39 protein-coding genes and 6 pseudogenes are annotated in these 42,619 nt (G+C 69.7%); 10 read left to right on the top strand and 35 right to left on the bottom strand.

Going from position 1 to position 42,619, the window contains the following annotated elements:
- Positions 1–159: 159 nt before the first annotated feature.
- Positions 160–923 (bottom strand): annotated as a pseudogene (locus tag ACIRPU_RS41660) (transposase family protein).
- A 252-nt stretch (positions 924–1,175) separates the two neighbouring features.
- Between ACIRPU_RS41660 and ACIRPU_RS41665 the strand changes: the two are divergent.
- Both ACIRPU_RS41665 and ACIRPU_RS41670 read left to right on the top strand, forming a co-directional pair.
- Positions 1,176–1,460, top strand: a complete 285-nt coding sequence (locus ACIRPU_RS41665) for a hypothetical protein (RefSeq protein ID WP_403877635.1) — start codon at positions 1,176–1,178, stop codon at positions 1,458–1,460.
- Positions 1,461–1,708: 248 nt separating this feature from the next.
- A complete protein-coding gene (locus ACIRPU_RS41670) occupies positions 1,709–2,932 on the top strand; it encodes an IS110 family transposase (RefSeq protein ID WP_403877638.1) in 1,224 nt (407 codons plus the stop codon).
- Positions 2,933–3,059: 127 nt separating this feature from the next.
- Here ACIRPU_RS41670 and ACIRPU_RS41675 read toward each other — a convergent pair whose 3' ends face one another.
- Together ACIRPU_RS41675 and ACIRPU_RS41680 are read right to left on the bottom strand one after the other, a co-directional pair.
- A complete protein-coding gene (locus ACIRPU_RS41675) occupies positions 3,060–4,046 on the bottom strand; it encodes an NAD-dependent epimerase/dehydratase family protein (protein ID WP_403877641.1) in 987 nt (328 codons plus the stop codon).
- A 415-nt stretch (positions 4,047–4,461) separates the two neighbouring features.
- Positions 4,462–4,731, bottom strand: a pseudogene (locus ACIRPU_RS41680) (restriction endonuclease); the annotation flags it as partial.
- 38 nt (positions 4,732–4,769) lie between these two features.
- On the opposite strand from ACIRPU_RS41680, the gene ACIRPU_RS41685 reads away from it, so the two are divergent.
- Positions 4,770–5,630 carry a replication-relaxation family protein gene (locus ACIRPU_RS41685; protein ID WP_403877740.1) on the top strand — a complete coding sequence of 287 codons (861 nt, stop codon included), beginning with the start codon at positions 4,770–4,772 and terminating at the stop codon, positions 5,628–5,630.
- A 108-nt stretch (positions 5,631–5,738) separates the two neighbouring features.
- Here the strand turns inward: ACIRPU_RS41685 and ACIRPU_RS41690 are convergent, their stop codons facing one another.
- Positions 5,739–5,861: a hypothetical protein gene (locus ACIRPU_RS41690; protein WP_403877644.1), complete on the bottom strand. Its 123-nt coding sequence runs from the start codon at positions 5,859–5,861 to the stop codon at positions 5,739–5,741.
- A gap of 138 nt (positions 5,862–5,999) precedes the next feature.
- Here ACIRPU_RS41690 and ACIRPU_RS41695 point away from each other — a divergent pair, with 138 nt between their 5' ends.
- Positions 6,000–6,422 (top strand): CBS domain-containing protein, encoded by a 423-nt coding sequence (locus ACIRPU_RS41695; protein ID WP_403877647.1) that lies wholly within the window; start codon positions 6,000–6,002, stop codon positions 6,420–6,422.
- 35 nt (positions 6,423–6,457) lie between these two features.
- Positions 6,458–6,682: a DUF6480 family protein gene (locus tag ACIRPU_RS41700; protein WP_403877650.1), complete on the top strand. Its 225-nt coding sequence runs from the start codon at positions 6,458–6,460 to the stop codon at positions 6,680–6,682.
- A 442-nt stretch (positions 6,683–7,124) separates the two neighbouring features.
- Here the strand turns inward: ACIRPU_RS41700 and ACIRPU_RS41705 are convergent, their stop codons facing one another.
- The 4 genes from ACIRPU_RS41705 to ACIRPU_RS41720 form a co-directional block, all read right to left on the bottom strand.
- Entirely contained in the window at positions 7,125–7,490 is a 366-nt protein-coding gene (locus ACIRPU_RS41705; RefSeq protein ID WP_403877653.1) for an STAS domain-containing protein, read from the bottom strand.
- Positions 7,491–7,498: 8 nt separating this feature from the next.
- Complete coding sequence (locus ACIRPU_RS41710; RefSeq protein ID WP_403877656.1) at positions 7,499–8,941, bottom strand: PP2C family protein-serine/threonine phosphatase; 1,443 nt, start codon at positions 8,939–8,941, stop codon at positions 7,499–7,501.
- A gap of 487 nt (positions 8,942–9,428) precedes the next feature.
- The gene (locus ACIRPU_RS41715) at positions 9,429–10,361 is read right to left on the bottom strand and encodes an anti-sigma factor RsbA family regulatory protein (RefSeq protein WP_403877659.1); all 933 of its coding nucleotides are present in this window, start codon (positions 10,359–10,361) and stop codon (positions 9,429–9,431) included.
- Positions 10,361–10,651 carry an STAS domain-containing protein gene (locus ACIRPU_RS41720; protein WP_403877743.1) on the bottom strand — a complete coding sequence of 97 codons (291 nt, stop codon included), beginning with the start codon at positions 10,649–10,651 and terminating at the stop codon, positions 10,361–10,363. The genes ACIRPU_RS41715 and ACIRPU_RS41720 overlap by 1 nt, the downstream gene beginning before the upstream one ends.
- 398 nt (positions 10,652–11,049) lie before the next feature.
- Here ACIRPU_RS41720 and ACIRPU_RS41725 point away from each other — a divergent pair, with 398 nt between their 5' ends.
- Complete coding sequence (locus tag ACIRPU_RS41725; protein ID WP_403877662.1) at positions 11,050–11,298, top strand: ANTAR domain-containing protein; 249 nt, start codon at positions 11,050–11,052, stop codon at positions 11,296–11,298.
- Positions 11,299–11,317: 19 nt separating this feature from the next.
- Here the strand turns inward: ACIRPU_RS41725 and ACIRPU_RS41730 are convergent.
- Positions 11,318–11,796, bottom strand: a pseudogene (locus ACIRPU_RS41730) (ATP-binding protein).
- A 148-nt stretch (positions 11,797–11,944) separates the two neighbouring features.
- Here ACIRPU_RS41730 and ACIRPU_RS41735 point away from each other — a divergent pair.
- Together ACIRPU_RS41735 and ACIRPU_RS41740 are read left to right on the top strand one after the other, a co-directional pair.
- A complete protein-coding gene (locus ACIRPU_RS41735) occupies positions 11,945–12,322 on the top strand; it encodes an STAS domain-containing protein (protein WP_403877665.1) in 378 nt (125 codons plus the stop codon).
- 456 nt (positions 12,323–12,778) lie between these two features.
- Positions 12,779–13,315 carry a hypothetical protein gene (locus ACIRPU_RS41740; RefSeq protein ID WP_403877668.1) on the top strand — a complete coding sequence of 179 codons (537 nt, stop codon included), beginning with the start codon at positions 12,779–12,781 and terminating at the stop codon, positions 13,313–13,315.
- On the opposite strand, the gene ACIRPU_RS41745 is transcribed toward ACIRPU_RS41740, so the two are convergent.
- From ACIRPU_RS41745 to ACIRPU_RS41775, 7 genes and pseudogenes are all read right to left on the bottom strand, one after another.
- Positions 13,272–14,168 (bottom strand): IS5 family transposase, encoded by an 897-nt coding sequence (locus ACIRPU_RS41745; RefSeq protein WP_403877671.1) that lies wholly within the window; start codon positions 14,166–14,168, stop codon positions 13,272–13,274. The two genes, ACIRPU_RS41740 and ACIRPU_RS41745, sit on opposite strands and share 44 nt — an antisense overlap.
- 232 nt (positions 14,169–14,400) lie before the next feature.
- Positions 14,401–15,270, bottom strand: coding sequence for an SDR family oxidoreductase (locus ACIRPU_RS41750; protein ID WP_403877674.1), 870 nt, complete (start codon positions 15,268–15,270; stop codon positions 14,401–14,403).
- Positions 15,271–15,541: 271 nt separating this feature from the next.
- Positions 15,542–16,444 carry a helix-turn-helix transcriptional regulator gene (locus tag ACIRPU_RS41755; protein WP_403877677.1) on the bottom strand — a complete coding sequence of 301 codons (903 nt, stop codon included), beginning with the start codon at positions 16,442–16,444 and terminating at the stop codon, positions 15,542–15,544.
- A 249-nt stretch (positions 16,445–16,693) separates the two neighbouring features.
- A pseudogene (locus ACIRPU_RS41760) lies at positions 16,694–17,395 on the bottom strand (IS701 family transposase); the annotation flags it as partial.
- Between the two features lie 338 nt (positions 17,396–17,733).
- Positions 17,734–18,078: a hypothetical protein gene (locus ACIRPU_RS41765; RefSeq protein ID WP_403877680.1), complete on the bottom strand. Its 345-nt coding sequence runs from the start codon at positions 18,076–18,078 to the stop codon at positions 17,734–17,736.
- A complete protein-coding gene (locus tag ACIRPU_RS41770) occupies positions 18,072–18,668 on the bottom strand; it encodes a hypothetical protein (RefSeq protein WP_403877683.1) in 597 nt (198 codons plus the stop codon). The genes ACIRPU_RS41765 and ACIRPU_RS41770 overlap by 7 nt, the downstream gene beginning before the upstream one ends.
- 29 nt (positions 18,669–18,697) lie before the next feature.
- Positions 18,698–19,672: pseudogene (locus ACIRPU_RS41775) on the bottom strand (IS701 family transposase); the annotation flags it as partial.
- 955 nt (positions 19,673–20,627) lie between these two features.
- On the opposite strand from ACIRPU_RS41775, the pseudogene ACIRPU_RS41780 reads away from it, so the two are divergent.
- Together ACIRPU_RS41780 and ACIRPU_RS41785 are read left to right on the top strand one after the other, a co-directional pair.
- A pseudogene (locus ACIRPU_RS41780) lies at positions 20,628–21,275 on the top strand (alkene reductase); the annotation flags it as partial.
- Between the two features lie 58 nt (positions 21,276–21,333).
- Entirely contained in the window at positions 21,334–22,842 is a 1,509-nt protein-coding gene (locus ACIRPU_RS41785) for an MFS transporter (RefSeq protein ID WP_403877686.1), read from the top strand.
- A gap of 40 nt (positions 22,843–22,882) precedes the next feature.
- Here ACIRPU_RS41785 and ACIRPU_RS41790 read toward each other — a convergent pair whose 3' ends face one another.
- The 19 genes from ACIRPU_RS41790 to ACIRPU_RS41880 all read right to left on the bottom strand — a co-directional run bounded on the left by ACIRPU_RS41790 (position 22,883) and on the right by ACIRPU_RS41880 (position 42,227).
- Complete coding sequence (locus tag ACIRPU_RS41790) at positions 22,883–23,020, bottom strand: hypothetical protein (RefSeq protein WP_403877689.1); 138 nt, start codon at positions 23,018–23,020, stop codon at positions 22,883–22,885.
- A gap of 17 nt (positions 23,021–23,037) precedes the next feature.
- Positions 23,038–23,619, bottom strand: a complete 582-nt coding sequence (locus ACIRPU_RS41795; RefSeq protein WP_403877692.1) for an NADPH-dependent FMN reductase — start codon at positions 23,617–23,619, stop codon at positions 23,038–23,040.
- 86 nt (positions 23,620–23,705) lie between these two features.
- The gene (locus ACIRPU_RS41800) at positions 23,706–24,347 is read right to left on the bottom strand and encodes an antibiotic biosynthesis monooxygenase family protein (protein WP_403877694.1); all 642 of its coding nucleotides are present in this window, start codon (positions 24,345–24,347) and stop codon (positions 23,706–23,708) included.
- Positions 24,344–25,207 carry an NAD(P)H-binding protein gene (locus ACIRPU_RS41805; protein ID WP_403877697.1) on the bottom strand — a complete coding sequence of 288 codons (864 nt, stop codon included), beginning with the start codon at positions 25,205–25,207 and terminating at the stop codon, positions 24,344–24,346. The genes ACIRPU_RS41800 and ACIRPU_RS41805 overlap by 4 nt, the downstream gene beginning before the upstream one ends.
- Before the next feature lie 42 nt (positions 25,208–25,249).
- Entirely contained in the window at positions 25,250–26,299 is a 1,050-nt protein-coding gene (locus tag ACIRPU_RS41810) for a DUF6081 family protein (RefSeq protein WP_403877699.1), read from the bottom strand.
- A gap of 130 nt (positions 26,300–26,429) precedes the next feature.
- A complete protein-coding gene (locus ACIRPU_RS41815) occupies positions 26,430–27,014 on the bottom strand; it encodes an NAD(P)H-dependent oxidoreductase (RefSeq protein ID WP_355709778.1) in 585 nt (194 codons plus the stop codon).
- A 149-nt stretch (positions 27,015–27,163) separates the two neighbouring features.
- A complete protein-coding gene (locus ACIRPU_RS41820) occupies positions 27,164–28,264 on the bottom strand; it encodes an acyl-CoA dehydrogenase family protein (RefSeq protein ID WP_403877704.1) in 1,101 nt (366 codons plus the stop codon).
- Positions 28,265–28,294: 30 nt separating this feature from the next.
- Positions 28,295–29,518, bottom strand: a complete 1,224-nt coding sequence (locus ACIRPU_RS41825; RefSeq protein ID WP_403877707.1) for a cytochrome P450 — start codon at positions 29,516–29,518, stop codon at positions 28,295–28,297.
- An 86-nt stretch (positions 29,519–29,604) separates the two neighbouring features.
- The gene (locus ACIRPU_RS41830; protein ID WP_403877710.1) at positions 29,605–30,471 is read right to left on the bottom strand and encodes an NmrA/HSCARG family protein; all 867 of its coding nucleotides are present in this window, start codon (positions 30,469–30,471) and stop codon (positions 29,605–29,607) included.
- A 111-nt stretch (positions 30,472–30,582) separates the two neighbouring features.
- Complete coding sequence (locus tag ACIRPU_RS41835; protein WP_403877713.1) at positions 30,583–31,383, bottom strand: methyltransferase domain-containing protein; 801 nt, start codon at positions 31,381–31,383, stop codon at positions 30,583–30,585.
- A gap of 413 nt (positions 31,384–31,796) precedes the next feature.
- Positions 31,797–33,221, bottom strand: coding sequence for an MFS transporter (locus ACIRPU_RS41840; RefSeq protein WP_403877716.1), 1,425 nt, complete (start codon positions 33,219–33,221; stop codon positions 31,797–31,799).
- A gap of 80 nt (positions 33,222–33,301) precedes the next feature.
- Positions 33,302–35,659, bottom strand: a complete 2,358-nt coding sequence (locus ACIRPU_RS41845) for an SDR family oxidoreductase (protein WP_403877719.1) — start codon at positions 35,657–35,659, stop codon at positions 33,302–33,304.
- 2 nt (positions 35,660–35,661) lie between these two features.
- Positions 35,662–36,597, bottom strand: coding sequence for an aromatase/cyclase (locus ACIRPU_RS41850; protein ID WP_403877722.1), 936 nt, complete (start codon positions 36,595–36,597; stop codon positions 35,662–35,664).
- Positions 36,598–36,638: 41 nt separating this feature from the next.
- On the bottom strand, positions 36,639–37,424 hold the full coding sequence (gene fabG / locus ACIRPU_RS41855; protein WP_355709762.1) for a 3-oxoacyl-ACP reductase FabG: 786 nt from the start codon (positions 37,422–37,424) through the stop codon (positions 36,639–36,641).
- Between the two features lie 94 nt (positions 37,425–37,518).
- Complete coding sequence (locus ACIRPU_RS41860) at positions 37,519–37,791, bottom strand: acyl carrier protein (RefSeq protein WP_403877725.1); 273 nt, start codon at positions 37,789–37,791, stop codon at positions 37,519–37,521.
- A gap of 100 nt (positions 37,792–37,891) precedes the next feature.
- The gene (locus ACIRPU_RS41865; RefSeq protein WP_403877728.1) at positions 37,892–39,106 is read right to left on the bottom strand and encodes a ketosynthase chain-length factor; all 1,215 of its coding nucleotides are present in this window, start codon (positions 39,104–39,106) and stop codon (positions 37,892–37,894) included.
- A complete protein-coding gene (locus tag ACIRPU_RS41870; RefSeq protein WP_403877731.1) occupies positions 39,103–40,374 on the bottom strand; it encodes a beta-ketoacyl-[acyl-carrier-protein] synthase family protein in 1,272 nt (423 codons plus the stop codon). Before ACIRPU_RS41870 ends, ACIRPU_RS41865 begins: the two co-directional genes overlap by 4 nt.
- Entirely contained in the window at positions 40,371–40,700 is a 330-nt protein-coding gene (locus ACIRPU_RS41875) for a TcmI family type II polyketide cyclase (RefSeq protein WP_403877734.1), read from the bottom strand. The genes ACIRPU_RS41870 and ACIRPU_RS41875 overlap by 4 nt, the downstream gene beginning before the upstream one ends.
- Positions 40,701–40,757: 57 nt before the next feature.
- Positions 40,758–42,227 carry an FAD-dependent monooxygenase gene (locus ACIRPU_RS41880; RefSeq protein WP_403877737.1) on the bottom strand — a complete coding sequence of 490 codons (1,470 nt, stop codon included), beginning with the start codon at positions 42,225–42,227 and terminating at the stop codon, positions 40,758–40,760.
- Positions 42,228–42,619 lie beyond the last annotated feature (392 nt).

Here is a 42,619-nt window from a genome sequence, read left to right on the forward strand (position 1 = left end):
CTCGACAGGTTCCACGGTCTCCAACTCCACGGCGGTGTCAGTCACTTGACGTCTCTCCCATGATCGTCGGATCCGCCGTTAGATTTACACTCCCGTAGACGGCACTGCTCGTGAAAGCCCGAGGCTAACCAAGATTGAGAAAGTGAGCCTTTTCCATCCTCACTTTGAGCTGGTCAGATGCAGGGTGAGGACGGCCCGGACGAGTGCGGTGATGCGCGTGGTCGAGCACCGGAGCTTGCGGAGGAGTCTCCAGGCTTTGAGGGTGGCTATGGCCTGTTCGACGAGTGCGCGGATCTGCGCGTGGGATCGGTTGACGGCCTTCTGACCGGTGGGCAGGCTGTTCCAGCGGCCCCAGTACGGGGTGCGGACGGTTCCGCCGGCGCCCCGGTATGCCTTGTCCGCCCAGCACTTGATGTCGGCCTCGGCGGGGCGTCGACGATGCCGTGTTCACGAGCGGCTCGGACGTCGTGGATGGCGCCGGGCAGGGCCTGCGAGGCCCACAGCAGTCGGCCGAAGGGATCTGTCAGGACCTGGACGTTCATGCCGTGCTTCTTGTGTTTCCCGGTGTAGAAGGGTCGGTCCGCGGCGATGCGGTCGATCGGCAGGAGTGTGCCGTCGAGGATCACGAAGGCCTTCGTCGAGGCGGTCCGCATCGCGTCGGCCAGGGTGGGCGCGAGGTCGGCCAAGAGGTCGACCGCCTCGGTGACATACCGGTAGGCGGTCGTGGTTCCGATGTAGAATCCGCCCGCGAGCTGGGCGTATGTGTGTCCCATCCGCAGGTGGGCGAGTGCGAGCAGGGCCTGGCGGCCGGGGCTCAGACGGCGCGAGCGGGAGCCGATCGCGCGACGGTGCTGCCGCAGACGGTCGGACAGGAAGCGCAGGGCAGAACTGGACACGTCGACGCCCGACGGATAGACAAGCATGTGAAGCCTCTGGTGGAGACGGTTCTCTTGGTCGAAAACCCATCTACCAGGGGCTTCACCGCGTTGTCAGCCCAAGGGCCGACTGCTGCACCAAGTTGGAGCAAGCTCAGTGTCATTGCCAGTTGACTGCGATCAATCGGCACGATGGATACGCCGGAATCGCCAGGCGCGGATCTCGACATAGAGCACGGCTGCTGCAAGTACGCCGAACGTGTCCTCTACGCATATTGACCACGGTTCAGCTAGCCATCGATGGCCTATGACCGCTCACCCGGCGAGGAGCGGCACGGCGAGGAGGTAACCGGGCAGACGCTCACGAAGCCGACGAGTCTCGTGCCGTTTTTCAACTGCCATGATGGCCCCGTGTCATCGCAGGATGATGCCTGGTCGCACGTGCATGCTGCCCAAATTTGCTCGGCTGGTCAACGCTCATGCGAACGCGCCCTGGCCAACCCTCTACTGCTGGCGGCTCCTGCGGAAAATCCGCGGCAGGACCACCTGGTCACCGCCGCCGTTGCCGCCGAGCTCGCCACCTGATCAAGATGGAAAAGGCTCCTTACCTTGTTGTCGGGTTGATTCCGGTCCTTCGTACGATCGGGAGACCCAGGGGCCTGGGTGTGGCTGAAAGCGCTCATGCCGTACGTGTGGCTTTGACTGATAGGCCACCCAGTGCCCCGCGACGACACGGTCACTCATTGGGATGAGCGAACAGAGATCGCTTCGTAAGGACACGTCGGCGTGGTCGTCTGCAGGGTCCGAAAGACCGAACGGTGAAGGGGGCTCGGGTGCCCGAGCTTTGGGCGGGAACGGATGCAGGCAAGGCCGCGCATCACTGCACGGTGATCGACTCGGACGGCACCAAGCGGTTATCGCGGAGGATCCTCAACGACGAATCCGAGCTGCTGGAACTGATAGGCGACGTCCTCGCGCTGGCCGAGGACAGTCGGGTGACCTGGGCTGTCGACCTGAACGCGGGCGGGGCCGCACTGCTGATCGCGCTGCTCACCAGCCATGGTCAGCGCCTGCTCTACATTCCCGGCCGCACCGTCCACCACGCCTCCCGCAGCTACCGGGGCGACGGCAAGACCGACGCGAAGGACGCCTACGTCATCGCCGACCAGGCACGAATGCGCCGTGACCTGCAGCCCCTGCAGGAGTGGGACGAGATCGCGGTGGACCTGAAAATCCTCACCGCCCGCCGCTACGACCTGGCGGCGGATCGGACCCGCGCCATAAACCGGCTTCGGGCTCAACTGCTGGAGTACTTCCCCGCGCTGGAGCGGGCCTTCGACTATGCCGCTTCCAGGGCCGCGCTGATCCTGCTGAGCGGCTACCAAACCCCTGCCGCCCTGCGCCGGGTCGGCCCGAGCCGACTGGCGACCTGGCTGAAGAACCGCAGGGCGCGGGGCGGCCAGACCATGGCCGACACCGCGGTCGCCGCGGCACAAGCCCAGCACACCGCCGTCACCGGCGAGACCACGGCCGCGGCCGTCGTGCACACCCTGGCAAAGTCGGTGCTGGCCTTGGACGAAGAGATCGCCGGCATCGACGCGCAAATCGCGGCCCGCTTCCGCGAGCATCATGACGCGGAAGTCATCTTGAGCATGCCGGGCATGGGCCCGACCCTCGGTGCGGAGTTCATCGCCTGCACCGGCGGTGACATGGATGCCTTCGGCAGTGCCGGCCGCCTTGCCGGCGTCGCCGGTCTCGCGCCGGTTCCACGGGACTCCGGCCGGATCAGCGGCAACATGCGCCGACCACACCGATACCACCGCCGACTCCTGCGCGTCTTCTACCTGTCCGCCCAGGTCGCCGCCCGCTTCTGCCCGACATCCAGAGCCTTCTACGAGCGGAAGAGAGCCGAAGGCAAGAGCCACAAACAGGCCGTGCTCGCCCTCGCTCGCCGCCGCCTCGACGTCCTATGGGCCCTCATACGTGATCAGCGGACTTTCGAGGCCCAGCCACCTCGGCGCGGTCTTGCCGCGGGTGGCTTTGTAAGTGAGTCTTGAGACCAGTGGTAGGTGAGTTCTGACTGCAGTGGGGTGGGGTGGTGTGTAGCTGGATTTTAATGTCGATGAGATTTGACTCCACTGGGGGCCTTGCGGTGGGAGGCCGGTCGGGAGTGAGAGGCGCGGCTCAGCCCTGTAGGACTTTCGCCTCGCGCTCGGGATCCAGGCCGACCGGGCGGCGGTCGGGCCGCTGTGGCGGCGGGCCGCCCAACTCCTGGAGCCAGCGCCAGGTGTCGGCCACCGTGTCGGCGACCGGACGGCAGCGCAGCCCGGCAGCTACTGCCTTGGCCACGTCGCCCCTGTGCAGGGTGTCGTGCAGCTCGCCCGGCGGCAGCCAGATCGGCAGGTCCGTCCACGGCTCGATTCCGGCGGCCGCAATCACCTCCGGGTCCGTCCACCGCAGTTCGGCGTCCGAACCGGTCACGCGGGCGCACGTCTCCAGTAGCTCACCCATGGTGGAGTGCCCGGTCGGGCTGACGACGTTGTACGCGCCGCCGAGCCCGCGCCCGGCGGCGTTCAGGGTCCAGCCGGCAAGGTCGCGTGCGTCGATGTACTGCAGTGCCAGCTCGTGCGGCCCCGGTGCCAGGACCGGGCCTCCGCGGGCGATCCGCGCCAGCCACCACGGCAGCCGTCCCACGTTCTCCCTGGGCCCCAGGATCAGCCCCGCGCGGACCAGCAGCGCCCGGTCGCCGAAGGCTGCGGTCGCGGCGAGTTCCCCGCCCCGCTTGGCCCGGGGATAGTCGACATCCTCCCCGTCGTCGGGAGAGGCGTCCACCAGCGGGCCGTCCTCGGGCAGCCCGGCCGGGGCCGGGTCGTCGTACACCGACCGGCTGGAGACGTACACGTAGTGGCCGACCCGCCCCGCGAGCAGCCGGGCGGAGTCGCGTACCGCTGACGGCGCGCCGGTCCAGGTGTCCACCACGATGTCCCACTCGCCTCCGGCCAGGGCTGACAGCCCATCGGCGGCAGTGCGGTCGCCGCGCAGCGCGACTACGCCCGGCGGCGACTCCTGGCGTCCGCGGTTGAACGCGGTCACCTGCCAGCCTCGCGTCAGCGCCTCGTCGCTGACGGCCCGACCCGCGAATTCTGTTCCACCCAGTATCAGCAGCCTCATGCCAGTGACTCTGCCCGCTCGTCACCGCGGTGGGAACCGCCGCACGCTCGTGGCGGAATCACTCAGAGCGTAACGGCTCTCGCCGTGACGCCTACGAGCGGTGGACCGGCGCCAACCCGCCTCGAAGGACGGTGCTTCGGGCCAGAATCAAAGGCTCGATTGAGTGACAACGGACATGAAGCACTCCCTCCAAGAGCCTCTGCGCATCCGGTCCATCATCCAGGTGGAGTCAAATCTCACTGACATGGTCGGGCGCTGAACCCCTCAAGTGGAGTCAGAACAGACCTACAACTGGAGTCGGTTGTCTCATACGAGGCCAACACGCACTTGAGTGCGATGCCGTGGGGTTTTGAGCTGCGGCATCGCACTGGCGTGCATGTAGGGCCTGGGATCTTGGGCTGCTCCCCCTGCCGAACTACGTGGCGGCCGGGGCGGGTTCGGTGAGGCGGTCCAGGCGCGTGTAGAGGGCCCGAACGAGGCGGGCGCGGTTCTGGACGCAGCGGGCGGTGCCCTCCAGCGGTGCGGACAGGCGTCCGTCGGCTTCGCGGAGGACGACTTCGGCGAGAGCACCGCGGCCGTCGCTCTTGGGCAGGGCGGCGGCGTGGCGCCGGACGTCGGCGGCCACGGCGCGGGCGTGCCCGGTGAGCTGGAGGGCGATCTGCTCGTAGTCGCGGGGCGCGAGGTCCGGGCTCTTCCGGGGGTGGGGACCGGCTGGCGTTGGCGGTGCTGGTGCAGTACCGGATGGCGACCACCGAGCAAATGCATCTGATCACCGCCCCGGGGGTGCGGATCGAGCAGACCAGGCGCCGGCTGGCCAAGCTCCGTGCCGAGGGCCTGGTCGACCGCATCACCCTGCCGCAGGCGGGACGGACCCAGGTCTGGTTCCCGACCCGGTACGGGGTGCAGGTCGCATCCGAGTGGCCGGAGCTGGGCGGCCGGCGGCCGCCGAGGCTGGTGTCCGATCCGACGGCCGTGCGGCTGCGGGTGGGCCATACATTGACGGTCACCGAGACCGGCCTTCAGTTCCTGCTGGACGCGCGCCGGCGCGGGGAGCTGTGCCGGCCGCTGGACTTCCTCCCGGAAGTCCACCACCGGGTCGGTGGTGGGGAAGCCGTGATCCCCGACGCGCTGCTGTACTACCGCAACGGCCAGGACGGGGACGGGGAGGACTGGTCGATGCTGCGGGCCTTCCTCGAGATCGACCGCGCCACGATGGGGCCTGAACGCCTCGCCGCGAAGCTGGGGGCCTATGCGCGGTTCCACCGGTACGCGCCCGCTCCTGTCGGTGGCCGGCGTACGGCCGCCGCGTTCGAGACGCCGGACGAACAGTGGCGTCGACAGTACCCGCTGTTCCCGCGGCTGCTGTTCGTCCTCGACGCCACGGGCGCGGCCGGCGTCGAGACCCGTGTCCGGGCTTTGCGCGCAGCCGAGCGGGCCGACGATGTGGCCGGCTTCCTACGCGAGGTTCCCGTCCTGGCCGCGACACTCACCGACCTCCTCCACCAGGGGCCGGCCGCCAACGTATGGCGGCCCGTACAAGACCCGGGCCTGAGGATGAGCTGGATGGACAACCCCCACCCGTAACAGCTGCGACGGGCCGGTGCGCAGATCTGCGCACTGGCCGAGGCGGCGGGACGGGTGCCGCGGCCGGGCACGGGCCAGGGGTGCGGTGGAGGCCTTCGACCGCCTCGCTCAGGATTCGTTGACCCGCAGGAGGCGGTGCGCCGTGCGCACCGCCTCCTGCGGGTCCGTGCCCCAGCACACCTTCAGTCCGCCGTACACCGGCTTGGTGCCGCCGCCGCGGCGAAAGCGCATCCCCTCTCGCTCGCGAAACGATCACGAGTGATGAATGCCTTCAGTCGGCCTGGCGATGTCGTGGGGGCGGACCGTCTGCGGGTACTCGGGCTGTGAACGGTGGTGGAAGAGCACCGCCCGCACCTGGAGGGATGTCCCATGACCCAGCATGTCAACGACGTCATGACGAGCGCCCTGGTGACCGTCGAGCCGCAGGCCTCGGTGACGGCCGTGGCCCGGATGATGCGGGACGAGAACATCGGCGCCGTTCTCGTCACCGACGGCGAACAGCTGCGTGGCCTGGTCAGCGACCGTGACCTGGTGGTGCGCGCGCTGGCCGAGGGCGGCGACCCGAACAACATGACCGTGGCCGACGCATGCAGCGAGGATCTCGTCACTGTGGGGCCCAACGACGATCTGACGCTCGCGGTCGAAGTGATGCGTGAGCATTCCGTCCGCCGGATCCCGGTGGTCGACGAGGAACGGCACCCGGTGGGCATCGTCTCCCTTGGTGACCTGGCCATCGAGCGCGCCTCCGAGTCGGCACTCGGAGATATCAGTGCCGCGCGCTCCAATCAGTAGGCCCGACAATCAGCAAGCCCGAAAGGAGTGTCCCCATGACGACTCCTGATCCCGACCCTCGGCGAACTCCGGGTGTCGAGCCAGGCGGCGATGTTTCACCTGGTGAAACGCCACCCGCCGAAGGGGGCACCTATGGCATCTCCTATCCCGTGCCCGAACTGCGCAAGGGATGGGGAGCGATGCCGCTCATCCTGATCATGGTCGTGGTGGTGCTGGTAGCGATCGGGCTGATTGCCATGGTGGTGGCCCTGATCGCGTAACCGGCCCCGAGAGCAGGCGCAGTCAGCGCCAAAGCCAGGCATCGGGAAGTTACGCAGGGCCTGTCGGTCTCTGTTCGGTCCGCGGGAGCAACGGGCCGGTCCCGTCTGAACACGGTCTCCACCGGCCGGGGGAACAACGGCGCGGAACACTGTGGAAGTGGCGCTGTTCGGGGAACAGGAAGTTTTCCATGATCAAGGTTAAAGCGGGGCGCCTGATCGCGCCTGTCCGGCCGGCGGCGCCGTCCCGCGCGCCTGCACCGCGCCCGTCCCGCCCTCTCCCCCGCCGACGTCCCCGACTGGGTCAGCGCCGCCCACCCCGCCCTTCCCCCACCCTCACTCCAGCCAGGGGCGTGGGCAAAGCGGCCGCAACGGGGATGTCATGGTCCGACCACGGGATGCCGGAACGGCTCGGGTAACAGAAGGCGCAAGGGATGCCGCGCGCTTACCTCTTTGCGGAGGCGGGCGGGCTGTCGGTCACGTCGGTGGCTGTGGCATGGACAGGCAGGAGCGAGTCGACGCCGGTCATGCTGAGCATGCGCATCAGGCGGTCGGGAACGGCGGCGAGGCTGAGCGAGCCACCCGCTTCCTGGGCCGCGTGCCAGATGCCGATGATCGCGCTGAGACCGGCGGAGTCGCAGAAGCCGACCTGTGCCAGGTCCAGGACCAGGCGCGGGTGTCCTTGCTGGATGATCTCCAGGGCCCCGGAGCGCAGGGCGGGGGCGGTCTGCATGTCTACGTCCCCGCCGATCGTGGCGATCGCGAGGCCGGGGTGGGGGTGCTGGACGGTCAGGTGGAGTGCGTGGGTCACGTCGGTCATCACTCCTGGCCGAAGTGTTCGGGTGCGGCGGTGGTGTGGGCGGTGGCGGCGACGCCGGTGCCGGGTGCGGTTTCGGGGTCAGACACGGACAGGGCCAGCAGGGCCACGTCGTCGCCGACTCCGTCGGGCATTGAGGCCAGCAACGTGACGGCGTCTTCCATCAGGGCGGTGGCGGTGAGGGGGCCGGTGCGCTGGTGGAGGAAGCCGGTCAGGCCGTCCTCGCCGAGCATGGCGTCCTGGGTGGTGCGGGCTTCGATCAGTCCGTCGGTGTAAAGGAACAGTCCCTCCCCGGGGGCCATCAAGAAGGTGTCCTGGGCGAAGGAGGCCTGGGGGAAGGCTCCGATGAGCATGCCGCCCTTGGGCCGGACCGCCTTGACCCACACCGCGCCGCTGTCGTCGGGGCGAAGGTGGTAGGCCGGCGGGTGGCCGCCGGTGGCCACGGTGACGGTGAAGCCGCCGTCCTCCCGGGGTGTCAGGAGGCCGAAGAGGGCGGTGCAAAATCTGCTTCCGGCGGTGACGTCGGTGAGCAGGGTGGTATTGAGTGTGCTCAGGACAGTGACCGGGTCCGGGTCGATCTGGGCCGCGACGCGCAGGGTGTGGCGGGCGAGGGCGGTGACGGTCGCCGCCTCGGGGCCCTTGCCGCACACGTCACCGAGGAAGAACGCCCACCTGCTGCCGTCGACGGGGAAGACGTCGTAGAAGTCGCCGCCCACGTCGTGGACGGAGGCGGTGCGGTAGTGGCAGGCCAGCTCAAGGTCGGGCACCAACGGAAGGGCCGGGGGCAGCAGGGTGCGCTGGAGGGTGGAGGCGAACGCGGCGATGGCGCTCTTGTCCTTCTCCGCCCGTTCCCGCGCCGCCCGTTCCGCCTCCCGCCGCTCCTGCTCGTTGCGTAGTGCGCGCAGCGCCGACAGCCGTAGCTCCATCTCGTCCAGCACGATCGCGGCAAGATCGGCCAGGGTGGCGGTGTCGTCCTCGGTGATGGAACGCGGCTTGGTGTCCAGGACGTTGACCGTGCCCAGCCGGTGGCCGTCGGGGGTGATGATCGGGGCAGCAGCGTAGAAGCGCACACCCATCTCCCCGGCGACCAGCGGATTGTCCGCCGCCACGGGATCACGAAGAGTGTCGGGAATGACCAGCGCGTCATCGCGCAAAATCGCCGAGCCGCACAGGCCCGGATCGCGGCCGATCTCCTTGACACCCTCCAGGCCGTGTGCGGCCTTGAACCAGATGCGGTCGGTGTCCACGATCGTGACCGTGGCCACGGGGACATCGAAGAGGCGGGCGGCCATCGCCGCCACCCGGTCGAACGCGCCGTCGGGCGGAGTGTCGAGGATGTCGTAGCGGCGGACCGCCTCAATACGGGCCACCTCCACATCTGGATCCGGGACCAGCTCGGGGCGCCGGGTGGGCGCCTGATGGGCCGCCGAAGCCTGCTGCGTCATCGGCTTTCCTCTCCGTCGATGGGCCACCGCGAGCGGCACGAACCGACGCAGCCTAGATCGAGTACACGTCCGAAAGCCAATGCCAAGGAACTTGATCGCACTGCACGGACTGCTGTGGCCAAACGATATCCGTGACCCCACCCAGGCGGCACCCAACCCCGTTCGGCTTGAAGAGGGCGAGGTCAACGAGGCCCTGGCCCTGATCGAGGTCATGCCCCGCGACAGCGCGGCCAGAGCAGCTGCCTTGCGTAAGGCCAGCGTGTCGGCAGCTCTCCGTGCTTGGGAAGCGTGCCTTCCCGTAGCCACCCCCCGCTTACCAACGACGTCCTGGCCGAGGGTGTGACGCGGTGCGGTGGCCTAGGATCTGCGCCAGGCCGATGCCGGTCGCCGGGTCGCGGTGCATGGGGCGGTACAGAAACCGGGGCCGGAAATACAAGGTCGGCGAGACGAGCGGGGCGGGCGGCCACAGGTGGCCGCCCGCGCGTTGTCACAAGCTGAGGTAGAAGCGCACGGTCGTGCCGTCGTCGCCGGTGTGCACACGCACCAGGTCGGCCACGTAGTGGACCAGCATCAGGCCCCGGCCGCCCAACTGGCCGCGCTCCGGTGGACGGCGGCCTGCCAGCGGATCGGTCAGCCGGCCCGCATCGCGGACCTCACACACCAGCTGCCCCTGCTCGGCCCAGACCGCGAGTGTCCCGCGGCCTCCGCCGTGGACGACACTGTTGGTCGTCAGTTCCGCGACCGCCAGCTCCACATCCATTAGCCGCTCCCCGGCCAGGCCCAGCAACTTCGCCTGAGCGAGAGCGAACTGGCGAACCGCCTGAAGGTGCTCATCACCGTAGGAGAAGGTGGCGGCGTCCGGTGCAGGCGCAAGCACCTGGTTGTACCGATCGACGACCGCCTGCCAGTCGTAGGCGTCGCTGACCGACTCATGTCCTTCCCCGCTGATGAGGGTCGGGTGGGTCACCCGCGCATCGGCGATCACCTCCGGGTCCAGCCGCACCTCGTCGTAGGGGCACAGGATCGTCACCGCCCGGCCCTCGAACGCGGCGTTGATCAGCGCCTCGTGCTGCGCGCACGCCGGGTACTCCACCGCGCTGCGTCCTGCCCAGATCGGCTCGCCAATGATGCGTACCCGGCCTTTGGGGTGGGCGTCGGCGAATCCGCGCAGCACCTTGGGGATGATCCGCCCCGGGTTGCGGCCGGCCTCGGTCATGTCCAGGAACAGGATGCTTTCGGCATCCCCGCCCAGACCTGCTTTGATCAGCTCCAGGTTGGGGCCGGGCACCGCCACGGCCATCGGCTCGGCGTTGGTCAGGCCCTCGCGCAGGAAGGCCACCGTCTGCTGCGTGTACTCCTGCTCGGTGCGGTAGAAGAGGGCAGGGTGCACGAACGCCTCGCGGGTGGTCACCGTGCTCATCACAGAGCCACCTCGATCCGGTCCAGGCCCGGCCAGAACATCTCCAAAACCCGCGGCAGCTGCGGCGGGGGATTTTCGACCACAACCCTCCCGTCGGGCAGGTTCATGGCGGTGACCGCCAGCGCGGTCACCCCGGCCACGTCGACGAACGCCACATCCGACAGCTCCACGTACGACACGCCCGCGTGCCGCCGGGCCAGCTCGGAGAGGGCCTGCTCCCAAGACGGGCGAGTGAGGACGCTGATCTCACCGCGGGCTCGTATCCCGGCACGACCTGGCAACGCGCTCACCTCCAACGCAGCCCTCCCGGATTCCGCCGGGGCCCGCTGGCCCACCGCATGTGGAATATCCACGCTCGGGCTCCTTCACATCAAGCCGCCTGCCGACCGTCCCGGCACAAGCAGAGGAAAAGCTCCTCCCGACGGGGCAGTTTATCCAGGCGGCACACACGCCTGGATCTGTCAGCTGGTGGCGACCCATCCCCAGTGAGTGTGGGGAAGCAAGTTCCCGCGGCTTCCTCCGGAATGCTACGGCCGGGCGACTCACGCGTAGTGACGCGTTGGAATCGGATGGAGGAACCAGGGCAGGCGTGTGAGCGTGCCCCTGTCCGCTGTCTTTCCCGGTGATTGCCTTGGCTTCGTCCGTCCATCCCCGTCCTCAGTCCACATCGGCGTCGGCCGATGAGCTGATGGAAGAGCGGGAACGGCTGCGGGCGGAAAACCGGCAGCTGCGGCAGGCCCTCGCCTCGCACGCCGTCGTCGACCAGGCCATCGGCGTCCTGACCGTCCTGGGACAGATACCCCCATGCGACGGCTTCACGGTGCTGCGAGAGGTCTCCCAGCACACCAACATCAAACTCACCCAGGTCGCTGAACAGGTCATCAAACACGGTCAGGGCGCAGCGCTGGCCCGCCAGGCCGCCTCACGCCCTGTCTGACTGGGGCGGGCCCGCGTCTTTACAGGGGCCGCCGTCCGGAGATGGCGCCGCCGGGGTCGTCCAGGAGGGAGATGCGGGCGGTGATGCGCTTGCCGACCGGCTCCCGCTGCGCTTCGAAGCCCTGGGCAACGGCCATGACGATCTCCAGACCGTGCTGGCCCACCCGTCCCACATCGGCGGCCCGGGCCACCGGCAGCACCGGATCGCTGTCCCACACCACCACCTCGACCGCGTCGCCGACGATGCGCAGGTCAAACAGCACCGGGCCCGGCGCGTACTTGCGGGCATTGGTGACCAGTTCGCTGACCACCAGCTGGGTGAGGTCCATGGACGCTGGTAGACCGGCACGCCGTACTCGGCCTGCACACGGGTGAGGAAGCCGGTGGCGAGGTGGCGGGCACGGGCGATGCACGTGCCGTCGCCGTCCAGGGCCACCGTGGTCTGTATGGCTTGCTCATCCGGTACCGCGCTGTCCTCACCCACCGGGGCTGGTTCCATCGCGGCTCGCTTCTCCTACCCCGTTCACACCCCCGCGCGTACCCGCGCATGCGTAGTACACGCTTTACGCCCTCGATAGGAAGGCATTACGCGGGCTGTGCAGGGCAGCACTGCTGGGTGAAGGTCCTGATGTGCCAGTATCACCGACATGGCTGAGGGAGAGATGGCGGACACTGGACAAGCTGAGCAGCCGGGTCAGCTGTCGGTCGTCTCCACCGCCACCGACGGCATCCTCGTGCTGACCCTGGCAGGGGAGATCGACCATGACACCGGCCAGGCCCTCCGCCAGGCCCTGGACGCCTCCGGCGCTCCCCGCCCCCGCATCGTGGTCGATCTGAGCCGGGTCACCTTCATGGACTCCACCGGCATCAACATCTTCGTCGCCGCCCACCGCACCCTCGCCGAGGCCGACGGCTGGATACGTCTGGCCGCACCCGGCGAAGCCGTGATGCGTACCCTGCAGATCGTCGGTGTCGGCGCAGTGATCGACTGCCGTGAAACCCTCCGCCAAGCACTCAGCGACTGACCGATCCCCCGATCGGCTCAGCGCTGATGGTGCTCGCGTGTGGACAGGTAGAGAGGACTGAGCCGGCGCCAGTAGCCGTGCACGAGGTCTTCGGCCTCCCGCACCGCCCGCTGAGCGCATGACGCGTCCGTCCGCGCCGTCCGGCGGGATACCGCCGCAGTGCGCCGCCTGCTCCTTCGGCCCGTCAGGCACCAGCGCGCGAACGGTATCGCTGCCTCCACTGACAATGCGCTGGCGGCATAGACCCCATGACCGGCCACTGGCTCCTCCTGCCGGACACCCGTACGGACCCTGCCGCGTTCATGTGCCCCGGTATCGCATCGTCAACGTCACCGCTGGGCTAAGAAGTTGTTGCCTTTCCGGGCTTGAGGGCTGCGTTTCCGCTGGTCGGGCGTAGGGTCGGAGATCCTGTGGGAGTAGTGGCCTGTCGTGCTGTCGCTCTCTGGGAGGTCGTGGATGCCGTCGGTGGTTGGGCTGTTGGAACAACGTGAGCTGGTTGCTCGCCGCCGTATGGATGAGCTGCGTGAGGAGGCCGACCGTATCCAGGCCGAGCTGGCTGCGGCCGAGCAGGAATGGCAGGAGTGGGTGATCGCTCGCAGGCGGGTCGATACGGTGCTGGCTCCGGATGGCGACACCGCCGCCGATATCGAGGTCACCGAGGATCCGCGGGATGCGGACGCGCAGTCGGCGCCCGGGGCTGCGGTGAAGTCGAAGTCGCAGGTGCCCGTGTGGCGTGAGGGGTTGGCCTGGTCGGTGCTGTCGCTGGACTACCAGCGCATTCTGCAGGCGCTTGCGGACCGGCCACGGCTCCATCAAGGGCCGCTGACCTGCCAGGAGATGGCTGTGGCGTTCGGCGTGGATGTGGTGCCGGCGCGGGTGGAAGCACTGCGGTCGAAGGCGAAACGCCTGGTCGTGCGCGGCTGGCTGGTTGAGCCTGCGCCGGGCCGGTTCACAGTGGCTCAGGGTGTGGCCGGGCGAGGCGGCGGGTCATGAGCAGGGTCATCGACCAGTAGATCATCGCCTCGGCGCTGGTTGTGCGGCGCTCATAGTCGCGTGCCAGGCGGCGGGTGCGCATCAGGTGGGCGAAGAGGCGCTCGACGATCCACCGTTTGGGCAGGACCACGAAGCCGCGCATGTCGTCGCTGCGTTTGACGATCGCCAGGACCAGGGCGAGTGTGGCCAGGCAGTACTCGACGAGGTTGCCGGTGTAGCCGCCGTCGGCCCAGACGAGGGTGAGCCGGTTGTGGGCGTCGGCCACCTCCTCCAGCAGCACCCGGGCGGCAGCGCGGTCGCCGGTGTCCGCAGCGGTGACCATCACGCCCAGCAGCAGGCCGAGGGTGTCGACCACGACGTGCCGCTTGCGGCCGTTGACCAGCTTGCCTCCGTCGAAGCCCCTGCTGTCGGACCCGACGACGGCGTCCGCCTTGACGGACTGCGAGTCGATTACCCCAGCGGTCGGCTCCGCATCGCGTCCCAGCTTCTCGCGGACGTTGGCCCGCAGCCGGTCGTGGAACTCCTTGACCAGGCCGTGGTCGCGCCAGCGGCGGAAGAACGCGTACGCCCGGTCCCACGGCGGGAAGTCGGCGGGCATCGCACGCCACTTGATGCCATTGTCGACCAGGTACCGGATCGCATCGAGTATCGCCCGGTGGCAGTATGCCTCCGGCTGCCCTCCCCGGCCTCGCAGCCAGCCCGGCACCGGCAGCAGCGGCCGGATGGCCGCCCACTCCGCGTCCGTCATGTCCGTCGGGTAGCGCGGCTGCCGCGCTCCGCTGTCGGCAGCGTTTCCGAACCGGTGAGCCAGGCAGTCACACTCCAGGGCGACCGAACCGGAGGGTCCGGACATCACGGAACACTGCGGCACCAGGGCCTCCTGATGTTGCTCGGCGAGTTCGACACCAACGAGCTGTTCAGGAGGCCCTGCTCGTATGCACCGAGTACCCCGCGACCACCCGATCGGGACCCCGTTCGATCGGCAAGGCCCGAGACCGGTACGGCAAGAGCTGCTCGGGCGGCGCAGTCCTCTCGCTGCGCCGCCCTGCTCGACTGCCGGGCCCGGCCAGTCGGTGATGGCGTGCTCAGGCCGGGTTGGAAGCCCTGAGCGCCGTCGCGATGGTTTCGGCGAGCGGGGTGGTCGGGCGGCCGATCAGGCGGCTGAGGTCGCCGTTGCCGCCCTGGAAGTGGCCGCGCTTGATGGCGAGGTCGGTCTCGGCAAAGACCTCGGCCTGTTCCGCGGGCATACCGGCGCCGGTGAACATGGCGGCCAGCGCCTCGACCGGGACATCGTTGTAGGCCACCTCTGTTCCTGACTGCTTCGACAGCTCGGCCGCGTATTCGGTGAAGGTCCAGGCGGTGTCGCCGCTGAGCTCGTACGCCTTGTTCTCGTGGCCTGCGGTGGTCAGGACGACGGCCGCCGCCGCGGCGTAGTCCTGACGGGTGGCGGAACCGATCCTGCCCTGGCCTGCGGCGGCGGTCACGCCGTGCGCCAGCTGGAGGGGGATCTGTGCGGTGTAGTTGTCGGTGTACCAGCCGTTGCGCAGGAGCGTGTAGGTCAGGCCGGAGTCGAGGATGGCCTGTTCCGTAGGTTTGTGCTGCTCGTCGGCCAGCTTGTATTCCGCCACCGGAGCACCGAGGACACTGGTGTAGGCGAGCCGGGCGACGCCCGCCGCCGTGACAGCGTCAATGACATTCTGGTGCTGGACCGTGCGTCGGCCGAACTCGCTGCTGGAAATCAGCAGGACGACATCACCTGCGTGGAAGGCACCCTTCAGTGTCTCCGGGTCTTCGTAGTCGGCTATCCGCAGTTCGACGTTCTTGGCGGCGATGTCCGCCGCCTTGTCCGCGTTGCGGACAACCGCCGCGATCTGGTCAGCCGGCACTCTGGCCAGCAGCTCATCGATGACGAGACGGCCCAGCTGGCCGGTGGCTGCGGTGACAACAATGCTCATGGTGCGAGTTCCCCAATACTGAGAATGAAGTTACTTGGCGCATGCCGATTCATGCCCCAATTGATTGCCCACGGCATCCTGCAATTAGGGGTCGGGTGCCGAAACAGGGAAGAAATCTGCGTAGCTGCGCATGGTGGCGACTCCTGGGTTTCATCCAGCCTGAATTGGCGTGAATGCCGACAAATAATTCCGTGAGAGGTGTGCAAGGACCGCTCTGCAGCGCACGGGCGCACGGGAACAAGGGTCTGCCGCCGCCGCGTGACCATGTGCGTCAGTTGCGCTGTTGCCGCTCGCCGGACGGGGCCTGCTGGTGCGGGGTGGCGGACGGGTCTGCGGGGGTGCCGGTCCAGCTGCCCAGCAGGTTGAGGGCTTCGGCGGACGGTGAAGCGGGTTCGGGGGTGTAGACGACGAGCGCTTGGTCAGGGTCGCCGGAGACGCCGAGGACCTCGTGGTCGAGCGTGAGGTCGCCGACCAGCGGGTGGTGGAAACGCCTGGTGCCCATGCCGTGACAGACGACGTCCGGGTTGCCCCACATATGACGGAACCGGGTGCTGCGCAGCGACAGTTCGCCTATCAGCTCCGTCAGCTGCGGATCACCGGGGTGGCGTCCTGCGTACAGGTGCAGGTGGGCGACGCAGTCGCCGGCGGACCTCTCCCAGTCGACCAACAGCTCCGGGGCATGCGCGTCAAGGAAGACGTAGCGGGCCATGTTGCGGTCACGGTGCGGGCGGGCGTCGAAGTCGGCGAAGAGGGCGCGGGCCATCTTGTTGGAGGCCAGGACGTCCATACGGTGACCCTGGATCATCGCGGGCACGTGGTCGAGCGTGTCCAGGAGCCGGTAGAGGCCCGGGCGCACCCGCTGTGGGCTCATCGGGCGGCGGCGGTGCGCGGGGGACGCCGGTCTGGCCAGCGTGAAGAGGTGGGCCCGCTCGATGTCGTCCAGCTGCAGGGCGCGGGAGACCGCGTCCAGGACGGTCTCGGACACCTGCCCGGCCCGGCCGCGCTCCAGGCGCGTGTAGTACTCGACGCTGACCCCGGCGAGCCGGGCGACCTCCCCGCGGCGCAGGCCGGGCACCCGGCGAGCGCCGCCGGCGGGGACCACTCCGGCTTGCTGGGGGGTGATCCGGGCCCTGCGGGTGGTCAGGAACTCACGGATCCCGGTGCTCGGCTCCATGCCCTCCACGCTACGGGCCCCGACCCGGCCCGCACCCCGGCAAAAGGGACCCTGTCAGTACCCCTTCCAACACTCCAGGGGCCGTCCCAGCGTGATCGCCCGCAACAGCGGAAACGATGACGCTGCAGTGGGCCCGAATCCGCACGCGTCTATATGCCCCCGTTCGTATGCACCGCATACCCGGCGACCACCCAATCGGGACGACCGTTCGATCGACAAACCTCAAGATCGGTACGACAACAGCCACTGAGAGAAGAGGTGATCGGTGCGTCCGAAGTGCGGCACCTGCTGGGACTTGGGGACCGCGAGCACATATCCCAGGCCGGTCTCCTCCAGCATGCGGCGCAGCCGCCACTCCTGGCCGTAGGCGGCGTCCGCGGTCACCCAAGCGATTGGCAGCGGCGAGGCGATCGTCCGCAGCACCATGGCCTTGGCCAGGTCGGGCTTGGTGGCGAAGGGCCGCTCGTCGGGGATGTGGGCGGCGCGGCAGCGGTCACGGTCGTCGGTCCAGGACTTGGGCAGATACAACTCCCGGTCCACCAGGGCGCGTCCGCGTGTGGTGGCGTAGGCGGCGAACACGCCGATCTGGCAGTTCTCGGTGCGGCCGGCGGTGCCGGAGTACTGGCGTTGCACGCCGGCGGAGGTGGTGCCCTTCTTGAGGAATCCGGTGTCGTCGAGGATGAGGATCCCGCCGGGTTCGCCGAGCCGTTCGGCTACGTAGTGCTGGAGGTCGTCGCGGAGCTCGTCGGCGTTCCAGCGGGCGCCGTTGAGGAGTCGCTGGAGGCGGTCGGGTGTGCGGTGTCCGGCGTATTCGGCCAGCTGCCAGCTGTTTTTGCGTCCGACCGGGCCCAGCAGTCCCCGGATGTAGTCACGCATCCTGCGACGCGGCTCGACGCGCCTGAAGCGGTGGCCGGTACGCAGGAACAGTTCCTCGAGTTCGTCGTTCCAGATCTCAACTGCACGCTCGTCGATCACGCCCGGAGGCTGCCCAGAGCGTTGCCACTATCAGCGGCGGCTGCACACGATCGAGGGGCAGCCCGGGAAAGAGAACACAGGTCGGCAATCAACCCTCTACCTCACCCAAACCGCCCCTGAACAGGGAAAACGTCAAAGTGCTGCTGGAGTACTAATACTCCAGCTGTAGATCGTGATCTTCATGTCCGGCTGCGGCCGGTCGGCAGTAGTAGCTGGTCTGTGATCGTGCCTGGCGGCGGCATCGCCATTGGGACGGGCCGAAGCAAATTCCGACGGCCTTGACTAGCCACCCGGCTTGTTGGGGCCCTCGGCGCTCAGACCAGGTGGTGGGTGGTCAGCTTCCCGCCTTTCGTCCCGGCGGCGAGGAGAGCGCTTCCGTCCGGCAGAGACGCCGCGGAGACATAAGACCCGATGAACGTTTGTTTGAACGATTCGCCGGACAGCAAGTCCCACTGGCGCACCATGTCCTGGTCTGCGGTGAACAGCCGTATCCGACCCGACACGGTCGCCGTCGCGATCCTCACGAATTCCCCCTCGGCCGGAATCGGCGGGCCTACCTCCTCCCCTGTCTCGGCGTCCCAGCGGCAGACGACCTCGCCCTCCTCTACCACGCCGACGATCAGCGGTCGCCCGTCGTCGTTGTACGCCGTAGTCAGCATGTCGATGTGAGGAGCGTTGATCTTTGCGCCGAACGACGACTCCAGAGGTCGCCCTGCCAGCGCCGTACTCCTTCGTAGTCCCCCGTCACGATCAATGAGGGCCCGCCGCGCAACTTCGCGATGGTCACGGCGACCACATCTCCCACATGTTCCAGCGGAGGGGACAGAGGCGCGCCTGTGACCGGGTCCCACATGTGCAGCCCGGCGACCCCTGTGCCGACCAGCTGAGCCCGCCCACCGCCCGTCACTTCTCCGGCGACCTGGAAGATTTGGTCGTCCCCGACCGCGTTGGCCAGAAGCCGTCCGCTCGCTCCGTCCCACAGGCAGAGGCCGTCCTCGTCCCCGGCCGCGATACGCACCTGCCCGTCCGGGAGCACGAGCGCTGTCAATTCGAACGTGTCGATGGAAGCGTTCTCGGGGACCTGGAAGTTGCCCGTCGGACGGCCGGACTCGGCATCCCACCGGGTCAGCCGCCCGGAAGAGGCAGCCACCAACTCTGTCCCACCCGCAGGTGAACGGTAAATCAACGGGGCTACCGGACCGTCGAGATCCGCGATCTCGATCCCGGGTCCAACCATTTTCGAACGCATCGTTTCCTCCCCTGCCGGCACCCCATTCTTCATGTCTGGGCTGCGGCTTGTCGGCGATAATGGCTGGTTTGTGATCGTGCCTGGTGACGGCGTCGCCAGTCGGACCAGCCGAGCCGGTGGGCGAGACCGTTCATCGGCCGGACGGTGACGGCGAGGAACAGGTGCTGGATCTCGTTACAGGTCAGCGGGGCCAGGCCCTCCGGTCGGGTGCGACGGGTGTACTCGTCGGCGCGCACGACGGCGAGGAAGGCATGAGCGAGCATGGCGAGGGTGACCCAGCGGCTCCAGGACGGGTAGCGGCGGACCTGGTGCTCATCGAGCCCGGCCAGGCCCTTCGCGCTCTGGAAGGTCTCCTCCACCCGCCACCTGGACCCGGCCGTCCTGACCAGGCTGCGCAATGGGACCGGCCCGGTGGAATGGCAGCGGTAGTAGGCGAGTTCGCCGGTGGTGCGGTTGCGCCGGATCAGCAGCTGACGGTGGCCCCGCGCCGAGTCGGTGAGGTCGATGGCGGCCCAGTCGTAGAGGCGGTGCCCCTTCGCACCACGTCCGGCGGACAGCTTCTGCCAGGCCCGCTTCGGGAGCTTTCTGGCCAGTGTGTCGGCGCGGAACTTTCCCGCACCGGTGGTCACTTCGGCCGCGCAGGCCACCGCGAGGACATAGCCCAGGCCGCGTTCTTCCAGGGCTGCTCTCAGTTTCTGGTTGCCGCCGTAGACCTCGTCACCGGTCACCCAGTCGATACTGTGCCCAGCGTCCAGAAACCGTTCGATCATCGTGAGGGCCAACTCCGCCTTGGTCGCGAAGACGGCGTCCTCGCTCAGCCCGGCCGCCCGGCATCGCTCCGGGTCCGAGGTCCACGAACGCGGGACGTACAACTCCCGGTCCACCGCCGCGTGCCCGCGGGCGCCCGCATAGACGAGATAGACGGCGACCTGGGAGTTCTCAATGCGGCCGGCGGTGCCGGTGTACTGGCGCTGGACCCCGACGGTGCGGGTGCCCTTCTTCACAGCTTCCCTGACCGCCTTGGTGTAGGCGGTCGCCCGGTCCCGGCAGATGACCTCCGCGCCGGGATGCTCGGTGAGCCAGGCCGCGAACGTCTCGGAGGTGCGATCGGGCAGCACGTCCACGACCCGGCCGGCCTGCTCTGTTGATCTCCCCACCTTTTGTGTGATCCCGTTGAGCGCTTTGAGCGATCTTGCTCGGCGTGTCGGGGTGGGGGCGGTGCGTCCGGAAAGCCTGCGTGAGCTACGAGTTCGGCCTGTTCGGGGGCCTGGATGCTCACCAGGGAAGAAGACGTGGATGCTCATGCGCTGCGTCGGCAGGGGTGGACGATCTCGGCGAGCGCCCGGCATCTGGGCCGGGACCGCAAGACGATCCGTGCCTATCTGAACGGTGAGCGGGTCCCAGGTTGTCGGCGTCAGCCCTCGGACGCGTTCGTGCCGTTCCTGGACTACTGCCGGCAGCGGCTGGCGGACGACCCACATCTGTGGGCGTCCACCCTGTTCGACAAGGTCACCGCACTCGGTTATGCGGGCGCCTATTCCACCTTCACCCGCGCGCTTCGCCGTTATCAGGTGCGTCCGCACTGCGAGCCGTGCAAGGCCTCGACAGGCCGGGACGTCGCGGTGATCGCCCATCCGCCGGGCGAGGAGATCCAGTTCGACTGGCTGGAGCTGCCCGACCCGCCGGAGGAGTGGGCGGTGGGCGGGCATGCGCACCTGCTGGTCGGGGGGCTGGCGCATTCGGGCCGGTGGCGGGCGGTGCCTGCAGCGCGGGCGCACGAAGAGCACCTTTCCTGTGGTGCGATCGGTGACGGTCCGCAGGTGCGCGGATGCGGTCATCGGGCTCCCGCTGTCCCTCGTCAGGGTTGCTGTGAGAGCCGGCGCGGGCCGCGCAGTGTTGCGTCGGTCGCCGCCGGTACTGATCCAAGCTCGCACTGCTGGCACCATCAGGAGATAGATCCCGCGCGAACTGACCGAGGCCGAGATCGAGCAGACCGTCGCCGACCATGCGACGGCGGCCCGCAACGCCGTCGAGGCGGGGTTCGACGGCGTGGAACTGCACGGCGCCAACGGGTACCTGATCCACCAGTTCCTCGCCCCCAACTCCAACCAGCGCACCGACGGGTGGGGAGGCTCGGTCTCCGGCCGGATCCGGTTCGCCGTGGAGGTGACCTCCGCGGTGGCCGCCGCCATCGGCGCCGCGCGCACCGGCCTGCGCCTGTCGCCCGGGGCCACGATGAACGGCATCGACGAACCCGACCCGCGCCACGTCTACGAAGCACTCGTGCGGGAGCTCGCGGGGCTGGACCTGGCGTACCTGCACCTGATGGAGGCCGGCGACCGGGATCTGACGCTCGCCCTGCGCCGGCAGTTCCCGGGCGCGTTCATCCTCAACCCGTACACCGAGGGCCGCCCGACCGGGCCCGAGGAGCTCGCGCTGGTCGAGGACGGCACCGCCGACCTGATCGCCTTCGGACAGCTCTTCCTCGCCAACCCCGACCTGCCCGCCAGGCTCGCGGTCGACGGCCCGTTCAACACGCCCGACCCGGCCGCCTTCTACGGGGGCGAAGCCGCGGGCTACACCGACTACCCGGCCCTGTCCGCCTGAGATCCCGCACCGCCGGGGGCCCGTCCGCCCCCGGCCATCCCGGCAAGGACACTCCGCCATGACCGGTTCCTCCGCTGTCTCCCCGGGAGCTCCACGGGCTCCCGAGCAGCCCCGCGAGACTGCCGCCGCCCCCGATCCCCGGCGCTGGTGGGCACTGGCCGTCATCGCCACCGCGCAGCTGACCGTCCTGCTGGACGGCACGATCGTCAACATCGCCCTGCCCTCGGCGCAACACGACCTGGGCATGAGCGACGGCAACCGCCAGTGGGTCATCACCGCCTACACCCTCGCCCTGGGCGGCCTGCTCCTGCTCGGCGGCCGGGTCGTCGACATCTTCGGCCGCAAGCGCGCCTTCGTCACCGGGCTGCTCGGCTTCGCCGCGGCCTCCGCGCTCGGCGGGGCGGCCACCGCCCCCGGTGTCCTGTTCACGGCCCGTGCCTGCCAGGGCGCCTTCGCCGCGCTCCTGACGCCCTCCGCGCTCTCCCTGCTGATCACGACGTTCACCGAACCCAAGGAACGGGGCAGGGCGTTCGGCGTCTACGGCTCGATCTCCGGGATCGGCTCCGCCGCCGGGCTGATCGCGGGCGGTCTGCTCACCGAGTACCTGAACTGGCGCTGGTGCATGTACGTCAACGTCCCCATCGCCCTGGGTGCGGTCGCCGCCGCCCTGTGGATCCTGCCGGCCGGTGCTCGTGGAACCGCCTTACGGCTCGACGTTCCCGGCGCCGTACTGGGCTGCGGCGGGCTGACCGCCGTCGCTTACGGGTTCAGCGAGGCCGAGCCGCGCGGCTGGCACAGCCGCCCGGTCCTGGGCGCGCTGGCCCTGGGCGCGGTGCTGCTCGTCCTGTTCGTCCTCCGGCAGACCCGGGCCCGCCACCCGCTGCTCCCCCTGGGCATCGTCCGTGACCGGCGCCGGGCGGGCGCGCTACTGGTGACCGGTCTCGGCCAGATCGGCATGTTCGGGCTGCTGCTGTTCATGACGTACTACTTGCAAGGGGTCCTGGGCTACTCCGCGGTCGCCGCGGGCGTGGCGTTCCTGCCGCTGACGGCGGCGATGACCATCGGCGTGACCCAGATTGCCGCCCGACTGGCGCCGCACACGGCACCGCGTCGGGTGATCGTCCCCGGCCTGCTGTCCGCCGCGCTCGGCATGCTGCTGCTGACCCGGATCGACACGGACTCCGCCTACGTCTCCCATGTGCTGCCGGCCATGGTGCTGTTCGGCCTGGGCCTCGGGAGCGCGGGCATGACCGCCATGGTCGCCGCCACCAGCGGTGTGCTCCCGCGCGACTCCGGTGCCGCCTCGGCCATGGTCACGACGTCCCAGCAGATCGGCGGGTCTCTCGGCACCGCGGTGCTCAACACCGTGGCCGCGAGTGCCGCGGCCCGTCACCTGGCCCACTCCTCCCGGACCGACGCTCTCGCCCGGGCCGAGAGCACCGTGCACGGATTCACCGTCGCCCTGTGGGGGGTCGTGGGCCTCTTGCTGCTCACGGCGGCCGCGGCGGCCCTCCTCGTCGACGGCCCGGCACCGCAGCGGGCCGAACGCCGGGACGCCGTCGACTGACGGACGGTCGACGAGCGGTCGACGGGACGGGCCCGGCACCTCAGTCGATGCCCCGAAGGATGTGCTCCTCGTCGGGCTCCCCCTCGTCCTCCCCCGCGAGCAGCGGCACCGGTGTTACGGTCACCGCCGACACGTCGGGAAGGCGCTGCGACTCCCACTCCGGCTGGTCACGGACCATGGCTCCGCGCTCCCGTCTCAGGCCTTGTAGGGGTGGCGTGTCCGTGCCGAGCGCAGGGCCTCCGCCCACCAGGTGAGCTGGTCCAGCAGGACCTTCGCCGCGGTGTCGGCGCCCGGCCTGCCGGTCGGTGCGCCGTCCTCGTCGAACTGATCCCAGGCGTTGTGGAAGCTGACCGTCTCCCGGACGGTGACGGCGTGTGTCTCGGCGAAGACCAGGCGCAGGTGCTCGACGGCGCGCAGTCCACCGGCGAGCCCTCCGTAGCTCACGAACCCGACCGGTTTGGCCTGCCACTGGGTGTAGTGCCAGTCGATGAGGTTCTTGAGTCCGGCCGGGAAGCTGTGGTTGTACTCGGGCGTGACCACGACGAACGCGTCCGCGCCGGCCAGCCGGGGCGTGACCTCGGCGAGGACGGCTGAGGTGCGGGCATCCGGGCTCGTTGCCATGGTCAGCGGCAACGGGTGCGCCGCGACGTCGACGAGGTCCACCCGCAGTCCCCCGTACTGCTCGGCACGGCCGGCGAACCAGTGGGCGACCGTGGGGCCGAAGCGGCCGTCGCGGGTGCTGGCGACGATCACGGCGAGGCGAAGCGAATCTGTCATGGTGACCTTCCGGCGAAACGGGTTCCGACACTGACGGGAACGGCACACCGGCCCGAAGGCCGGCGTGCCGTGGTGTGCGAACCGGCTCAGGCCGCGTCGATGTGGGCGGCCACCGTGCACAGGAGGTATTCGGGCTCTGCGGCCTCGAGACGGGCGATCTCCTCCTGTCCTTGCGAGATCCTCGGATCGGCCATCCAGGCCCGGTACGAGTCCTCGTCCGCCCACATCGGGTAGTTGACGAAGGTCGTGCCGTCGAGGCCGAGGTGAGGGGTGGCCGAGATGAAGCCCCGGTGGTGACGCTTCCATTCGGCGCTGTCCTCGAGCAGGTCCATGAGCAGCGGGAAGCAGTCGGGGTGACGAAGGTGACGGGTGGCGACCGCCACGACTTCCGGTGGCAGGCCGAGGGCGGGGCCGGAGATGGCCGGTGCGGGGCGCCCTCGGAAGGCCGTCGTCGTGGGCGTCCGGGACCGCCGTCCGTCGGCCGGCTCCGCCGTCCGCAGGGCCTCACGGTGGTCCTGCTCGCTCCGCCACAGGGAGCGGGTGATCACCGAGCGGCCGTCGGCGCTCACGTGCACACGCGAGGACAGGAAGCCCGGGCTGTGCCGCAGTCGCAGCGTCGTGTCGTCGGTGATGCGGGCGACCAGGGCAGGGACGGTTTCCGCACCGTCCGCGACCAGGACATCGAAGGTGACCAGTCCAGCCTCGGGTTCCGGGGCGGGACGGGTCATCGGAAACTCTCCGCCCGTTCCGTGGCCCAGGAGCGAAAGGACCTGGCCGGACGCCCGGTCAGTTCCTCCACCACGTTCGACCCCACCTCGGGCTGCTTGGTGAGCATCGCGAAGTAGTCGAGCGCTCCGTCCGCGTACGACGGCGGCCAGCCGGTGTCCACCATCGCCTGCCGGGCGGCGTCGTGTTCGATGTCCTCCCAGCGCAGCGACCGTCCGATCACCTCACCGATGATGCGCACCTGGTCCGCCTGGGAGAGCTCTTCCGGGCCGGAGACCAGGTATTTCTTCTTGGCGTGTCCGTCCTGGGTGAGAGCCGCCGCGCCGACGGCGGCGAGATCCGCCTCGTGCACGGAGGTGCGGGTGGCGGCACCGTAGGGGTGACGCACTACGTCCCCCGCGCGAATCTGCGGGGCGAATCCCATGGCGTTGCAGTGGAAGCCGGTGGTGCGCAGGAACGTCCAGTCCAGGGTCGTCCCCTCCAGCAACTGTTCCAGGTAGGCGTGGCAGTTGTTGTCCACGGGTTCCAGACCGATGTGCACGCCGACCGACGAGACCAGGACGACGCGGCGTGCCACGGCCTCGATCCTGCGCACCACTTCCGGAGCGGTGTCCACGTTGAGCGTGAAGAACGGCCACATGAAGAAGACGCCGTCGACTCCTTCCAGAGCGGCGTCGAGGCTGTCGGGGTCGCCCAGGTCACCGCGGAAGATCTCGACGTCTCGGGGAAGACGGTCGGCGTGGGGATCGTCCGGCAGTACCAGGGCACGCACCGTGGCGCCGGCGGCGAGGAGTTCCGCCGCGGCGAGCGGTCCCAGGTTTCCCGTGGCCGCGGTCACGAGAACGGTGTTCTTTTTAGTCATCAGCACTCCCAACAGTGGATCGGTACGACGACGGGGTGGCGTTCAGTCCTGGGTGACGGTGATGCAGTCGACGTCGAGCTCGACTCCCTGGCCCCACAGCCGGTTGCCCGCCCGGCTCGTCTCGTCCACGAACGTCTGCCGCGTCGGGGTCACCAGTCGCGGGACGTAGTAGTCGATGGCGGAGTCGATACGCACGAGGCCCCGCGGCTCCGTGCCCATCGCACCGTCGAGGAGGGTGAAGGTGCCCAGACCGCAGTCGAGTTGCCGTGGGGCGACCGTCCCCTCGGTGCCGCCGTGGTCGAGGGTCATGTACGAGCGGTCCAGGGAACGCTTCCCCACGGCCGACACCGTGAGCACGCTGGCGCCGTCGACCGACCAGGTCACCTTCCCGAGAGCTCTGTTGTACGAGATCTTGAGCGTGTCCTGCTGACCGGAGGAGGAACGGCTCGCGACGGGCACGGCGTAGGAGTACGCCGCGTACGTCTGCGTGTCCGACGTGCGTCGCCGCTCGTAGACGGCGTAGATCTTCTTGTTGGTGACGAAGAAGTCGAAGATGACGCCGCTCTCCTGATCGGTGAACAGCATCACGCCGGAACCGAGTCGGGGGTCGGCGTCGGGATCGGAGACCGCGGAGCCGAACGGCTGTTGCTTCATGCCATAGCCGACGGACGCGAGGGTCGTCGAGCAGGAGAGGCTGCCGCTGGAGGGGGTGTCGAAGCCGTCGACCCCGGACGAGGCGGTGTGCTTGAGCATCGCGGCCCACTTGATGTGGTCCCAGGTGCCCAGGCCGCCCGCGGACTGCTGACCGGTCGTCGAGGTGAAGGCGGGCTGGCCGGTGGTCGGGTTGGTGCCGGGCGGCACCACCTTCAGCCCGGCCGACGAGGTGGTGACGGTGCCGTCGGCCGCCGCCGGCGGGTTCCATTTGGCGCCGGTTCCCGAGGTCGTGAAGCCGGCCGAGAAGTCGTCCTGGAGCAGCACGGTGTTCTGCTCCGTGTCGTCCGTCCGGGCACTCGCGTTCCACGGCAGCAGCACGGCGACGGCCGCGGCGGCTATGGAGACGGCGAGGGACTTGGTTCTTCGGGTGAGAGTCATGATCGCTCCTGTCGTGACGTGCGGGACCTCGGTCCCTCGTGAGACGAGCGGGTGGTCCGGCCGAAGAGACCGGACCACCCGCTCGAGCTGCTCCGCCGGGCGGGTCTGCCGACACCTCCCGGAAAGATCGTCAGGCGACGTAGGGCCTCTTCTCGCGTGCCTCCCGCAGGGACGCCGCCCACCAGGCCAACTGGTCGAGCATGATCTTGGCGGCGCCGTTGGCGCCGACGGCGTCCCTCGGCCGCCCCGCGTCGTCGAACTGCTCCCAGACGTTGGCGAATCCGACGCCGTCGCGCAGGGTGACGGCGTGCAGTTCGGAGAAGACGAGCCTCAGCTGCTCCACCGCTCGCAGCCCGCCGGACCTGCCGCCGTAGGACACGAAGGCGACGGGCTTCGCGTACCACTCGCTGGTGTGCCAGTCGATCGCGCTCTTGAGCACGGCGGGATAGGCGTGGTTGTACTCGGGGGTGACGGCGACGAAGGCGTCGGCGGCGGCCAGCCGGGGACTGACCGTCGCCAGCGCCGCTCGTGCCGGGGGCGCCGGGGTCCGGCTGATGAGGACCGGCAGTCGGGCGGCCGCCAGGTCGAGCACATCGACGTCGAACTGTCCGAACCGCTCGGCCTGTTCGACGAACCAGCGGCTGACCGTCGGTCCGGAACTGCTGTCGGGTGCGCTACAGGTGAGAACAGCGAGACGTATGCGCGCTTCTGCCATGGCGTGCCTTTCGCGTGAGGAAGCGCTTCGGTGACCGGGACACGCCCTCGTGCTCCGGCCGGAACCTGCCGGGTGGGGCCACGGACACGTCGTCCCTCTTCTCCGGCCGGTCGGGTGCGCGAGCCCCCGGTTCCGCAAGGGCAGGCAGGTCAGTCGGTGCGCACCAGACTCGCGGTGTACTCCAGCGCGGCCGGCTCGAACTGCAGGACACCGTGGGTGACGGCACCTTGGACGTCTCGCCAGTAGCGCTGCAGCGGGTCCGACCGGTCCTGGCCGCGTACACCGTTGCCGTGGAAGACCAGGTCCACGGCATCGGCCAGGGCCTGGGCCGCGTACGCGCTGTCCCGGCGGCTGCGGGCAACCAGATCGGGGGTCGTACGGCCCTCGTCCGCGGTCCGCGCGATCCGCTCCAGGAGCAGCCCGGCCGCGTCCGCCTCCGCCGCGGCGCGCGCGAACGCGGTGCGGGTCGACTCCTTCGCCGGCCGGTTGCCGGCGCCCAGCCGCTCGGCGGCCAGGGCCAGAGCGCCGCGGGCGGCCCCCAGGACGGGCGCGCCGAAGGTCAGACCGTTGACGGAGAAGAGCGGTACGGCGTTGAGCGCGGGGACGTGCGGGCCGGCATCTCCCGAGAACAGGTCTTCGCGCGGGAACGACCGTTGTTCCGGAACGAAGACGCCGTCGAGCGTGATCGAATGGCTGCCCGTACCGCGCATGCCCAGGGTGTGCCAGGTGTCCAGGACGGTGAAGTCGGAGCGCCGGACGGCGAAGAAGCGGCTTCCCGTGCCGTCCTGGCCGGGTCCGGGGCCCAGGACGAGGGCCCAGTCCGCGAAGTCGACGCCGCTGACGTAGGACCAGGTTCCGCTGACGCGCCAGCCCCCGTCGACCGGTTCGGCGCTGCCCTGGGGCACCACGGCGGTCACCAGCCGGGTGTCCGGGCCCTTCTCCCAGACCTCGGCCTGGCCGTTCTCGGGCAGGTAGGTGGCGAAGCGCCCGGTGTGGGCCAGCAGGGAGGCGATCCAGGCGGCCGAGGCGCATCCCTCACCCACCGAGGCGACGGCCGTCGTCACGGCCGCGTAGGACACGGGTTCGCCTCCGAGGGACTCCGGCACGAAGCGCCGGGTGAAACCGGCCTCCACCAGCGCCTCGGCGACCTCCGGGTGCAGCCGTCGGTCTGCGTCGGCGGCGGCCGCCCGGCGCGCAGCCGTCTCGCCGGCGGCACGGGCCGCCTCAAGGAATCCGGACTGAGTGGACAACGGGCTACCTCCTGTAGCGGTCTGGGTCGGTCAGGCTTCCTCGGCGGAGGCGAAGGTCACCGGCAGGTGTTCGAGCCTGTGCACGATGAAGTTCTGCTTCCACCTCAGTTCCTCCTCCGCGACGGCCAGGCGCAGACCGTCGGTTCGGCTCAGCAGTTCTCGGAAGGCGATCTCGCCCTCCAGCCGGGCGAGGGGTGCGCCGAGGCAGAAGTGGATGCCGTGGCTGAAACTGAGGTGGCCGTTGGTTTTGCGGGTGATGTCCAGGCGGGACGGGTCGGGGAAGCGCGTCGGATCGTGGTTGGCCGCCGCGATGGAGACGGCCACGTGGTCACCGGGCTGGATCTCCACGCCGCCGATCGTCAGCTTCTCGGTGGCGAACCGGTAGGTGACGGTGGACACCGGGCTGTCGAGGCGCATCATCTCCTCGACGGCCTCCGGCAGTAGGGAGAGGTCGTCGCGCAGTCGGCTGAGGGCGTCGGGGTGGCGCAGCAGCGCGAGCAGACCGTTGGCGATGAGGTTGACCGACGTCTCGAACCCGCCGACGAGCAGAATGAAGGCGTTCGACCGCAGTTCCAGGTCCGACAGCGAGTCTTGCCCGATCTGGGCCTGGAGCATGCCCGAGATCATGTCGTCGCCCGGGTCGGTTCGCCGCCGCTCGACGAGCGAACCCAGATAGGCGTCGAACCAGCGCCCCGCGCCGACGAGTTCCTGTGGTCCGGAGGAGGCGTTCATCCCGGTGATGACCTCGGCGCGCTGCCCGAACTCCGCGCGGTCCTCGAACGGGACGCCCAGCATCTCGCAGATCACGGCGATGGGCAGCGGAAGGGCGAGTGCGTCCACGATGTCCGCCGTGCCCTGGGGCAGCATCGCGTCCACCAGTTCCCGGGTGATCTTCTCCACCCTGGGACGGAGCTGTTCCACGCGGCGCGGGGTGAACGCCTTGGAGACGGCCCTGCGCATGCGCGTGTGGTCCGGCGGATCGCTCAGCATCATGTGCCGGGTCAGCACGAAGTCGTCGCTGTACATGCCGAGGTACTGCCTCAGCTCCGGTGCCGCGGCGTCGGCGCCGCGCACGAGACGAGGGTCGGAGAGGACCTCGCGCACCTCCGCGTGCCCGGTCACCAGCCAGGCCGGCATACCGTCGGGCAGCGCCACGCGGTGCACGGGGCCGGGCCGCCCGAGCTGTTCGAACAGGGCTTGGGGATCACCGAACAGTTCTGTTTTCAGGGCGACTTCGCCCTCGATGTTGATCATGTCGTTCCTCACGGGTAGGCCCACGCCACGGCAGCCCCGGCCTGTGAAGGGCCGGGGCTGCCGTGGTGCGGGGATGTTGCCGGGAGTCAGGCGGCGGGCGCCGACCAGTTCTCCCGAGCCCAGGACTCCAGCGTGGTCAGGCCGGGGTGGACGGCCCGGAGAGCCGGGATGTCGGCGCGGTAGCCCTCGCGGTTGAACCAACCGAACATGATCGCCGCTTCTTCGCTGAAGGAGCGCAGTTCCTCCAGCGGTTGCTGACGGAAGGTGACACTCTCCCCCGCGATCCGCGCGAACACCTCGGCCATCTGGGGCCCGGTCAGCGCCTCACCGGCGATCTCCGTCCGGCGTCCGAGATAGCGGTCGGGGTTCTCGAAGGCGTCGGCGGCGAAGAAGCCGATGTCCTCGACGGTGATCATCTGCAGTGCGGTGTCCGGGTTCAGGGCGAGCGAGAGCACCAGGCCGTCATCGGTCCGGGCGGGGCCGATCATGGTGAAGTTGCTGGTGAACATGGCCGGCTGGAGGACGGAGACCGGCAGGTCGAGCTTCTCCAGGTACTGCTCGATACGGCCCTTGCTCTCGAAGTGCGGCACCCCGCTGCCGCGGTCGGCTCCGCCGACGGAGCCGTAGACGAGATGAGTGACGCCCGCGCGGACCGCGGCGTCGGCCACAGCCTTGCCCTGGCGTTCCTCGCCCTCGACCCCGTCGGGGCCGGTGAAGGTCTGGACGCTGTAGACCCGGGAAATGCCGCGCATGGCCGCGTCCAGTGAGGACGCGTCGTCCATGTCGCCGGTCACGAGCGATGCACCCGCACTCGCGAGCGCCTGGGCGGCATCGGACCCCGTGTCGCGAACGAGCGCCCGTACGGCGTGTCCACGGCGCAGCAGTTCCCGGGCCACCGCGCCGCCCTGACGACCCGTCGCCCCGAAGACCAGGATTTCGTCGCTTGCCGACATCGTTCTCTCCCTCTGGCAATTTACTTGGCCCACCAAACATATTACTTGGTGGGCCAAATATCTAGGATGTGGCAGCCCGCGGGGCCGTTGCGAAGCGTCGGCCGGGCAGCGTCAGGCGTCCGGACGCCGACCCCACGCCGAGACAAGCAGCGTCGTCATGTCCTGGCCCTCCGGTCGGCCCAACAGGTCGATGAAGTCCGCGAGTTCGTCCTCCGTGACCTTGCCGGACTCGACCAGGGCACGGCCCTCCTGCCGAAGCCTCAGGCCGATCAGTTCGTTGTCCGCGGCCGACTGGCCCGGTCCCGCCGGGGTGAGCCGGGAGCCGACCGACTCGCACCCCGCGCGGGCCAGTGCAGCGGGGAGATGCCGCGCCCACGCCATGTCGGCCCCCTGCTCGCCCATGTGCCGCACATAGGCACCGACGAGGGTGCGCCCCACGGCGGTCGGGGCATGCTCGGCCGGCAGGTAGTAGAAGTCCTCCACGACGAGCCATCCGCCCGGCGCGAGCCACCCCAGGGCGCTCGCCAGCATCGCGTCCGGATCCTCGAGGTGTTCCAGTACGGCCCTGGCCAGCACGAGATCGAAGGAGCCCGCGCCGAAGTCCTTCGCGGTGACATCCGCCTGCTCTACCGACAGATTCCCGGCCCGCCCGGCCTCCAGGCGGCTGGTGTCCACGTCGACCGCGAGGACACTGCCTTCGGGCGTCCGCTCGGCCAGCCAGTACGACATCGACCCCGCGCCCGCGCCCAGTTCGAGGCAGCGCCAGTCCTCCCGTACGGGAAGGGCCTCCAGAACGGCACGCGTTCCCGGGTCGTACTTCCTCTCGAAGAGCCGGACCTGGTCGAGCTGGGAGACCCGGTCCCGGGTCAGCGACCCCGTGCTGTACGACTTCGCGGAGATTCCGCTCGCCATGGCACTGCCTCTCTGCGGCCGGCCCGCCGCGACGACATGCTGGGGGAACACTGATGCCAGCTTCTTCGGCGGCGAAGCGCGATTCAAGCGATCTTGTGTCATATCTGTGTGAGGACATGTCACGTCGACGTCACGCGCGCGCTGCCGGAGCCGATGCCTGGAGCAGGGGCCCTCACCGAAGTCCGCCGCACGGCCGCCGAACCGCTCGCGGCGCCTGGACGGCGACCGCGCCCCAGCGCCCACGACCGCAGCAGACGTCCGCGACGGACCACCCTTCGATCGGGCGTCCGCCCGCGCGCCGAGGCGGCCCGGTGCGGGGACTGCGTCACAGTCCCGATCCCGGCCCCAGGCACAGGCCCCCGCACGACGGCCGGACACGGATCAAGCCGGTCCAGGGGCGGCGTCGGCGGCTGTCATGAGCTCCTCTTCGTTGGCCCGGGGGCCGCGGCCGGTGTCGGGCGGAGTCCGCTCAGTCCCGCCGCCGCGCCCACCAGGCCCACCCCGGTCACCAGCGCCAGCGCGGCCCGCCGGCCGGCCGGCACGTCGGCCGTGACGCACGCCGCCGTCGCGGCGATCACCACCGCCGCGCCCAACTGCACGGCCGTCTGGTAGGTGGCTCCCGCCAGGCCGCGTTCCGCGGGCGCGACCCCTGCCGTCGCGGAGACGTTCAGCGCGGCGAAGGCCAGCACGAAACCCGCACCCACCAGCACCAGAGCGGGCAGCGTCCCGATCGCGTACGGCCGCTCCGGCGACTGCCACAGGCACCACCCGTACCCCAGCGGCGGCAGCGACAGACCGACGGCGATCAGCCGGGCCACGCCGAAGCGGCGCACCATGCGTCCCGACCACAGCGCGGTGACGGCCAGCGGCACACTGGCCGGCAGCAGGGCCAGCGCGGTGCGCAGCGGCCCCCAGCCCAGCACCGACTGCATCTGGAAGGTCAGGACGAACAGCAGCCCCAGGTAGGAGCCGTTGAGCGCGGCCGCACCGAGCGCCGAGCGGATCAGCATCCCGTTCGAGACCAGCGAGGCCCGCAGCAGCGGAGCCCGACTCGTACGTTCGATGAGGACGTGGGCGACCGCCAGCACCGCGGCCGGCGCGAAGGCCTCGACCACCCGCGTACCGGATCGGCCCGTGTCCGGTACGGCGGCGATGCCGCACACGAGCGCGAGCAGCGACCCGGTGAAGGTGACCGCGCCGGCGACGTCGTAGACGCGCGGCCGCGGCGGGTCCGGCCGGTCCCCGGGGATGAGGCGCAGGCCTACGGCGAACAGGGCGACGACCACGGGCGCCGGGAAGACCAGCGTCCAGCGCCAGCCTGCCTGGGTGAGCAGTCCGGAGAGCACCAGCCCGGCGGTGAACCCGCTGGCGCCGAAGAGCGTGTACACGGACACCGCCCTGTCACGGTCGGGCCCCTCCGCGAAGGCCGTGGTGATGATGGCCAGCCCGACGGGCGCGGTGAGCGCGGCGCAGAATCCTTTGACCACCCGGGTGGCCACCAGGAGTTCCGGACTGCTCACCAGGCCCGCGACCAGCGACGCGGCCGCGAAGACCAGCAGGGCGGTGAGGTAGACGCGCCGTCTGCCGAGCAGGGCGACGACACGGCTGCCGAACAGCAGCAGCCCGCCGAAGCCGATCGCGAAACCACTCATCATCCACTGCGTGATGGCGGGTCGCAGATCCAGGTCGTCGCCCAGGGACGGCATGGCGACGGCCATGACCGACACCTCGAGGGCGTCGATGAGCATGTTGCCTGCGAGTACGGCCAACAGCGCCCACATCCGCGGGGTCCAGGCCGTCGGAGCGGATGACGGGCCGGTCGTACGAAGTGACGTCATCGTGTCTTCCAGTCGGGAAGGGCCGGCCGCGCACCCGCGGCCGGCCTGGTCGGCACGCCGGCCGGGGTCACGGGGTGGGCTCAGCCCAGCAGGGTGCCACCGGTGGCGTCCACGAACGAGCCGGTGATCCAGCGCGCGTCGTCGGAGGCGAGGAACGCCACGACATCCGCGACGTCCTCCGGTTCGCCGACCCGGTTGAAGGCGGACAGTGCGGCCATCTGCTCCACGGCCTCCGGGATGCCGAACACCGGGTTGCCGTTGCGGGTGATCCCGGGAGCCACGCTGTTCACCGTGATGCCCCGCGGACCCAGGTACTTGGCGAAGTGCAGGGCGAGCTGCTCGACCGCGCCCTTGGTCATGGCGTAGGCGATCTCGTCGGGGTTGGCGAAGCGGGTGAGCCCGGAGGCGATGTTGATGATGCGCCCGCCGTCGGGCATGTTCTTCAGGGTCCGCTGGATCAGGAAGAACGGCGCCTTGGCGTTGACGGCGAAGAGCCGGTCGAAGGTCTCCGGCGTGGTGTCCTCGGGCGCCACCCCGCCCATCACACCTGCGTTGTTGACCAGGATGTCCAGTGCGGTGGAGCCGGCCCGCTCCCGCAGCCCCTCCTCCAGTCCGAGGAAGAGCTCGTGCACGTCGCCGGGGACCCCGAGCTCCGCCCGGACGGCGAAGGCCCGGCCGCCGTCCTTCTCGATGGCGGCCACTGTGTCCTCCGCCTCCTCCTTGCCGGTGGCGTAGTGCACGGCGACGAGAGCGCCCTCGGCCGCCAGCCGCAGGGCCGTCGCCCGGCCCATGCCGCGGCTCGAACCGGTGACGAGCGCGGTCTTTCCGGTGAACCTGTTCATGTCGTCCCTCTGTCTCGTGGTCGGCGCCGTCCGCGTCGCGGCGGCCCCGGCCGGTCGGGTGGTCTGTGGTGTGACGGTCCCGGCAGGCCGCACGGCATGCGCGACCGGTGCCGCCACCTCGGCGACGGGCCGTCCGAACCAGCGCCGCAGCGCTTGGACCAGCCCGTCGGTGTCGGCGTCGGCGCGTACGACGTGCCCGTCCGGGCGGACCAGGACGCAGTCCGTGCCGAGCGTCCGGACGGCGGCCGGACAGGCGGCCACCGTGCGGACACGGTCGGCCCACGGCTCCACGACCCCGCGCAGCGCTGCGGTACGACCGGCGTCGCCGCCCAGGTCCAGCAGGAGTCCGCCCCCGGCCCTGAGCAGAGCCGCGGTCGTCGTCCCGCCCTCCGCGGTCGTCACCGGCACGATCGGCAGCCGGGCCCCGAGCAACGAGTGGTCGCCACTGCCGACTTCGTAGCGGACGTCGAGGCCCGAGATCATTCCCGCGAGGTGTTCCCGCACCTCCCCCTCGGCCATCAGTTCGCCGAACACCGTCCGCAGCGCCTCGATCTCGGGGCCGCCGAGCAGCAGCGTGGCCTGCGCCCGGATGTTGGCCAGCACCCGCTGCCCGACGGCGTGCCGCTCGGTGTGGTAGCTGGGGAGCAGTCCTTCGGAGGCCTTGCGGGCGACCTGGATGGCCAGCTTCCAACCCAGGTTGACCGCATCCTGCAGACCGAGGTTGAGGGCCTGGCCGCCGATGGGCATCTGCCGGTGCGCGGCGTCCCCTGCGTAGAGAACGCGCCCGTCGCGGTATTGCGCGAGTTGCCGGGCGGCGTCGCCGAAGGAGTTCACCCACAGCGGGGTGCCCTCGGCGATGTTCTCGCCGGTCACCCGCTGCCAGGCCTCGGCGATCTCCGCGAAGTCCGGCTCGGCGGTGCGCGGCCGGACGGTCGCGCCGAACTCGTGCACCATGACGCGGGTGACGCCGTCGGCTCTGCGGGCCGCGATGGCGAGCCCCCGGTCGAGGCGCTCGAAACGGCGATCAGGGATGCGGATGCCCGCCACATCCGCCCTCAGCAGCTCGCGCCCCGCGTCCTCGCCGGGGAATGCGGCCCCTGTGAGGCGCCGTACGGTGCTGTTCTCGCCGTCACAGGCCACGACGCACAGGGCCCGCACGCGCACGGTGCCGCTCGCGGTGACGGCCACGGCCTCGACATGGTCGTCGAGCACCGACAGTTCGCGCAGTTCGTGTCCGCGTCTGAGATCGGCGCCGAGCGACAGGGCCCAGTCCTCGAGGAGTTCCTCGGTGCGGGTCTGCGGCACCTTCCACTGGCCGGGGTAGGGGCCCGGCAGGGTGAGGTTCAGGGGCAGCCCGCCGAAGTGCCCGCGGGGCTCGTCGGGCGGGGTTCCGAGCTTCTCCAGCAGGCCCCGGCTGTCGAGGATCTCCATGGTGCGGGCGTGCAGGGTGGAGGCACGCGATTCCGTCGTACGGCCCCCGCGACGCTCCAGGGCGATCACATCCGCCCCGCCGAGCCGGAGTTCGCCGGCCAGCATCAGGCCGACGGGTCCGGCGCCGACGACGATCACCTGGGTGTCCAGGCCGTTCGGCGTCATGGTCAGCGCTTGCCCTCTGCGTGGTCCTTGGCATGGCCAAGGGTGGCGCGGCTGTTGGTGCTCAGGGCGGCCCGGACGTAGTCCTTGGCGTCCTCGACGGTGGCGTCGGGGCCGAGGACGCGAGCGATGTTCTGCGTGTTGAGGACGACGGTGTGCTGGGACGAGGCGGAGACGCCGTCCGTGTCCTCGGTGAAGGTCCAGTAGCCGGTGTGCAGGACCATCAGTGCCGGCAGCGTGACCTGCTTGTAGGCGATTCTGTGGTGCGGGAAGCACACGCGGTACGACTTGGTGGTGTGCGTGCTGCCGTCCTTGGCGCGGGTGTCCATCTCCAGGGTCTGCAGGCCCGGGGCGTCCTCGGTGAGGTGGACGGTCGCCACGTGGGGCAGCCGCTCGGGCCACAGGTGGGCGTCGTTGACGAAGTCGTACACGTCCTTGGCGGAGCCGTTGATGCGGACCGTGTCCTCGAAGGAGAACGTCAGGTCCTCGCTGGCGTGGGCGTGTTCGACGTTCCCCTTCAGTGCCGCGAGTTCGGAGCGGGAGTTGCGGTCGACGGCCTCGTCGATCCACGCCAGACCCCCGGGGTCGTCGTCGACGGCCCGGTAGTCGTGCAGCAGCCGCACCCGGGACTCCGTGTCCGAGACCGGCTCGATGATCCAGGTGCCGCCCATGGCCGCGACGGGCGGCGCGGTGACCTCCTGGCGGAAGGTGATGCGCAGTGCTCCGGGGTCCAGAACGCGACGCGAAGTCCAGTTCTTGGCCTCGCCGTTGGCGGTGGCCCAGATACGGATGCGCTCGGTGTTGCCGTCCTGCTCGACCTCGTCGACATAGATGGTCGGCGGGAAGATCCGCGGCCAGTTGCGGACCTCGGCGATCAGCCGGTAGACGGCCTGGGCCGGGGCGGAGACGGTGATCTCGTGCTCGACCTCACGGGTGGTCATCGTGAACCCTCCTTGGCAGACGGTGACGTGGACGGGGGAGCTCAGAAGTTTCCGAGGCCGCCGCAGACGTTGAGGGCCTGCGAAGTGATGGAGGCGGCGGTGTCGGAGGCCAGGTAGCCCACCAGGCCGGCCACTTCCTCGGGGGTCGAGTAGCGGCCGAGAGGGATCTTCGCCTGGAACTTCTCGAGGATGGCGTCCTCGGTGGTGTCGTACGCGGTGGCGTAACCCTGGCGCACGCGCTGCGCCATCGGCGTCTCGACGTAGCCCGGGCAGACCGCGTTGACCGTGATGCCGGTGGGGGCCAGCTCGTTGCCGAGCGCCTTGGTGAAGCCGACGACGCCGTGCTTGGACGCCGAGTACGGGGCGCCGAGAACGACGCCCTGCTTGCCCGCGGTGGACGCGACGCTGATGATCCGGCCGCGGCTCTTCTCACGCATGCCACCGGTGGTGAGAACCTCGCGGGTCACCCGGAAGACGCTGTTGAGGTTGGTGTCGATGACGTCGTTCCACAGTTCGTCGACGATGTCGGCGGTCACGCCGCCGCCGCTCCGGCCGGCGTTGTTGACGAGCACGTCCACCGTGCCGAACCGGTCCACCGCGGCCTGCACGAACGCCGCGACACTGTCCTGCGACCGGACGTCCAGGGTGGTGCCCTCGGCCTCCAGGCCCTCGTCCTGGAGTCGCTTGACGGTCTCGGCGACGTCCTGGGCGCTGCGTGCGCCGATGAACACCTTGTGGCCCTGGGAGGCCAGGAGGCGGGCGACCGCGAGACCGATGCCACTGGTGGCGCCGGTGACGAGGGCGACCCGCTTGTCCTGCTGCGACATTTTCTCTCCTGCTTCTCTGCCTTGGGTGGCTGGGGTGACGGACACCGGCGGGCCGCCGGGCGGCGCGGACCGCCCGGCGGCGCGCCTCGGTGGCTCAGGCGGCGCTGCCCGCACCCGTGAGGTGCTGGTTGACGGCGTCGATCAGGGCGCGCGGCGTGCGGGAGTCGGTCAGCGCGGAGTCCTCCAGGGCGATGCCGTACTCCCGCTCGATGCGGCTGCCGGTTTCCAGCAGGGCCAGCGACTCGTAGCCGAGATCCTCGAAGTCGGAATCGAGGATGTCGCCGTCGAAGTCCACGCCTTCGTCCGCGCCGGCGCTTTCGCGCAGGACGCGCTTGAGGTCGTCGAGTGTGAATTCCTTGGTTGCCACTTCGGGTTCCTTGTCCTCGTCGGGGGCTTGGGGAGGGTGACGGCCCGCTCGCGCTCTCACATGCCGGCCGCGGCGGGGTGACGTATTCGCCGAGCCGGCTCTAGTCCACGGCGCGCACCACCAGTGCCGAGTTGAAGCCGCCGTGTCCCCGGGCCAGGATCAGGGCCGTGCGCAGGACGGCCGGGCGAGCCTCGGAGACGACCAGGTCGAGGGCGTACTCGGCGTGGGGGTCGATGTGCACGGTAGGCGGGATGAGTCCCTCGGCGATCGCCAGCAGTGCGGTAGCCACGTCGAGGGGGGCCGCGCCCGAGTAGAGCCGTCCGGTCATCGTCTTGGGTGCGGTCACCGGGACGCCCCGGGGCCCGAACACGCCGGTGATGGCCTCGGCCTCGATGCGGTCGAGCTCGGGGTCGGCGGCCGCGTCGGCGAAGACCACGTCGATGTCGTCGGGCGCCAGGTCCGCGTCGGCGAGGGCGATGTCGATGGCCCTGCGCAGTCCTGGTTCACGGCCGCTGCCGGGCCTGGGGTCGAAGGTCGCGCCGTACCCGGCGATCTCCCCATAGACCCTCGCCCCGCGGGCACGGGCGGCGTCGGCGGCCTCCAGCAACAGGATGGAGCCGCCCTCGCCAGGCACGTATCCGCACGCGTCGCGGTCGAAGGGAAGGTAGGCCCGGCTGGGTTCACCGCTCGTGCTGAGCCGCCCGCTGGCCAGTTGGGCCACCCAGCCCCAGGGGCAGATCGAAGCGTCGATGCCGCCCGAGACGATCAGGTTCGTGCCCTTGCGGATCTGCCGCCTCGCCTGGGCGAGGGCGTCCAGACCGCCGGCCTGGTCGCTCACGACAACGCCGCTGGGGCCCTTCATCCCGTTGCGGATGGAGATCTGGCCGCTGTTGACGGCGTAGAACCAGGCGAAGGACTGGTACGCGGAGACGTACTGACTGCCCTGGCTCCACAGCTTCTTGAGTTCCTCCTGGCCGAACTCGAAGCCGCCGGACGCGCTGGCCGTGACCACGCCCATGTCGAACTCGGACAGTTCCTCGGGGCGTACCCCGGCGTCGGCGAGCGCCCAGTCGGCGGTGACGAGCACGATACGTGTCATACGGTCGGTCTGCGGCAGAAGCCGGCTCGGCAGGTGTTCCTCGGCGACGAAACCCGGTATCTCACCGGCCAGTCGGGAAGGGTAGCGGGACGGGTCGAAGCGGGTGATGCGCCCGATGCCGCTCTTGCCGTTGCGCGTGGCGTCCCAGTAGTCCTGGGTCCCGAGCCCGTTGGGGGACGCGATGCCGAGTCCGGTCACCACCACGGAGGCCGTCATGCCGCCCTCCGGTCGGGCCGGGCCAGCACCATGGCGCTCTGGAAACCCCCGAAGCCGCTGCCCACGGTGAGGACCGTGTCGGTCAGCTGGTCACGTGCCGTGAGCGGCACGTAGTCCAGGTCGCACTCCGGGTCGGGGGTGTGCAGGTTCGCCGTGGGAGGTATCACGTTGTACTCCATCGCCAGGGCGGACGCCGCGATCTCGATGGAGCCGATGGCGCCGAGCGAATGGCCCACCATCGACTTGATGGAACTCACCGGGGTCCGGTAGGCGTGCTCCCCCAAGGTCTTCTTGAAGGCGGCCGTCTCGTGCCGGTCGTTCTGTTTCGTGCCGGAGCCGTGGGCGTTGATGTAGTCGATCTCCTCGACGTTCATCCGCGCCTCGTCGAGCGCGACCCGGATCGCCTCCGCCATCTCCGCGCCGTCCGGCCTGAGGCCGGTCATGTGATAGGCGTTGCTGCGGGTGGCGTACCCGGCGACCTCCGCGTAGACATGGGCGCCGCGCGTGCGGGCGTGCTCCAGGTCCTCCAGGACGAAGACGGCGGCGCCCTCACCGAGGACGAACCCGTTGCGCGTGCCGTCGAACGGGCGTGACGCGTGCTCGGGGTCGTCGTGGCGTGGGGTGGTGGCCTTGATGGCGTCGAAGCAGGCCATGGTGATCGGGGAGATCGGCGCGTCGGAGGAGCCGGCGACCATGACGTCGGCGGATCCTTCACGGATCAGCTCGACGGCGTAGCCGACCGAGTCGATACCCGACGTGCACCCGGTGGAGACCACGAGGTTCGGCCCCTCCGCGCCGACGGCCCAGGCGACCTCGGCGGCGAACGAGCTGGGCACCAGGTAGTTGTAGAGGTGCTTCGCCGCGTACTCGTGGTCGACGAGGTCGAGGCGTCCGCCGTCGCTGACCGCGCGGTACTCCTCGTCCAGCCCCATGGTGGCGCCGACCGCGCTGCCCACCGTGACGCCGATCCGGTGCGGTTCGAGGGCGTCGAGGTCCATGCCGCTGTCCGCCACGGCGCCGCGCGCCGCGACGACCGCGAACTGTGCGGCCCGGTCCATGCGCCGCACCTCGTGCGGGGTCAGCCCGTGCTCGTAGGGGTCGAAGTCGATCTCGGCGGCGACCCGGGAGCGGAACGGGGAAGGGTCGAAGAAGGTGATGCCGCGTGTGGCGGTACGGCCGTCGCTCAGCAGGTTCCAGAAGTCCTTGCGGCCGACACCGCCGGGTGCCAGTACCTCGATGCCGGTGATGACGACCCGTCGTCCCGTCACGCCGACGCCTCCCACGTGTAGAAGCGGGTCGCCATGGCATCGGCGGGCGAGCGCCAGGTGGCGGGGTCGTAGGCCTCGATGAAGGGCTTGAGGTCCTCGCTGATCGTCACGAAGCGCGGATCGGCCTTGGCCTGCTCGATCCGCTCGCCGCCGTCGGGGGCGTCGAAGTCCTGCAGGTGGAAGTACAAGCCCCGGTACGAGAAGAGCTGGCGTCGCCGGGTGCCCATCAGGTGGGGCATCTCCGTGGCGTCGAACGCCGAGAACAGTTGCGCCACGTCGGCACTCGATGCGGCAGCCATACGGGCGACGATCAACGTGCTGTGCATGTGCTTCTCTCCTCCACAGCTGACAACTCCAGGGGGTGTGCCGGGACCCGGTCCGGGCTAGCGGGCCGGGCCGAACCAACGCTCCAAAGACATGGGCAGGTCGTGGTGGCTTCCGGGTGCCGCCCAGGCGACGTAGCCGTCGGGGCGGACCAGGACGGCGGACGTGCCGACGGGTATGTCGTTCTCCGACGTCGCGTGCGGGGCGGCGGTGACGATGTCGACGCGATCGGTCCAGCCCGCGGCCCTGCGGCGCAGCCGGGCGTTGTCGGCCAGATCGAGGAGCACACCGCGTCCGCCCTGGAGGAGGGCGGTGCCGCGTGTCTTGAATGCCTCGCCCACCAGCTCCAGGTCGGGCATGCGGCGCCCGAGCAACGGGTGGCTGCCGCCGCCGACGTCGTAGCGGATCTCCAGTCCGCTGACCATCGCGGCCAGGTGGCGGCTGACGACGTCGTACCCGATGAGCTCGGTCAGCACGTCGCGCAGGGGTTGCATCTCGGCGCCGCTGAGGAACAGCAGTCCTTGGGCCCGGGTGTTCATCAACAGCCGCCGGCCCACCGGGTGACGCTCGTCGTGGTAGCTGTCGAGCAGCGTCTCGGGGGCGCGGCCGCGCACCACGGCGGCCAGCTTCCAGCCCAGGTTGACCGCGTCCTGGATGCTGGTGTTCATCCCCTGCCCGCCGGCCGGCAGATGGATGTGCGCCGAGTCGCCGGCGAGGAGGACCCGCCCGCGCCGGTAGTCGGTGACCTGGCGGGTGGCATCGCCGAACGAGCTGACCCAGATCGGCTCCCCGTGGGAGATGTCCTCGCCGGTCACCCGTTTCCAGCCCGCCACCACCTCGTCGTACGACGGTGCACCGGTACGGCGTCGGGGTGGAGTGCCCCGCTCGCACAGGATCAGTCGGGTGATGCCGCCCGGCAGCGGGCCCACCATGACCATGCCGCCGGGAAAGGTCTCCCCGATCATGCGCGGGTCGAGGTCGAGGCCCTTGACGTCGGCGAGGAACATCTCCAGGGTCGCGGCGGTGCCGGGGAAGTCGAAGCCGGCGGACTTGCGCACCACGCTGCGCCCGCCGTCGCACCCCACCAGATAGCCCGCCCGCAGCTCGAACTCGCCGCCGGGCCCGCGGACATCCACCTCGACGGTGTCCCCTCGGTCCCGCAGCGCGATGACCTCGTGGCCGCGCCGCAGATCCGCGCCGAGCTCCACGGCCCAGGCTTCCAGAACGGCTTCGGTCTGCGACTGGGGAATCGATTTGGCCGCCTGGTGAGCGCCTTCGAGCACCCCGAAGTTCACCGGCAGACCGCCGAAATGGCCGACATTGCTGGTTTCCACGTCTCCGAACCTGGGCAACAGACCCCGTTGATCGAAGACCTCCATGGTGCGCGCAGTGAAACCGAGGCCTCTGGATTCCCCTGTACGTTCCTCAAGGCGTTCCAGGACAATGACATCGACCCCCGCGAGACGCAGTTCGCCGGCCAGCATGAGCCCGGCCGGGCCTGCGCCCACAACAATCACCGCAGCGTCCATGTACCCCTCCTCCGGCATCATCGGGAATTCCTCCCACTTCAGGATTTCGACGTCTGTGGCAGAACGGCGGACGTTGACGCCGGTCACGCTGCACGGCGAGACAATGCAGCGGAAGCTAGCCATAATCCTCTTCGCCCGGAACGCATCCTTCAAGGGAGCCTGAGTCACGCCTATGTGAAGTTCCGTCATATATGTGCAGCGCTTCCTCCCGTTTCCATGGAGGAACTCCTCAAGAAACGCCTCGGGCCCGTCCGAAGAAGATCGGACGGGCCCGAGGAAATGCGTTGTGCGGCTGCTGTCAGTCCTTGATCTCGCAGATCGCGGCGCCGGAGGTGATGGACGCGCCGACCTCCGCGGCCAGGGCCTTGACGGTGCCGGAGCGGTGCGCGTTC

The sequence above is a fragment of the Streptomyces sp. NPDC102259 genome, assembly GCF_044766465.1.
Taxonomy (GTDB): domain Bacteria; phylum Actinomycetota; class Actinomycetes; order Streptomycetales; family Streptomycetaceae; genus Streptomyces.

Bases quoted from the DNA above. Each gene is read 5' to 3' on its own strand.
- ACIRPU_RS41665 (WP_403877635.1), top strand. From the start codon at position 1,176: ATGGCCTATGACCGCTCACCCGGCGAGGAGCGGCACGGCGAGGAGGTA.
- ACIRPU_RS41675 (WP_403877641.1), bottom strand. From the start codon at position 4,046: ATGAGGCTGCTGATACTGGGTGGAACAGAATTCGCGGGTCGGGCCGTC.
- ACIRPU_RS41690 (WP_403877644.1), bottom strand. From the start codon at position 5,861: ATGCGCTTTCGCCGCGGCGGCGGCACCAAGCCGGTGTACGGCGGACTG.
- ACIRPU_RS41695 (WP_403877647.1), top strand. From the start codon at position 6,000: ATGACCCAGCATGTCAACGACGTCATGACGAGCGCCCTGGTGACCGTC.
- ACIRPU_RS41700 (WP_403877650.1), top strand. From the start codon at position 6,458: ATGACGACTCCTGATCCCGACCCTCGGCGAACTCCGGGTGTCGAGCCA.
- ACIRPU_RS41710 (WP_403877656.1), bottom strand. From the start codon at position 8,941: ATGACGCAGCAGGCTTCGGCGGCCCATCAGGCGCCCACCCGGCGCCCC.
- ACIRPU_RS41715 (WP_403877659.1), bottom strand. From the start codon at position 10,361: ATGAGCACGGTGACCACCCGCGAGGCGTTCGTGCACCCTGCCCTCTTC.
- ACIRPU_RS41725 (WP_403877662.1), top strand. From the start codon at position 11,050: ATGGAAGAGCGGGAACGGCTGCGGGCGGAAAACCGGCAGCTGCGGCAG.
- ACIRPU_RS41735 (WP_403877665.1), top strand. From the start codon at position 11,945: ATGGCTGAGGGAGAGATGGCGGACACTGGACAAGCTGAGCAGCCGGGT.
- ACIRPU_RS41740 (WP_403877668.1), top strand. From the start codon at position 12,779: ATGCCGTCGGTGGTTGGGCTGTTGGAACAACGTGAGCTGGTTGCTCGC.
- ACIRPU_RS41745 (WP_403877671.1), bottom strand. From the start codon at position 14,168: ATGTCCGGACCCTCCGGTTCGGTCGCCCTGGAGTGTGACTGCCTGGCT.
- ACIRPU_RS41750 (WP_403877674.1), bottom strand. From the start codon at position 15,270: ATGAGCATTGTTGTCACCGCAGCCACCGGCCAGCTGGGCCGTCTCGTC.
- ACIRPU_RS41755 (WP_403877677.1), bottom strand. From the start codon at position 16,444: ATGGAGCCGAGCACCGGGATCCGTGAGTTCCTGACCACCCGCAGGGCC.
- ACIRPU_RS41765 (WP_403877680.1), bottom strand. From the start codon at position 18,078: ATGCTGACTACGGCGTACAACGACGACGGGCGACCGCTGATCGTCGGC.
- ACIRPU_RS41770 (WP_403877683.1), bottom strand. From the start codon at position 18,668: ATGCGTTCGAAAATGGTTGGACCCGGGATCGAGATCGCGGATCTCGAC.
- ACIRPU_RS41785 (WP_403877686.1), top strand. From the start codon at position 21,334: ATGACCGGTTCCTCCGCTGTCTCCCCGGGAGCTCCACGGGCTCCCGAG.
- ACIRPU_RS41790 (WP_403877689.1), bottom strand. From the start codon at position 23,020: ATGGTCCGTGACCAGCCGGAGTGGGAGTCGCAGCGCCTTCCCGACGTG.
- ACIRPU_RS41795 (WP_403877692.1), bottom strand. From the start codon at position 23,619: ATGACAGATTCGCTTCGCCTCGCCGTGATCGTCGCCAGCACCCGCGAC.
- ACIRPU_RS41800 (WP_403877694.1), bottom strand. From the start codon at position 24,347: ATGACCCGTCCCGCCCCGGAACCCGAGGCTGGACTGGTCACCTTCGAT.
- ACIRPU_RS41805 (WP_403877697.1), bottom strand. From the start codon at position 25,207: ATGACTAAAAAGAACACCGTTCTCGTGACCGCGGCCACGGGAAACCTG.
- ACIRPU_RS41810 (WP_403877699.1), bottom strand. From the start codon at position 26,299: ATGACTCTCACCCGAAGAACCAAGTCCCTCGCCGTCTCCATAGCCGCC.
- ACIRPU_RS41815 (WP_355709778.1), bottom strand. From the start codon at position 27,014: ATGGCAGAAGCGCGCATACGTCTCGCTGTTCTCACCTGTAGCGCACCC.
- ACIRPU_RS41825 (WP_403877707.1), bottom strand. From the start codon at position 29,518: ATGATCAACATCGAGGGCGAAGTCGCCCTGAAAACAGAACTGTTCGGT.
- ACIRPU_RS41830 (WP_403877710.1), bottom strand. From the start codon at position 30,471: ATGTCGGCAAGCGACGAAATCCTGGTCTTCGGGGCGACGGGTCGTCAG.
- ACIRPU_RS41835 (WP_403877713.1), bottom strand. From the start codon at position 31,383: ATGGCGAGCGGAATCTCCGCGAAGTCGTACAGCACGGGGTCGCTGACC.
- ACIRPU_RS41840 (WP_403877716.1), bottom strand. From the start codon at position 33,221: ATGACGTCACTTCGTACGACCGGCCCGTCATCCGCTCCGACGGCCTGG.
- ACIRPU_RS41845 (WP_403877719.1), bottom strand. From the start codon at position 35,659: ATGACGCCGAACGGCCTGGACACCCAGGTGATCGTCGTCGGCGCCGGA.
- ACIRPU_RS41850 (WP_403877722.1), bottom strand. From the start codon at position 36,597: ATGACCACCCGTGAGGTCGAGCACGAGATCACCGTCTCCGCCCCGGCC.
- fabG (WP_355709762.1), bottom strand. From the start codon at position 37,424: ATGTCGCAGCAGGACAAGCGGGTCGCCCTCGTCACCGGCGCCACCAGT.
- ACIRPU_RS41865 (WP_403877728.1), bottom strand. From the start codon at position 39,106: ATGACGGCCTCCGTGGTGGTGACCGGACTCGGCATCGCGTCCCCCAAC.
- ACIRPU_RS41875 (WP_403877734.1), bottom strand. From the start codon at position 40,700: ATGCACAGCACGTTGATCGTCGCCCGTATGGCTGCCGCATCGAGTGCC.
- ACIRPU_RS41880 (WP_403877737.1), bottom strand. From the start codon at position 42,227: ATGGACGCTGCGGTGATTGTTGTGGGCGCAGGCCCGGCCGGGCTCATG.